The 57,671-nt window shown below is 39.9% G+C and carries 55 protein-coding genes (1 of these 55 cut by a window edge); 25 read left to right on the top strand and 30 right to left on the bottom strand.

Features of this window, described 5'->3' with window-relative positions:
• Positions 1-526: 526 nt before the first annotated feature.
• The 5 genes from H8Z77_RS10820 to glmU form a co-directional block, all read right to left on the bottom strand.
• A complete protein-coding gene (locus H8Z77_RS10820; protein WP_069986995.1) occupies positions 527-1,558 on the bottom strand; it encodes a hypothetical protein in 1,032 nt (343 codons plus the stop codon).
• Positions 1,559-1,710: 152 nt separating this feature from the next.
• Positions 1,711-5,211 (bottom strand): transcription-repair coupling factor, encoded by a 3,501-nt coding sequence (gene mfd / locus H8Z77_RS10815; RefSeq protein WP_366472128.1) that lies wholly within the window; start codon positions 5,209-5,211, stop codon positions 1,711-1,713.
• Between the two features lie 29 nt (positions 5,212-5,240).
• Positions 5,241-5,870, bottom strand: coding sequence for an aminoacyl-tRNA hydrolase (pth, locus tag H8Z77_RS10810; RefSeq protein WP_186997001.1), 630 nt, complete (start codon positions 5,868-5,870; stop codon positions 5,241-5,243).
• 99 nt (positions 5,871-5,969) lie between these two features.
• On the bottom strand, positions 5,970-6,929 hold the full coding sequence (locus tag H8Z77_RS10805) for a ribose-phosphate diphosphokinase (protein ID WP_069986992.1): 960 nt from the start codon (positions 6,927-6,929) through the stop codon (positions 5,970-5,972).
• 98 nt (positions 6,930-7,027) lie between these two features.
• Positions 7,028-8,413, bottom strand: a complete 1,386-nt coding sequence (gene glmU, locus H8Z77_RS10800; RefSeq protein ID WP_076939104.1) for a bifunctional UDP-N-acetylglucosamine diphosphorylase/glucosamine-1-phosphate N-acetyltransferase GlmU — start codon at positions 8,411-8,413, stop codon at positions 7,028-7,030.
• Positions 8,414-8,991: 578 nt separating this feature from the next.
• Between glmU and ppdK the strand changes: the two genes are divergently transcribed.
• From ppdK to H8Z77_RS10785, 3 genes are all read left to right on the top strand, one after another.
• A complete protein-coding gene (ppdK, locus tag H8Z77_RS10795; protein WP_186997000.1) occupies positions 8,992-11,622 on the top strand; it encodes a pyruvate, phosphate dikinase in 2,631 nt (876 codons plus the stop codon).
• A gap of 331 nt (positions 11,623-11,953) precedes the next feature.
• Positions 11,954-12,520 carry an RpiB/LacA/LacB family sugar-phosphate isomerase gene (locus H8Z77_RS10790; protein ID WP_069986988.1) on the top strand — a complete coding sequence of 189 codons (567 nt, stop codon included), beginning with the start codon at positions 11,954-11,956 and terminating at the stop codon, positions 12,518-12,520.
• A gap of 220 nt (positions 12,521-12,740) precedes the next feature.
• Positions 12,741-13,523, top strand: coding sequence for a magnetosome magnetite crystal formation protein family (locus tag H8Z77_RS10785; RefSeq protein WP_186996999.1), 783 nt, complete (start codon positions 12,741-12,743; stop codon positions 13,521-13,523).
• A 603-nt stretch (positions 13,524-14,126) separates the two neighbouring features.
• Here the strand turns inward: H8Z77_RS10785 and tsaD are convergent.
• From tsaD to polA, 4 genes are read right to left on the bottom strand one after another with little or no spacing between them, the layout of a single operon-like run.
• A complete protein-coding gene (gene tsaD, locus H8Z77_RS10780; RefSeq protein ID WP_186996998.1) occupies positions 14,127-15,161 on the bottom strand; it encodes a tRNA (adenosine(37)-N6)-threonylcarbamoyltransferase complex transferase subunit TsaD in 1,035 nt (344 codons plus the stop codon).
• Positions 15,158-15,619 (bottom strand): ribosomal protein S18-alanine N-acetyltransferase, encoded by a 462-nt coding sequence (rimI, locus tag H8Z77_RS10775; protein ID WP_069986984.1) that lies wholly within the window; start codon positions 15,617-15,619, stop codon positions 15,158-15,160. Before rimI ends, tsaD begins: the two co-directional genes overlap by 4 nt.
• A complete protein-coding gene (locus H8Z77_RS10770) occupies positions 15,616-16,032 on the bottom strand; it encodes an arsenate reductase/protein-tyrosine-phosphatase family protein (protein WP_186996997.1) in 417 nt (138 codons plus the stop codon). Before H8Z77_RS10770 ends, rimI begins: the two co-directional genes overlap by 4 nt.
• 18 nt (positions 16,033-16,050) lie before the next feature.
• Complete coding sequence (gene polA, locus H8Z77_RS10765; RefSeq protein WP_186996996.1) at positions 16,051-18,606, bottom strand: DNA polymerase I; 2,556 nt, start codon at positions 18,604-18,606, stop codon at positions 16,051-16,053.
• Positions 18,607-18,714: 108 nt separating this feature from the next.
• Here polA and dusB point away from each other — a divergent pair, with 108 nt between their 5' ends.
• The 9 genes from dusB to purD all read left to right on the top strand — a co-directional run bounded on the left by dusB (position 18,715) and on the right by purD (position 28,018).
• Positions 18,715-19,686, top strand: a complete 972-nt coding sequence (gene dusB / locus H8Z77_RS10760; protein ID WP_186996995.1) for a tRNA dihydrouridine synthase DusB — start codon at positions 18,715-18,717, stop codon at positions 19,684-19,686.
• Between the two features lie 498 nt (positions 19,687-20,184).
• Entirely contained in the window at positions 20,185-20,688 is a 504-nt protein-coding gene (purE, locus tag H8Z77_RS10755; protein WP_069986980.1) for a 5-(carboxyamino)imidazole ribonucleotide mutase, read from the top strand.
• Positions 20,689-20,712: 24 nt separating this feature from the next.
• The gene (gene purC, locus H8Z77_RS10750) at positions 20,713-21,423 is read left to right on the top strand and encodes a phosphoribosylaminoimidazolesuccinocarboxamide synthase (RefSeq protein WP_069986979.1); all 711 of its coding nucleotides are present in this window, start codon (positions 20,713-20,715) and stop codon (positions 21,421-21,423) included.
• Positions 21,424-21,551: 128 nt separating this feature from the next.
• Positions 21,552-22,988 (top strand): amidophosphoribosyltransferase, encoded by a 1,437-nt coding sequence (purF, locus tag H8Z77_RS10745; protein ID WP_186996994.1) that lies wholly within the window; start codon positions 21,552-21,554, stop codon positions 22,986-22,988.
• Positions 22,989-23,119: 131 nt separating this feature from the next.
• A complete protein-coding gene (purM, locus tag H8Z77_RS10740) occupies positions 23,120-24,157 on the top strand; it encodes a phosphoribosylformylglycinamidine cyclo-ligase (RefSeq protein WP_069986977.1) in 1,038 nt (345 codons plus the stop codon).
• A gap of 27 nt (positions 24,158-24,184) precedes the next feature.
• The gene (purN, locus tag H8Z77_RS10735) at positions 24,185-24,811 is read left to right on the top strand and encodes a phosphoribosylglycinamide formyltransferase (protein WP_069986976.1); all 627 of its coding nucleotides are present in this window, start codon (positions 24,185-24,187) and stop codon (positions 24,809-24,811) included.
• Between the two features lie 6 nt (positions 24,812-24,817).
• Complete coding sequence (locus tag H8Z77_RS10730) at positions 24,818-25,528, top strand: IMP cyclohydrolase (protein WP_186996993.1); 711 nt, start codon at positions 24,818-24,820, stop codon at positions 25,526-25,528.
• 14 nt (positions 25,529-25,542) lie between these two features.
• On the top strand, positions 25,543-26,718 hold the full coding sequence (locus tag H8Z77_RS10725; protein WP_186996992.1) for a phosphoribosylaminoimidazolecarboxamide formyltransferase: 1,176 nt from the start codon (positions 25,543-25,545) through the stop codon (positions 26,716-26,718).
• Between the two features lie 19 nt (positions 26,719-26,737).
• The gene (gene purD, locus H8Z77_RS10720; RefSeq protein ID WP_186996991.1) at positions 26,738-28,018 is read left to right on the top strand and encodes a phosphoribosylamine--glycine ligase; all 1,281 of its coding nucleotides are present in this window, start codon (positions 26,738-26,740) and stop codon (positions 28,016-28,018) included.
• A gap of 234 nt (positions 28,019-28,252) precedes the next feature.
• Here the strand turns inward: purD and H8Z77_RS10715 are convergent, their stop codons facing one another.
• The 3 genes from H8Z77_RS10715 to H8Z77_RS10705 all read right to left on the bottom strand — a co-directional run bounded on the left by H8Z77_RS10715 (position 28,253) and on the right by H8Z77_RS10705 (position 30,482).
• Entirely contained in the window at positions 28,253-28,516 is a 264-nt protein-coding gene (locus H8Z77_RS10715) for a hypothetical protein (protein ID WP_186996990.1), read from the bottom strand.
• A gap of 3 nt (positions 28,517-28,519) precedes the next feature.
• On the bottom strand, positions 28,520-29,014 hold the full coding sequence (locus H8Z77_RS10710) for a helix-turn-helix domain-containing protein (RefSeq protein ID WP_186996989.1): 495 nt from the start codon (positions 29,012-29,014) through the stop codon (positions 28,520-28,522).
• A 259-nt stretch (positions 29,015-29,273) separates the two neighbouring features.
• The gene (locus H8Z77_RS10705; protein WP_069986970.1) at positions 29,274-30,482 is read right to left on the bottom strand and encodes an acetate/propionate family kinase; all 1,209 of its coding nucleotides are present in this window, start codon (positions 30,480-30,482) and stop codon (positions 29,274-29,276) included.
• A gap of 123 nt (positions 30,483-30,605) precedes the next feature.
• On the opposite strand from H8Z77_RS10705, the gene H8Z77_RS10700 reads away from it, so the two are divergent.
• Positions 30,606-31,742, top strand: a complete 1,137-nt coding sequence (locus H8Z77_RS10700; RefSeq protein ID WP_069986969.1) for a tRNA(Met) cytidine acetate ligase — start codon at positions 30,606-30,608, stop codon at positions 31,740-31,742.
• A 331-nt stretch (positions 31,743-32,073) separates the two neighbouring features.
• On the opposite strand, the gene H8Z77_RS11650 is transcribed toward H8Z77_RS10700, so the two are convergent.
• The 8 genes from H8Z77_RS11650 to H8Z77_RS10665 all read right to left on the bottom strand — a co-directional run bounded on the left by H8Z77_RS11650 (position 32,074) and on the right by H8Z77_RS10665 (position 38,253).
• On the bottom strand, positions 32,074-32,208 hold the full coding sequence (locus tag H8Z77_RS11650) for a hypothetical protein (protein ID WP_268873765.1): 135 nt from the start codon (positions 32,206-32,208) through the stop codon (positions 32,074-32,076).
• Positions 32,209-32,335: 127 nt separating this feature from the next.
• On the bottom strand, positions 32,336-33,769 hold the full coding sequence (locus H8Z77_RS10695) for a PH domain-containing protein (protein ID WP_186996988.1): 1,434 nt from the start codon (positions 33,767-33,769) through the stop codon (positions 32,336-32,338).
• Between the two features lies 1 nt (position 33,770).
• On the bottom strand, positions 33,771-34,205 hold the full coding sequence (locus H8Z77_RS11750) for a PH domain-containing protein (RefSeq protein WP_186996987.1): 435 nt from the start codon (positions 34,203-34,205) through the stop codon (positions 33,771-33,773).
• A 163-nt stretch (positions 34,206-34,368) separates the two neighbouring features.
• Positions 34,369-34,998, bottom strand: coding sequence for a uracil phosphoribosyltransferase (gene upp, locus H8Z77_RS10685; protein WP_069986966.1), 630 nt, complete (start codon positions 34,996-34,998; stop codon positions 34,369-34,371).
• A 14-nt stretch (positions 34,999-35,012) separates the two neighbouring features.
• Positions 35,013-35,450 carry a ribose 5-phosphate isomerase B gene (gene rpiB, locus H8Z77_RS10680; RefSeq protein WP_186996986.1) on the bottom strand — a complete coding sequence of 146 codons (438 nt, stop codon included), beginning with the start codon at positions 35,448-35,450 and terminating at the stop codon, positions 35,013-35,015.
• Positions 35,451-35,463: 13 nt separating this feature from the next.
• Positions 35,464-36,156, bottom strand: coding sequence for a tRNA (adenosine(37)-N6)-threonylcarbamoyltransferase complex dimerization subunit type 1 TsaB (gene tsaB / locus H8Z77_RS10675; protein WP_186997137.1), 693 nt, complete (start codon positions 36,154-36,156; stop codon positions 35,464-35,466).
• Between the two features lie 5 nt (positions 36,157-36,161).
• On the bottom strand, positions 36,162-36,587 hold the full coding sequence (tsaE, locus tag H8Z77_RS10670) for a tRNA (adenosine(37)-N6)-threonylcarbamoyltransferase complex ATPase subunit type 1 TsaE (protein WP_069986963.1): 426 nt from the start codon (positions 36,585-36,587) through the stop codon (positions 36,162-36,164).
• Between the two features lies 1 nt (position 36,588).
• Complete coding sequence (locus H8Z77_RS10665; protein ID WP_186996985.1) at positions 36,589-38,253, bottom strand: formate--tetrahydrofolate ligase; 1,665 nt, start codon at positions 38,251-38,253, stop codon at positions 36,589-36,591.
• A 247-nt stretch (positions 38,254-38,500) separates the two neighbouring features.
• Here H8Z77_RS10665 and H8Z77_RS10660 point away from each other — a divergent pair, with 247 nt between their 5' ends.
• Genes H8Z77_RS10660 through H8Z77_RS10645 form a run of 4 tightly spaced genes read left to right on the top strand, consistent with a single transcriptional unit; the run spans position 38,501 to position 41,216 of the window.
• Positions 38,501-39,655, top strand: a complete 1,155-nt coding sequence (locus H8Z77_RS10660; protein WP_069986961.1) for an FtsW/RodA/SpoVE family cell cycle protein — start codon at positions 38,501-38,503, stop codon at positions 39,653-39,655.
• 18 nt (positions 39,656-39,673) lie between these two features.
• Complete coding sequence (gene rsmD / locus H8Z77_RS10655; protein ID WP_186996984.1) at positions 39,674-40,216, top strand: 16S rRNA (guanine(966)-N(2))-methyltransferase RsmD; 543 nt, start codon at positions 39,674-39,676, stop codon at positions 40,214-40,216.
• A gap of 28 nt (positions 40,217-40,244) precedes the next feature.
• Positions 40,245-40,730: a pantetheine-phosphate adenylyltransferase gene (gene coaD / locus H8Z77_RS10650; RefSeq protein ID WP_069986959.1), complete on the top strand. Its 486-nt coding sequence runs from the start codon at positions 40,245-40,247 to the stop codon at positions 40,728-40,730.
• A 33-nt stretch (positions 40,731-40,763) separates the two neighbouring features.
• Entirely contained in the window at positions 40,764-41,216 is a 453-nt protein-coding gene (locus H8Z77_RS10645; RefSeq protein ID WP_270738972.1) for an ATP synthase subunit B family protein, read from the top strand.
• 534 nt (positions 41,217-41,750) lie between these two features.
• Here H8Z77_RS10645 and H8Z77_RS10640 read toward each other — a convergent pair.
• From H8Z77_RS10640 to H8Z77_RS10615, 6 genes are all read right to left on the bottom strand, one after another.
• A complete protein-coding gene (locus tag H8Z77_RS10640; protein WP_069986957.1) occupies positions 41,751-42,473 on the bottom strand; it encodes an amino acid ABC transporter ATP-binding protein in 723 nt (240 codons plus the stop codon).
• Positions 42,460-43,149 (bottom strand): amino acid ABC transporter permease, encoded by a 690-nt coding sequence (locus H8Z77_RS10635; protein WP_069986956.1) that lies wholly within the window; start codon positions 43,147-43,149, stop codon positions 42,460-42,462. Before H8Z77_RS10635 ends, H8Z77_RS10640 begins: the two co-directional genes overlap by 14 nt.
• Positions 43,150-43,238: 89 nt before the next feature.
• The gene (locus tag H8Z77_RS10630; protein WP_069986955.1) at positions 43,239-44,078 is read right to left on the bottom strand and encodes a transporter substrate-binding domain-containing protein; all 840 of its coding nucleotides are present in this window, start codon (positions 44,076-44,078) and stop codon (positions 43,239-43,241) included.
• 249 nt (positions 44,079-44,327) lie between these two features.
• The gene (locus H8Z77_RS10625) at positions 44,328-45,389 is read right to left on the bottom strand and encodes a branched-chain amino acid aminotransferase (protein WP_069987141.1); all 1,062 of its coding nucleotides are present in this window, start codon (positions 45,387-45,389) and stop codon (positions 44,328-44,330) included.
• A 172-nt stretch (positions 45,390-45,561) separates the two neighbouring features.
• Entirely contained in the window at positions 45,562-46,404 is an 843-nt protein-coding gene (locus H8Z77_RS10620; protein ID WP_186996982.1) for a tetratricopeptide repeat protein, read from the bottom strand.
• Between the two features lie 126 nt (positions 46,405-46,530).
• Positions 46,531-46,743: a hypothetical protein gene (locus H8Z77_RS10615; protein WP_069986953.1), complete on the bottom strand. Its 213-nt coding sequence runs from the start codon at positions 46,741-46,743 to the stop codon at positions 46,531-46,533.
• 93 nt (positions 46,744-46,836) lie between these two features.
• Here H8Z77_RS10615 and H8Z77_RS10610 point away from each other — a divergent pair, with 93 nt between their 5' ends.
• Both H8Z77_RS10610 and H8Z77_RS10605 read left to right on the top strand, forming a co-directional pair.
• The gene (locus tag H8Z77_RS10610; protein WP_186996981.1) at positions 46,837-47,067 is read left to right on the top strand and encodes a helix-turn-helix domain-containing protein; all 231 of its coding nucleotides are present in this window, start codon (positions 46,837-46,839) and stop codon (positions 47,065-47,067) included.
• Positions 47,068-47,151: 84 nt separating this feature from the next.
• Positions 47,152-47,703, top strand: coding sequence for a hypothetical protein (locus H8Z77_RS10605; RefSeq protein WP_186996980.1), 552 nt, complete (start codon positions 47,152-47,154; stop codon positions 47,701-47,703).
• Between the two features lie 230 nt (positions 47,704-47,933).
• On the opposite strand, the gene spoIVB is transcribed toward H8Z77_RS10605, so the two are convergent.
• From spoIVB to H8Z77_RS10585, 4 genes are all read right to left on the bottom strand, one after another.
• Positions 47,934-49,157 (bottom strand): SpoIVB peptidase, encoded by a 1,224-nt coding sequence (gene spoIVB / locus H8Z77_RS10600; protein WP_186996979.1) that lies wholly within the window; start codon positions 49,155-49,157, stop codon positions 47,934-47,936.
• 455 nt (positions 49,158-49,612) lie between these two features.
• Positions 49,613-50,764 carry an iron-containing alcohol dehydrogenase gene (locus H8Z77_RS10595; RefSeq protein ID WP_186996978.1) on the bottom strand — a complete coding sequence of 384 codons (1,152 nt, stop codon included), beginning with the start codon at positions 50,762-50,764 and terminating at the stop codon, positions 49,613-49,615.
• Positions 50,765-50,784: 20 nt separating this feature from the next.
• Positions 50,785-51,801: a tryptophan--tRNA ligase gene (gene trpS / locus H8Z77_RS10590; RefSeq protein ID WP_186996977.1), complete on the bottom strand. Its 1,017-nt coding sequence runs from the start codon at positions 51,799-51,801 to the stop codon at positions 50,785-50,787.
• Positions 51,802-51,824: 23 nt separating this feature from the next.
• Positions 51,825-53,006, bottom strand: coding sequence for an aminotransferase-like domain-containing protein (locus H8Z77_RS10585; protein ID WP_069986937.1), 1,182 nt, complete (start codon positions 53,004-53,006; stop codon positions 51,825-51,827).
• Between the two features lie 360 nt (positions 53,007-53,366).
• Between H8Z77_RS10585 and H8Z77_RS10580 the strand changes: the two genes are divergently transcribed.
• The 6 genes from H8Z77_RS10580 to H8Z77_RS10555 all read left to right on the top strand — a co-directional run.
• The gene (locus tag H8Z77_RS10580) at positions 53,367-54,662 is read left to right on the top strand and encodes a hypothetical protein (protein WP_186996976.1); all 1,296 of its coding nucleotides are present in this window, start codon (positions 53,367-53,369) and stop codon (positions 54,660-54,662) included.
• A complete protein-coding gene (locus tag H8Z77_RS10575) occupies positions 54,649-55,314 on the top strand; it encodes a DUF6320 domain-containing protein (protein ID WP_186996975.1) in 666 nt (221 codons plus the stop codon). Before H8Z77_RS10580 ends, H8Z77_RS10575 begins: the two co-directional genes overlap by 14 nt.
• 13 nt (positions 55,315-55,327) lie before the next feature.
• The gene (locus tag H8Z77_RS10570; RefSeq protein WP_186996974.1) at positions 55,328-56,383 is read left to right on the top strand and encodes an FkbM family methyltransferase; all 1,056 of its coding nucleotides are present in this window, start codon (positions 55,328-55,330) and stop codon (positions 56,381-56,383) included.
• A gap of 8 nt (positions 56,384-56,391) precedes the next feature.
• A complete protein-coding gene (locus H8Z77_RS10565; RefSeq protein ID WP_069986941.1) occupies positions 56,392-56,640 on the top strand; it encodes a hypothetical protein in 249 nt (82 codons plus the stop codon).
• A gap of 277 nt (positions 56,641-56,917) precedes the next feature.
• Positions 56,918-57,646, top strand: a complete 729-nt coding sequence (locus H8Z77_RS10560) for a class I SAM-dependent methyltransferase (protein ID WP_186996973.1) — start codon at positions 56,918-56,920, stop codon at positions 57,644-57,646.
• A 9-nt stretch (positions 57,647-57,655) separates the two neighbouring features.
• Positions 57,656-57,671 carry the start of a pentapeptide repeat-containing protein gene (locus H8Z77_RS10555; protein WP_186996972.1) on the top strand. 596 nt of this gene lie beyond the right edge of the window, so the window shows 16 of its 612 coding nt (coding positions 1-16); it begins with the start codon at positions 57,656-57,658; its stop codon lies beyond the right edge, outside the window.

Below are 57,671 nucleotides of genomic sequence, written 5' to 3'. Positions count from 1 at the left end.
TAAAACAAAATCCTACATTTATTTTAACATGTTATAAATGGAAAAGCAATCCTATTGGCATTTTAACCAAATTTTTCCTCTATTTAAATTTATTTGCTTTTTGCCTATTTTTATCCATTTTTAAAAACCTTATATTGTATATTTTATCTGATAAATACTTTTATTTCTAAAAATTCTTTTTTCTTTTTCACCATTATTGTACTCTACATGCAAACCAAAAAGTTTATTTTTAAAATTTTGTTTAAATAAACTATTACAATCGCATAAAATAAAATTACGATAGATACTACATTTTTAAGGAGCAAATCACTAATATGTAATTGTTGTGTTTTTCTCTTTCTATAATTTATTAGAAGGGCATGATGTGCAATCTCGTTATAAAAATAACAACATTTTATTTCTGATATGACATCGTTAAAAAAACTATTTTTATTTCGATAAAACCAGATTTTATTTTAATCAAAGCAAACAAAAAGGCTTATACCACTTGCTGTAGTATAAGCCTTTTTATTACATTCTTATGGAATTATGCTTCCATACCTTTGTTATATACTTTTTTAGGGGTATATTTTTTAATCATGCTGTTATTTACTTGAATATCGCAGTTTTCATCTGCATATTTCAGCATTTCTTCTTCAAACTCTGGTAATTTCATACGGTTGATGGTGGAGGTATTTGCAGAAGTTACTTCCGCTTCATCCGCCATATGGTCGGAACGTTGAATGATATAGATACTCGATTCCAAATCCAACAATATAGCAGGGCCGCCGATTTCCGCACCAAATACAGCATCCCGTAATTCTGTTAATACCTCATCAGTATCATACATATAGGAGAAAGCCAAAGTTGTATTTTGGTTATTCATGCTAGTTTGGTGTTCCGCATACACATCGTCAATACTTTCACCATTGTTGATGCGTTCCAGATATCCCTCTGCTTTTTCCATCAGATCCTGGTTATTCTTTTCAGCGGTCTCATCATCGCCGCTGTCTTTTTGCAATGGGATTGCTTTATATTTTGCAGCGTGCTCAGAATAATATTGTTTCATTTCCTCATTGGAAACTTCCTGTGTACCGCCTTCCCCATAAATGTTCTGGAACAGTTTACTTTGTTTGGATGCCAGCAACATCACTTCGCGGAAAGAATCCTCACTGATCCCTTTTAAATCATACGCATAATAAGTTTGGTACTGTGGATAGTAAGAGGCGATTTGAGCGTCCAAAGTTGACAACTCTTCCTCAGATAATTCCAAGCCCTCTTCTTCAAATTTCTGATTTACCGCCATATAAATTTTAGCCTGTTTTTCAACATCATCAAGAACCCAATCACTTATAGACTGATCCCCTATTTTTTGATCAAACAAATCTTCTGTGGATTTCATATCTATCTGGTTGGTAGCGTTTGTAATGGAAGTCATTACAATATCAAGATAGGACCCAGACCCCAAAGAATAATTATCAGTTTTCATCACCCATTCAGGGCTGCCGTTACACCCTGTTGCGGATACAGCTAACACAGCAGCTACGGCAAAAGCTGCAAATTTCTTTACTAAAGACATTTTATTTTTCCTCCAATATGGAATTTTCGTATTGTATTGCCCGTTTTTCCCCATATTTATTACTTCATCAAACAGAAGTTTGATTCATCACAGACAAACTATAGGATATTATACAATATATAGACAAAAAAGTCCAGTATTTTATCAGACGTTTACAAAGTGTTTTCTGAAAAATTTGAAATCTCCAATACTTCCTGAATCACTTCCAATGGCTTTTTTCCATTCATACGGACCGAGAGATATGGACGTTTCCCGGCGTTTACCAAAACTCTGCCTTTTAGCTTTCCAACCAAATAGGAGGCGACCTCCATATTCAATTGCTTTGGATAAAATAGCATATTGGTATTGCTCTGACTGATTTCTACAAATCCCAACCTAGCAGCTGACGCACGCAAAATAGCAATATCCAACAATCCTTGTACCGATTTTGGAGGTTCCCCAAAACGGTCAATTAATTCATCCATTAACTCCATACTTTCTTCCTGAGTCCCTACCGCTGCAATCTTACGGTAAACATCTAGCCTCTGGGAAAGGTTCTCAATATATTGCTCTGGAATATGGGCGGCAATTGGAACATCAATCAGACATTCTTCTACCCTTGCAGGAGGTGCAACCCCTTGTTTTTCGCTAACAGCATCCGAAAGCATTTTCAAATAGAGGTCATATCCTACTGCTTCCATATGCCCATGCTGACGTTCTCCAAGGATGCTCCCCGCCCCACGGATTTCCAAGTCCCGTAATGCAATTCGGAACCCGGAACCAAACTTGGTAAACTCCCGTATAGCAGAAAGCCGTTTGTTCGCCACTTCTGTCAACACTTTTCCACGGCGGAAGGTAAAATAAGCAAAGGCGCGCCGTTTGGAACGTCCCACCCTTCCCCGCAACTGGTAAAGCTGGGAAAGCCCTAAATGGTCAGCATCCTCAATAATCAAGGTATTACAGTTGGGGACGTCCACTCCGGTCTCAATCAATGTGGTACAAACAAGAATATCCAGCTCATGGTCCATCAATTGCTTCCAAATTTTTGAGAGCTGCAGTTCATTCATCTTTCCATGGGCAACGCCAATCCTTGCGTCCGGCAAATATTGCTGCAATTGGGCCGCACAACTTTGGATGGATTCTACCCGGTTGTGAATATAATAAACCTGTCCATCCCTTCTTAGTTCCCGCTTCATTGCATCCACCAATACTCCATTGTCATGCTCCATTACATAAGTTTGAATCGGATGACGATCTTGTGGTGGCTGCTCAATCACTGACATATCCCGAATACCCGACATCGCCATATTTAAGGTACGGGGAATCGGGGTAGCGGATAAGGTCAATACATCCACTCCACGGAACATCTCTTTAAACCGTTCCTTATGGGCTACCCCAAACCGCTGTTCTTCATCAATAATTGCCAAACCTAGATCCTTAAACTCAATGTCCTGTTGTACCAAGCGGTGGGTTCCAATTATAAAATCTATTTCGCCGCTCTTTAATTTTTTGATGATTTCCTTTTGCTGTTTTGGGGAACGGAAACGGGAGAGCAGTTCAATATTGACTGGAAAATTCCCGACTCTCGCTAAGGCAGTTTGGTAATGCTGCCAGGCTAAAATGGTAGTTGGACACAAAATAGCACATTGCTTTCCGTCTAAAATACATTTAAACGCTGCCCGCAACGCTACTTCTGTTTTTCCAAACCCCACATCCCCACAAAGCAAGCGATCCATGGGACGTTCGCTTTCCATATCCTCTTTGATTTCCGCAATACATTGCAGCTGATCTTCGGTTTCTTCATATTCAAAGTGTTCTTCAAATTCCCTCTGCCATTCATTGTCCTTAGAGAAAGCGTAGCCTTTGGTTTTAGCACGTTCCGCATATAAGCGTATTAGTTCATCCGCCATCTCTGCCACTGCTTTTTTCACACGGCTTCTTGTTTTATGCCACTCATCATTATTTAATTTATTCAGCCGCACTCTGCCATTGTCACGGGGACCAATGTATTTAGAAACCATATCTAGCTGGGTTACTGGTACATATAAAGCGTCGCTTCCCGCATATTTAATCTTGATATAATCTTTGGAAATCCCCTGTAAATTTAAGTTGGTAATCCCATCAAATACTCCTATTCCATGGGACGAATGAACGACGTAGTCTCCTATGCTGATATCGGATAAACTTTTAATTTCTTCCCCTTTGCGTTTTTTCACTTTTTTCCTGGTACCCAAAGGTTGCGTTTTGGCATGAGTAATTAGGGCAACCCGACCATCCGGGTATTCAAACCCAGCAGACAAGCTTCCCGCCATAACATAGAAACCGCCATCCTCTAGTTTGGTATCCACTGTGGCAGGAACCGCAAGATATCCCTCTTTTTCTAAATCATGCGCTAAAACATTCGCAAATTTTTGCGTTCCAGCCATGATAACTACGGTGTATTTTTGCAGTTTGTATTCTGCCAAGTCATCACAAAGTAGTTTTATCTCTCCACTCCAGCCGGAGTTCTGCATTGCATTGATAGAAACCAGTTGTTTGAGCTGCAAATCGTGATGGGAATGGGCAAATGTATCCAAAAAAACAGAGTTCCCTTCGGTAATCCATTGGGAAACAGAAGCAAATGGACGATGAAACTGGTGGATACCATTACAGATCATCCCATCTTCCAATAATATTTTCAAATCTTCCTGCATTTGAATTTCAAAAGCCCGGGCGGATTCTTTGATATCTGACCATTCACTGACAAAAACCAATTGCTCCGAAAAATAATCCAACAGCGTCCCTGGCTTCTGGTAAGCGAGTGGAATATATTTATCCTTGTCATTTAAATCCAAATTGCCTTCCAGGCGTTTCAATTCTTCGGATAGGTGCAGGCGTACCTTCTCCGTTTGTGGAGAATCCTCCAACCCATCGATGAGCTGCTTGAGCCTTTCCTGAAATTCCTGTTCCGTTTCAAACAGTATCTCAGTAGCAGGAGTAATCTCTACTTGTTGCAAGTTTTCTGTCCTTCTTTGGCTGTCCAGGTCAAAATTACTGATCGTGTCAATTTCATCTCCCCAGAACTCAATGCGGACAGGCTCTAAACTGCCAGTAGGGAAAAAATCTACAATACCGCCACGGACAGAAAATTGGGCAGTACCATCTACCTGAGGACGCCTGGTGTATCCAGCTGCAACCAGCTTGTGTACAACAGCATCCAAGGAAACTTGGTCCCCTGGATAGAAGGATACTGTCGCTTGCAGTAGCCTATCTTTTGGAATGGTATACTGTATAGCGGCATTGATACCTGCAAATACTGCCTTTAATTCTCCTTTTGCTAAACGAGACAATACATTTAAACGGAGGTATTCGTATTCCCGTGACACCGTTTCAATAGGACGCAAAATAAAATCCCGATAAGGATATACAGCAGAACTTTCCTGGCCATACATCTGGTTGAAATCCTCACTGAGCCTGCGTGCAGATTGGTCATCATCGGTTAATACCAATACCGGGGATTCCTGTTGTGCAATGACTTGGATCAAATTTGCTTTATGCACAGAAGAAAGCCCTACCACCAAAACAGGTAGTGATTTTTGCGCAATATGTTGTTGTATCTGGTTAAATTGTGGTACTGTTTGAATCAAATTTTGAAAAACACCCATATCGATTCCCGCTTTCTGCTTTATTTCCACCAGAAATTTCTCTTGCTTTTATTCTATTCTCAACTATTGTATAAATTCATCGCTTTATCAATTTCCCCAGCTATAATTAGTTCGGTTGCTTTTACCGCTTTCTGAATTGCCTCAGAAATTCCTTCCATCTCTTTGGAAGTAAAACTGCTTAATACCCAATCCGCCAAGTCATAGTTGGGATTTGGCTTTTTCCCCACTCCAATTTTGATTCTAGGAAAATCTTCTTCCCCGGTCATATCAATAATATTGCGGATTCCATTGTGTCCACCATGGCTTCCTTTCCTACGGATACGTAAACGGGAGGGTTCCAGCGAAATATCATCAAATAATACCAGTACATGTTCCATAGGGATATTGTAATAGCTGGCAGCCGCTTCCACCGACTCCCCACTCAAATTCATAAAAGTAGTAGGCTTTAACAGCAGGCACTGTTTTCCAGAAATCGTACAAGTAGTAGTAAGTCCCTTAAATTTGGAGCGTTTGATTTCCACTCCAAACTGCTTGGCGATCGTATCAACCGCCATAAATCCTACGTTATGCCTTGTATGGGCATAACGTTCTCCCGGGTTTCCCAATCCTACAATTAGGTATTCCACCGCACCGGAGGAATGAGACCCTCCCGTTTTTATTTTATCAAACAATTCAAAAATATTTGCCATAATTTGTCCTCCTGAAACGGTAGTTTAGAAAAATGACAGCAAAGAGGGTAGTTGTCACAACCACCCTCTATACAAATATTTCGATATCTCGTATTCAAATTAACCAAACAATGGGGATACTGGTTTATCCTCATAAATTCTTTCAATTGCTTCCGCAAAAACAGGAGCCACTGGCAAAATAGTTAATTTGTCCATCATTTTTTCTTTTGGCTGTTCAATGGTATCCAAGATAACTAACTCTTTAATAACACTGTTTTCCAAGCGTTCAATCGCTGGACCGGACAAAACGCCATGGGTAGCGCAAGCATATACTTCAGTAGCACCACCAACATCAATAATTGCTTTGGCTGCATTGCACAAAGTACCAGCAGTATCAATCATATCGTCAACAATAACAACCTTTTTTCCCTGTACATTACCAATGATGTTCATTACTTCACATACATTTGCTCTCTGACGGCGTTTATCCACAATAGCAAGAGGAGCGTCCACACGGGCTGCAAAGTTGCGAGCACGGGTAACAGAACCTAAATCTGGAGAAACCACCATCAAATCATCTTTACAGGATTCAAATCTTTTTTCAAAATAAGGCGCTAAAATTGGAACGCCCAACAGGTGATCCACAGGAATATCAAAGAAACCTTGAATTTGAGGAGCATGTAAATCCATTGTTAAAATACGGTCAGCACCGGCAGTGGAAATCAAATCAGCTACTAGTTTAGCGGAAATTGGATCACGTGCCTTTGCTTTTCTATCTTGGCGAGCATACCCAAAATACGGAATTACTGCTGTAATTCTACCTGCAGAAGCGCGTTTTAACGCGTCAATCATAATCAACAGCTCCATAATATGGGTGTTAACTGGCTGGCAGGTAGACTGTACCACGAAACAGTCAGAACCCCTAACGGATTCTTTGATTGATACAGAAATCTCTCCATCGCTAAAGGTAGAAACTTCTGCGTCCCCTACTGGAAGGCCAAGTTCTTTGGCAATGTGGGCTGCCACATGCTTGCTGCCATTTCCAGCAAAAATTTTAATATCCTTACCATGTAAACTCATAGAAACATTCTCCTTTGGTTCCCTGTTTATTATTTTCCCCTTGTTATCAAGGGTTTGTTCCAAATAATTGTAAATAAAAACAATACTATCCCCGTAAGCTATGCTTTTTTCTTACGGCCTTTTAGTTTACGTGTTGCAAAACCTTCTTTGATTGTCTGCTGAGCGCGTTCAATCCCCAAAGCACCATCTGGTACATCTTTGGTAATCGTTGACCCTGCGGCTGTATAAGCGCCTTTTCCCACTCTTACCGGAGCTACTAAGTTGGTATTACATCCAATAAACGCATCGTCTTCAATCGTGGTGCGGTGCTTGTTCACGCCATCGTAATTTACTGTTACTACACCACAACCAAAATTGACATTGCTTCCTACATCGCTATCTCCAACATAGGTTAAATGGGCAACAGCGGTTCCCGCGCCAATCGTGGAGTTTTTCACTTCCACAAAATCGCCAATATGGGCTTTGTGATGGATTTCACAGTTTGGACGGATCTGCACAAATGGACCAATGGTAACATCTTCATGGATGATACTATCATAAGCCTGGGTAGCATTTAATACACAACGGTCACCAACAGTGGTATCTTTTACAAGGCTGTTTGGACCAATCACACATTGTGTGCCGATGGTAGTTTTCCCTTTTAAAATGGTTCCTGGTAGGATCTGGGTTTCCATCCCAATGACAACGTCAGGTCCAATGACAACTCCATCCGTACAAACAAATTCCACACCATTCTCCATATGCTGTTCTAAAATCTTTTCCCTGGCAATCGTGTTCAAACGATAGAGCGTTTTGCGGTCATTCGCCCCTAAAATAACATTAGCATCCTCTGCCTGATAGGCACCAGCTTTTTTTCCTTGCTGTAGTAACAATTCCACCGCGTCGGTCAAATAATATTCCCCTTGGGCGTTATTTGGTTTAATTTCTGTTAAAACCTGCAACAGGTCCGCCGCCTTAAACCAGTATGTACCTGAATTGACTTCCGTGATCTGTTTTTGTTCCTCAGTTGCGTCTTTTTGCTCTACAATTCCAGTCACTTGTCCATTGTCCCGGATAATACGTCCATAGCCAAAGGGCTGTTCCAAATTTGCGGAAATCACTGTAACCGCGTTCCCCTGCTGTTGATGGTACTCATGTGCCCTCTGGATGGTTTGTCCATCCATAAACGGGGCGTCCCCACACAATACAACAACATCACCATCCAGGTGCTGTTTCAAAAACGTTTCCGCACATAGCACAGCATGACCTGTGCCTTTCTGTTCCTGTTGAACAGCTGTCTCATATTTGCCATCCAAATACGCTTCTACCTGTTCCCTTCCATGTCCGGTAACGACACAAACATGTGGGATCCCTGCCTGCTCACAGGAAGTTAAAACCCATCCCAACATGGGTTTTAGCAGTACTTCACACAGGACTTTTGGTTTGCTGGATTTCATCCGTTTTCCAGCGCCAGCCGCTAAAATAATCGCGCTGTTTTGTTCCAAAAAGAATCACTCCATATTCTATTTTGTTTTTTCAATCAATATAAACGCAGAGGCAGTTTTTTATTTCATCTGCCTTGTGTTGTAATGGTAAGTTTTTTTAACCGAATTTATCTCAATTTTATTATAACATAGTTTTACAAAAACACAACAATACAGTTCCATGACAAAATACCAAAATTTCTGTATTTTTCACTTTGATTCATGCAAAAAACGCTATTTTTCCACTTAAAATTAATCATTTTATATAAATATTTCAATAAGTGGAAACTGAAGTTTGTCACCTCGGTTAAAATTAAATAAAATGAAAAAATTTTTCTTTATTATGGTAGCAATTCGTCTACCTATCTGGTATAATAAAGGCAGTCAACACTAATTATTTTTAATTATTAGTGTAGTATAATCGGATGATTCTAAGGAAAATGCGGACAAGGAGGATCTTGTTGGCGTTTTTTCCTTGCATAAAATTCGGTTATTCATAAAGCCCGTACCCAATCGCCCTGTGCGGATGGAACTACTGCCAAACAGCGGCAGGCGGGTGCCAAGACTTTTATCTTATTATTTTATGGAGGTAGATCTCAGTGAGCTACAAATTTGTATACCTTTTCTCTGAAGGTAACGGAAACATGCGTGAACTGCTGGGCGGTAAAGGCGCAAACCTGGCTGAAATGACAAATCTGGGCATGCCAGTTCCTCAAGGCTTCACAGTAACTACAGAAGCTTGTACCCAATACTACAAAGATGGCCAGGAAATCAATGATGATATCAAAGCACAGATCTTTGACCACATGAAAAAAATGGAAGAAATCTCCGGTAAAAAATTCGGCGACCCAGAAAACCCACTGTTGGTTTCTGTTCGTTCCGGTGCGAGAGCTTCCATGCCTGGTATGATGGATACTATCCTGAACTTGGGCTTAAATGACGAAGTGGTAGAAGGTTTTGCGAAAAAAACCGGCAACCCTCGTTTTGCTTACGACTCCTACCGTCGTTTCATCCAAATGTACTCCGACGTTGTAATGGAAGTTGGTAAAAAATATTTCGAAGAATTAATCGACGAAATGAAAGAGAAAAAAGGCGTTACTCTGGATACCGAATTAGACGCTGACGACCTGAAAGAATTGGCAAACCAATTTAAAGCAGAATACAAAGCAAAATTGGGTGTTGATTTCCCAACAGACCCAGCTGAACAGCTGATGGGCGCAGTAAAAGCTGTATTCCGTTCTTGGGACAACCCTCGTGCTATCTACTACAGAAGAATGAACGATATCCCTTCCGACTGGGGTACTGCTGTTAACGTTCAGATGATGGTATTTGGTAACATGGGCGATACTTCCGGTACTGGTGTTGCGTTCTCCCGTAACCCATCCACTGGTGAAAAAGGCCTGTATGGTGAATACCTGATGAACGCACAGGGCGAAGACGTTGTTGCTGGTGTTCGTACTCCTCAACCAATTTCTCACCTGAAAGAAACTAACCCTGCTGTATATGAACAGTTCTGCAACATCGTAGATACTCTGGAAAAACACTACAGAGATATGCAGGATATGGAATTCACCATTGAAGAAGGCAAACTCTTCATGCTGCAAACCAGAAATGGTAAACGTACTCCAGCTGCTGCACTGCAAATTGCTTGCGACCTGGTTGACGAAGGCATGAGAACTCCTGAAGAAGCGGTAGCTATGATCGAACCAAGATCTCTGGATGCTCTGCTGCACCCAACATTTGATACCAAAGCTTTAAAAGCTGCTACTCCTGTTGGTAGCGCTCTGCCAGCTTCTCCTGGTGCTGCTTGCGGTAAAGTTGTATTTACAGCTGACGACGCTACAGAATGGACCACACAAAAAGGCGAAAAAGTAATCCTGGTTCGTCTGGAAACATCCCCAGAAGATATCGAAGGTATGAACTACGCTCAGGGTATCCTGACTGTTCGTGGCGGTATGACCTCCCACGCTGCTGTAGTTGCTCGTGGTATGGGTAGATGCTGTGTATCCGGTTGTGGCGATATCAAAATCAACGAAGAAGAAAAAGTATTCACCCTGGGTGGCAAAACATTCCACGAAGGTGACTACATCTCCTTGGATGGTTCTACCGGTAACATCTACGGCGAAGCAATCCCAACTGTAGAAGCTTCCATCTCTGGTAACTTCGACAGAATCATGAAATGGGCTGATGAATTCAGAACCCTGAATATCAGAACAAATGCTGATACTCCTCGTGATGCAAAACAAGCTCGTTCCTTTGGTGCTGAAGGTATTGGTTTGTGCCGTACAGAGCACATGTTCTTCGATTCTGACAGAATCAAAGCAATGAGAGAAATGATCGTTTCCGATACAGTGGAACAAAGAGAAGCTGCTCTGGCTAAATTGCTGCCAATGCAACAGGGTGACTTTGAAGCACTGTACGAAGCAATGGAAGGCTGCCCAGTAACTATCCGTTTCCTGGACCCACCACTGCACGAATTCGTTCCAACTGAAGAAGACGATATTGCTGAACTGGCAAAAGAAATGGGTAAAACAGTTGCTGATATCAAAGCTATTATCTCTGGCTTACACGAATTCAACCCAATGATGGGTCACCGTGGATGCCGTCTGGCTGTAACTTACCCAGAAATCGCTGCTATGCAGACAAAAGCTGTTATTCAAGCTGCTTTGGCTGTAAACGCAAGACATGCTGACTGGAACATTGTTCCTGAAATCATGATCCCACTGGTAGGCGAAGTAAAAGAATTGGCTTACGTTAAATCCGTAGTTACTAAAACAGCTGATGAAGTAATCGCTGCTGCTGGCGCAGAACTGACCTACAAAGTTGGTACTATGATCGAAATTCCTCGTGCTGCTCTGACAGCTGACGAAATCGCAAAAGAAGCAGAATTCTTCAGCTTCGGTACTAACGACTTAACCCAGATGACATTCGGCTTCAGCCGTGACGACGCTGGTAAATTCTTGGGCGCATACTACGACAAGAAAATCTACGAATCCGATCCATTCGCTAAATTGGATCAGGTTGGCGTAGGCAAACTGGTTAAAATGGCTGCTGAACTGGGTAGAGCTACCCGTCCAGACATTAAACTGGGTATCTGTGGTGAACACGGTGGTGACCCATCTACAATCGAGTTCTGCCATAAAGTTGGCCTGAACTATGTATCCTGTTCTCCATTCCGTGTGCCAATCGCTAGACTGGCTGCTGCACAGGCTGCATTAAACAATAAATAATTTTTCTGGATAAAAGATACAGAGAATAAAAAAACAGGTTGCGAATTCGCAACCTGTTTTTTCACTTTGTAGGAAAATACTTCAAAATATAACTCTTATTCAAATAAACTAGAAAAAACTTTTTTGAAGTAATAAACTATGCTATCCATTAAAATATAATTTAATGATATATCAATAACAAAATTTCGTCAAACTGCCTTAAATGAAAAAAAGAATCTGTTATAAATCATGAAAACCTTTTCATTGCATTGACACTGTATTTTATTTATGCTATATTGCAATTAAACACTAAATCATCTATTAATTTTACACAAAGAAAGGGAAATTTTTTATGAAAACAATCAAAGATAAACAAATATTAGTAGGGGCTGATTTTGCTGGTTTTCCATTAAAAGAAGCGGTTGTAGAACATTTAAAGAAAAAAGGATGGACAGTTACCGATATTGGCGTACAATCCGCTGATGAAGAAAGCCCAGAAATGTTCCATCGCATCGGTCTAAAAGTAGGCGCTAAAATCTCTGAAGGCGAATTTGAGCGGGCTCTACTTTTCTGCGGAACTGGAATGGGAATCCATATTGCGGCAAGCAAATGTCCTCATGTCCATGCGGCAGTAGTGGAAAGTGTCCCTGCTGCTCTGCGTTGCATTACCGGCAATAACTGCAACGTCCTTGCAATGGGTGCGTTTTATGTTGCTCCACAAATGGGCATTGAAATTGCGGAAGCATTTCTGAGCCACAATTTAGGAGACGGATATGAATGGTGGCATAATTTTTATGATTTCCATAAACTTGCTTATGATGAGTTGGAAGCTTTTGATTATGAAGAATTTAAGCAAAACGGCTTTGAATTAAAACACTTGGGTGAAGTGGAATTAGCATTGGAAGAAAAACCGGAATAATTTTATTTTTACATCCATAAAAATAGAATAAACTATTTTAATAGTCCTTTTTTATGTAAAAAATTTTTCATAATGGATAAATCAATACAATTTATTTGTGTAATTATTGTTTCTTTTATAGTGATTTTTCAAAAATATTGTAGACAAAATAAAAATTATCATATATACTTAATTTAGTATCATTTTTTTGATTTATCACATAAGAAAGGTGGTTATTGTCATGGTATGTAATAACTGTAAAAATGAAATTTCTGATACTGCATTATATTGTCCTATCTGTGGTACTGCGGTAAAAGCAGCGGAAATACCACAGCCGGCTTCCCAAGAACAGGGATATCAAGAACAAATTCCGTCACAGATTCCTGAACAACAGCAAGTTCAAGCAAATGTACAACAGGAAATCCCACAAGAAAATATTCCTCAACCAGAACAACCAATCCCTCCACAGCAAACTAATACACAAGTTCCCCCTCAACAAGGTTACCAGCAAACTCCTCAACAAGGCTATCAACAAGGATATCAGCAGGTTCCTCCTCAACAAGGTTACCAACAAGGACAACAGCAGGTTCCTCCTCAACAGGGTTACCAGCAAGGCTATCAACAGGTTCCACCATATGGTTATGGTCAACCTCAACCAGCGAAACAAAGCAATGTAGTAAGTGCTCTGGCCTACATTCCAATTTTATTCTGGCTGCCACTAGTTGCTGAAAAAGGGAACCAATTGGGACGCCAAACATCAAACCAGGGCTTATTGCTCTTGATCTTTGGCGGTGGAATTAACCTTATTTTAGGTATTATTACTGGTATTCTAAGCAGCGTTCTTTATAATACATGGGATTATAGCCTATACCGCATCCTTCCTATTTTCATCACTATTGTCGGACTTTTGAGTTGGGCTGTTAGTATCTTAGTATTGGTATGTATTATTATCGGTATTGTAAAAGCTGCTAAAGGCCAGGTATTCCGAATTCCTTTAATCGGAAAAATTAATATTATTAAATAATCAAATATGATACATAAAAAGAGCTGTACAAACGGTACAGCTCTTTCTTTATGGTCTATTTTAGATAATTTTCTATATCTAAATACAGAGATATCACAATAAACAAAAAAGGATTTTTAAAGATATTGGTCCTTATGGAAACACGATTCGTATGGATAAGTAAAATCTATAACTATTATCCCTTTAACAGCAATTCTACTTTTCAAGTGGTATACTTGCATATACATAATTTGTTGATCTATTCACAATAAACGATCTGCTAGAAAACGATCATAAATCTGTACTTTCTCATAACGCTACACGCTTTTATTTCTTTATTGTATTACGCTGTTAATATACATAAATAAAATGATACTATTCATTTCAACAGCCGATAGTTTTTTTATTTTAAGCCAAATTACTTAAAAAGAAATTCGTATGTAAATTGAAGTAACATATTACCCTTTGTAAAGCTATAATAAAAATATCCTTTTTGTTCAATGACAGAAGCTTTCATTGAACAGAAAGGATATTTTTAATTATCAATTGTTGTGATTTTCTAGAAAACGTTGAGATAAATCCATCAAACTTTTTTATCGTTTTCTTTCTAAAATAGTTCTGGATTTACCTGGACGATTTCATTTCCCCATAGGAGATATCAATTGCTAAGGAAGCAATAGCGTTTAAATCCATCCCCGCAAGATGCCCCGCCTGGTATTCGTGGTAAGCCTGAGCCCCTACCATGGCAGCATTGTCCCCACATAAGGACAATGGTGGGATAAACAGCCGATAGCCCCTCTGCCTGCACTCCTGTTCAAATCTCGCCCGGATACCGGAATTTGCGGATACGCCCCCCGCTATTACAATATCGGTATAGCCAAATTCTTTAGCAGCTTTCATCGTTTTACCCGCTAAAATATCACAAACGGTTTGCTGGAATGCCGCTGCCATATCATTTTTTTGGATGGTTTCCCCTTTTTGGTTAGCATTGTGGATGGTATTGATCACCGCTGTTTTCAAACCGGAAAAGCTGAAATCATAAGGAGAACCTTCCACTTTTGGCTTTGGCAAATGATAGGTAGATGGATTTCCCTGTTGCGCTGCCTTATCCATAAAGACTCCCCCAGGATAAGGGAATCCTAAAGAACGGGCTGCTTTGTCATAAGCTTCTCCTGCCGCATCATCCCTTGTTCTACCAATAATATGAAAATCCGTATAATCTTTGACTTCAATCAAATGGGTATGCCCACCGGATACCACCAAACACAAAAAAGGTGGCTTTAAATCGGGATGGGCTAAGTAATTGGCTGCAATATGGGAGCGAAGATGATGGGTTGGGATTAACGGCTTGTTTGCAGCCAAAGCCAACCCCTTTGCGTAGTTTACACCTACTAACAAAGCACCAATTAACCCAGGTGCATAGGTAACTGCAATTCCATCTACCTGGTGAATCGTCATATCCGCCTGTTCCAGTGTCTGCTCTACTACTGCGCAGATGTTTTCACAATGCCTTCTAGAAGCGATTTCTGGAACAACCCCGCCATACAAACGATGTTCTTCTATTTGGGTGGATACTACAGAGGAAATTACCTTTTTTCCATCCTCCACAACAGCAGCCGCTGTTTCATCGCACGAACTTTCAATTGCTAAAATTCTCATATTGTCCTCCGTTCCTTTGGTGCTGTCAGAAATTTTGTCATTAGCAGTGCATTTTCTTGGGGATTTTCATAAAAATTTTTTCGTTCCCCAACAAGCTGATAGCCATGTTTTTGGTAACAGCGAATTGCCGGAAGATTGGATTTCCGCACTTCCAGTGTAATCAATTCCCCTTCCTGGGAAATAATTTCCTGTTCCAGCCCTTGTAATAGCTGGCTAGCTATCCCCTGGTTCCGATATGGGGCAGATACTGCTACATTGTTGATGAAACATTCTCCAAACAAATAGCGGACATTGACAAACCCCATGACTGCTTTATCAGAAGATTCCGCCACCAAAGTAATTGCCTGAGGATTCTTCAATTCTTCCTCAAACGCTTTTAAGCTCCATGGATCAGAAAAACATTCCACCTCAATCTGGTGCACCTGCTGAACATGCCGCTGCTCCATTGGCACAATCATAGCTGTTCTCCATCAAAATAAGAAATCATATAATCGCGGCAATATCGGTAAGCGTCTATATCCTGTCCGAATGGATCAGAAACACCAATTACTTTGATTTTATCTTCTATCTTTGGTAAAGCATTAATTAAAAAATCCCGATGGCTTGTGGTCATTACATAAATTTTTTCCGCATCCTCCAATTGTTGCGCCTTGACATTTTGTGCTTGATGCTCGGAAATATCAATTCCAATTTCCTTCATAGCAAGGATGGCATTTTGTGCTGCTGGTTCCCCTTTTTCGGCGCTCAGCCCTCCACTTTCCACACGGTATTCCTCCTGTTTTCCCAAATCCTCAATATGGCGTTGTAAAATAGCAGCCCCCATTGGGCTCCGGCAGGTATTTCCTGTACATACTACAATCAATTCTTTCATTCTTGGTTCTCCTTCTGTTTAATCTTTCGCATCATACCAGGTTTTTCCCTCCGCTACATCCACTTTCATTGGTACGGAAAGGGATACTGCCTGTTCCATCTGCTGTTTTAAGATTTCTTTCGCCCGTGGAGCATCCTGAATACTGGATTCAATCAACAACTCATCGTGTACCTGTAAAATCAGCCGGGCGTCTAGTTTTTCCTGTTTTAAGCTCTCATAAACACGTACCATTGCAATTTTAATAATATCAGCGGCAGTGCCCTGAATTGGTGTATTCAATGCGACACGTTCCCCAAAAGCGCGGATATTTTTATTAGAAGATTGAATCTCTGGCAACTCCCGGACACGTCCAAACATGGTAGTTACGTTCCCTGTTTTTGCGGATTGCTCCACAATCTGTTCCATATATTGTTTTACCCCTGGATAGGTATTTAAATAACTGTTGATATACTCTCTGGCTTCTGCCACTGAAACATGGATATCCTGAGACAAAGAAAATGCCCCAATCCCATAAACAATGCCAAAGTTAATTGCTTTAGCACGGCGGCGCATTTCTGATGTTACCATTTCAGGTGGCAAGTGGAACACCTGGGCCGCTGTCATAGTATGGATATCCGCATTGTGGAGGAATCCTTCAATCATCTTCTGGTCATTGGCAATATGGGCAAGCACGCGCAATTCAATCTGAGAGTAGTCCGCATCCAACAACACATAGCCTTCTTTGGCTGTAAAAAACCGCCTCATTTTCCGTCCCAGTTCGGTGCGGATTGGAATATTCTGCATGTTTGGTTCGGTAGAACTGATTCTGCCTGTCCTGGTTTCAGTCTGTTTGAACACCGAGTGGACCCGGTGGTCCGCTCCTGTTACCTTCAACAAACCAGCCACATAGGTGGAATTCAGCTTGGTGAGTTTACGGTATTCCAATACCGCATTGGCAATAGGGTGGTAGGCCGACAGCTTTTCCAAAACATCTACATTGGTGGAATATCCTGTTTTGGTTTTTTTGCCAGTAGGCAGCTGCAATTTATCAAATAAAATGCGTCCCAATTCCTTCGGGGAATTGATGTTGAATTCTTCCCCAGCCATATCGTGGATCTCTGCCGTTAACTGGTCAATTTCTAGTTGCAGCATTTCTCCAAACTGGCGTACCCCTTGTACATCTACCTGGAACCCTTCCATCTCCATGCTTGCTAGCACTCGGCTCAAAGGCAACTCAATTTCTGCCAGTAGCTTTGCCATTCCCTTTTGCTCTAGCAATTCCTTCATGGTGTCGCACAACAATGGGAAAGCCGCTATTTCTTGATATTGTTCCTCTACGGAAATAGCCTTGGTCAAATATTTTTCCATTAGAATTGGTAAGTCATAGCTTTTGGCAAGGGCGTCCAATAAATAAGCTGCCAAATCAGTAGAAAAAATAATGTTTTCCAATTTTTCTCCCATGGATGAAGCCACATGGTAAATGGTTTTAACATCATGGGTGCGTTTCGGCAATGGGGATTGCAACACTAATTCGCTAAAAGCCTGTTCCGCCCCAAAAGTATATTCTAAAATCTTATCATTCTCTGCAATCAACAATCTTGCCTGTTCATATAAAAAATCAATTTGTCCTGCCTTCTGAAGCAGTTCCTTTGCCGATTCCAAAGATGGGTTTTGCAAAATTTCATATTGGATAGCCTGCTCGGTTACTGCTGGTGTTTCAGTCCTTTGCTCCCCACTCAGGCCATATTTTTCAATGAATTTTTTTAGCTCCAACTCGGATAAAATCCGATATAACTCCTCTTTGTTCTGAGGCTGTACTAAATAAGCATTCAAATCTTCATCAATAGGAGCATTATCCACAATCTTGCCCAGTTCCCGGCTCATTTCCGCCATCTGACGGGCAGTTTCCCCACCAAGAAGGTTTTTCACCCGGGTGGTAACATCCAATTCTGGAATATGCTCAAAAATACTATCAATCGTATGGTATTTGGAGATTAAACTAAGGGCAGTCTTTTCCCCAATCCCTTTCACCCCTGGAATATTGTCCGAGCTGTCCCCCATCAAGGCTTTTACTTCTACTAATTCCGCTGGGGTCACCCCGTATTGTTCCTTTACTTTTTCCGCATCGTAAAAAATAGCTTCCTTATTGGTTGCCAGACGAACAGTAACCCCATCTCCTGCCAACTGCAAATTGTCCCTATCTCCAGAGGAAATCACACAATCCACCTTTTGCTCCCTGCATAGGCGGGCAAACGTCCCCATAATGTCATCCGCTTCGAAACCAGGGCATTCCAACACATGGTATCCCAAAGCGTCCATTAATTGTTTCGCGATTGGAAGCTGTACCGCCAAATCTTCCGGCATGCCATGGCGGTTTGCCTTATAGCCGTCAAACTGCTGATGACGAAATGTAGGCTCACTGCGGTCAAATGCCACCGCTACCATATCCGGCTGGGTTTCTGCCATCATTTTATCCAACATATTTAAAAATCCAAAAATAGCATTGGTTGGCATCCCTTTTGAATTAGATAACCCACGTACCCCATAAAAGGATCGGTTTAAAATACTATTTCCGTCAATTGCCAGCAGTTTCATAGTTCCTCCTATATTGTAACCAGTTCTTTGGTTTTATTGTTTCCATAGTTGACTAATTATAATTTTACCTTTAAAATAAACAATAGTCAACCAAAGGGAGTTTATTTCATGAAAACAATTAAAATCGGCAATGTTTCAATTGAACAAACAGCAGCTTTGGCGCCTATGGCGTCGGTAGCAGATCGTGCTTACCGTACCATTTGTAAAGAATACAACGCCGCCTATGTGGTTGGGGAGATGGTTAGCTCCAAAGGGATGTACTATAGCGACCGGAAAACAGCCCAACTGCTTACGGTAACCAATATCGAGCGCCCTATGGCAGTACAGCTATTTGGAGATAATCCTGACTTTATGGCACAAGCTGCGGAAAAGGCATTGGATTACCAACCAGAAATCATTGATATTAATATGGGATGCCCTGTCCCGAAAGTAGCGGGAAACGGAAGTGGCAGTGCCCTGATGAAAAATCCGGAACTGGCAGCGGAAATTGTAACAGCTGTAGTACAAGCCTCTACTGTGCCGGTAACAGTAAAATTTCGTAAAGGCTGGGATGATAATTCAATCAACGCAGTGGAATTTGCCAAAAGGATGGAAGATGCAGGAGCGTCCGCGGTAACCATCCACGGCAGGACAAGGATGCAGATGTATTCCGGAAAAGCAGATTGGGATATCATTCGTCAGGTGAAGCAAGCAGTTTCGATTCCTGTGATTGGAAATGGTGATATTACCAGCCCGGAACTGGCAAAACAAATGTATGAGGAAACTGGGGTAGATTTAGTGATGATTGCTCGGGGGAGCTATGGGCGTCCCTGGCTATTCCGTCAAATTAAAGAATTCCTGGAAACAGGCAGCTATTCCCCCGAACCTTCTTTAGAAGAAAAAATGAAAATTATGATGCACCATGTCAGGATGATCTGTGAGTACAAAGGGGAATACATTGGCATGAAAGAGGCCAGAAAACACGCTGCTTGGTACTTAAAAGGGATTCATGGAGCAGCGCAGTTTCGAAATCGATGTGGAATGTTAAATTCTATCCAAGATTTAGAGTTATTATGTGAGGAAGTCTTAACCCTTGTATAGTATTCCTTTTCTTACTATTTGTTTTTATGCATCAAATATTACTTATTGTATGCTATAAAACAATGCTATTTTGCACTATTGATAAAATAAAACGGATTGTTACGAAATAATGCCTCATCATTCAATTATTTGTTGTAAAAAAAGCACATAACTTAACGTTTAAACTTGTATTGTTTGGATAGTTTGGGTTCTTGCAATTTGCTACAAAATCATATAAAATAATTGATATAGGTAACAATATCTTTGTAATACCTGTTGACAAATAAAATCTTATAAGAAAAATAGAATGGGGTGGAACTGATGACTCAAAACTACAATTTTAGTTTTTGCCGTAAATATTTGGTTTGCACACCATCAGTGTACCTTTTCGTAAACTGGACTAAATAAAAAGGAAGCTGCGGCAGACACTGCCGCGGCTTTTTATGCTTTTCAGTCAAATCGTAGAAAAATATTTTCTGCATCAGGATAGATTTTTTATAATTAGAAAGGATGTTTTTTATGGCAGAATGTAAAAAAGTTGCGGTGATTATGGGAAGTGACAGTGATCTTCCTGTTGTACAAAAGGCAATTGACAAATTAAAATCCTTTGGTATACCAACCGAAGTACATGTAATGAGTGCCCATAGAACCCCTACCCAGGCTGCTGAATTTTCCGCCAACGCAAAGAAAAACGGTTTTGGCGTGATTATTTCCGCTGCTGGAAAGGCTGCACACCTAGGCGGTGTATTGGCTGCACATACCACCCTGCCAGTTATCGGCTTACCAATTAAGTCCTCTACTTTGGACGGTTTAGATGCTTTGTTAGCTACTGTACAGATGCCAAGCGGTATCCCTGTTGCGACTGTTGCCATTGACGGTGCTGAAAATGCTGCTATTTTAGCGGTTCAAATGTTGGCGCTGGAAAATAAAGAGTTAGCAGACAAATTGGAAGCCATGAAAGCGGATATGGAAGCAAAAGTAATCGAAAAAGATAAAAAGTTGCAACAAACTTTAAATCAATAAAATATTTTTTGGAGGTAAATCACCATGAAAAAACTGGAACAATTGTATGAAGGAAAAGCAAAAAAGGTATTTAAAACAGAAGATCCGGAAAAATATATTGTAGATTACAAGGATGATGCTACTGCATTTAACGGAGAGAAAAAAGGCACTATTGCCGGAAAAGGCGTGATCAATAACCGTTTGACCAACCACTTTATGAAAATGCTGGAAGAAAACGGTGTGCCAACCCATTTAGTAGAAGAAATCTCCGACCGTGAAACCATCGTTAAAAAAGTTTCCATCATCCCATTGGAAGTAATCATCCGCAACATTGCCGCTGGTTCTTTCTCCAAACGCTTCGGGGTAGAAGAAGGCACCGCTTTAAAACAGCCATCTTTGGAATTTAGCTATAAAGACGATGACCTGGGAGACCCACTGATTAACACTTACCATGTACTTTCCCTTGGTATCGCTACCCAGGAAGAAATTGATACCATTGAAAAAATGGCTTTCAAAGTAAATGACCTGTTAAAAGCATATCTGTTAAAATTTGATGTTGAACTGGTTGACTTTAAACTGGAATTTGGTAAAACAAGTGATGGAACGATTGTACTGGCAGATGAAATCTCCCCTGACACCTGCCGTTTCTGGGATGTACACACCCATGAAAAACTGGACAAAGACCGTTTCCGCCGCGATATGGGTGGCGAGGAACACGCTTACCAGGAAATGTTGCGCCGTATCATTGGTGAATAATACAAATCCTAATCGGAGGGGATAGCAAAATCCAACCGCTACCGATTCACCTAGCAAATATGGATATTCTCTCTGGTTTCATCATCAATCATGCCCAAATAATTGGGCGAAAAATGAGGGGGTATCTCATGTTCAATCAAATCAAGGAAGAATGTGGCGTTTTTGGTATTTTTAGCCCAAACGCAGTGGATGTAGTCAATTCCTGTTACTACGGTTTATATGCTCTCCAGCATAGAGGGCAAGAAAGCTGTGGTATCGCGTTAAATGACCGTGGCGTCATCCGTCACTACCGGGACCTTGGACTAGTTCCAGACACACTGACCGCAGAACGTTTAGAAAAATTAGGGAAAGGTCATATGGCAGTAGGGCATGTACGCTATTCTACCACAGGCAATCTAAACCGCAGTAACGCCCAACCGTTGGTAATCAAACACGTAAAAGGACCAATGGCTCTAGTCCATAACGGCAATGTCACAAACGCCTATGAACTACGCCGGGAGTTCGAACTGAAAGGGGCAATCTTCCACGGCACTAGCGATACCGAAGCAATTGCCTATTTGATTACCCTCAACCGTTTAAAAACAGGTTCTATTGAGCAGGCTATTGAAAAATCAATGGAACGTTTACAAGGGGCTTATTCCATTTTAGTAATGTCGGCACAAAAATTGATTGCTGCCAGGGATCCCCATGGATTCCGCCCGCTTTGTATGGGAAAAACCTCAGACGGTTCTATTGTATTTGCCTCTGAAAGTTGTGCTTTGGATAGCATTGGGGCGCAGTTTGTCCGGGATATTGAACCTGGGGAAATTGTAGTAGTAGGAAAAGATGGTTCTCTCCACTCCATCAAAACTCACTGTGGTAACAAAAGCAGCATGTGCGTATTTGAGTTTGTCTACTTTGCCCGCCCTGACTCTGTCATCGAAGGGGCATGCGTCCATGAAGCAAGATTACGCGCGGGGGCGTTCCTTGCCCAAGAATATCCAGTCGATGCCGATGTTGTGATTGGGGTTCCAAACTCTGGTTTGGATGCCGCTTTGGGATATTCTAGGGAATCCGGTATCCCCTATGGAGTTGGTTTTGTAAAAAACAGCTATATTGGCAGAAGTTTTATTCAGCCAACCCAGGGACAGCGTGAAAATGCTGTAAAAATCAAACTAAATCCGATCAAATCTACGGTAGCAGGAAAACGGGTAGTTATGGTGGACGATTCCATTGTGCGGGGTACTACCAGTGGAAGGATTGTAAAACTCCTCCGAGAAGCAGGCGCAAAAGAAGTCCACATGAGGGTTTCTTCTCCCCCATTTGTCAGCCCATGCTATTTTGGGACGGATATTGACAGTAAGGAAAACTTAATTGCCTGTCAGATGGACTTGGAAGGAATCCGCCGACATATTGAGGTGGACAGCCTTGGCTACTTGAGTGTGGAAAATGTAAAGAAAATCGCGAAAAACGCCCACTGCAATTTCTGTACTGGCTGTTTTACTGGGAAATACCCTGTAACCCCTCCAAAAGAAACCCCAAAAGATAAATTTGAAATGCCTTTGTTAGACCAAAAGAAAAAATAATCCTTGCTGGATTAAGATTGTACTTTGTGTTAGAACCCAACAGGCCACTAGTTCCAATAGTGGTCTGTCAAGTTCGTTTTAGAAGAAAAAATTTGTTGTGCTATTAAGCACCGAAATTGAGAGGTATCAATATGAAAAGTTTTAGCGATAGCTATAAACAGGCCGGCGTTGACGTAACCGCTGGTTATGAAGCTGTAAAATTAATGAAAAGCCATGTTGCTCGTACCATGACAGAAGGGGTTTTAGGTGATATTGGTGGATTTGGCGGATGTTTTGCCCCAAATATGGCTGGTATCAAACAGCCTGTTTTGGTTTCTGGCACAGATGGTGTTGGAACAAAACTGAAGCTGGCTTTCCTATTGGATAAACATAACACTGTCGGCATTGACTGTGTTGCAATGTGTGTCAACGATATTATCTGCTGCGGCGCCCAGCCATTACTGTTCCTGGATTATATTGCAGTAGGCAAAAATTATCCGGAAAAAATCGCTGATATTGTCAGCGGCGTTGCGGAAGGCTGTGTACAGGCTGGCTGTGCTTTAATCGGAGGCGAAACCGCTGAAATGCCAGGTTTCTATCCGGAAGATGAATATGATTTAGCCGGTTTTAGTGTAGGTATGGTGGACAAAGAAAAAATGGTGGACCCTACTTCTCAAAAAGCTGGGGATGTCTTAATTGCTCTTCCTTCTTCTGGCGTACATTCCAATGGCTTCTCCTTAGTCCGTAAAGTATTTGATGTAGAAAACGCTGATTTGAACAAAACATTTGACAGCTTGGAAAAACCATTGGGCGAAACCTTACTCACCCCAACTAAAATTTATGTAAAACCAATGTTGGAACTCTTTAAACAGGTTACAGTAAAATCTGTTTCCCATATTACTGGTGGCGGTTTCTATGAAAATATTCCTCGTTCCCTGCCAGACACATTATACGCTAAAATTGAAAAAAAAGCGGTACGTGTACTGCCAATCTTCCAGTTGATCCAACAAGTGGGGAATATTCCAGAACGGGATATGTTCAATACATATAATATGGGTGTTGGTATGTGTGTATCCGTTGATAAAAACGATGCGGACAAAGCGTTGGAAATCCTGAAAGCAAATGGCGAAGATGCTTATATCATTGGCGAACTGGCGAACGGGGAAAAAGGAATTGAAATCCTGGATTAAATAGTGGAATAAACAAAGGAGCAAAACATGAAAAAAATTGTTGTTCTTGTTTCTGGAGGCGGTACCAATTTGGGAGCGTTAATCCAGGCGCAAAAGGACGGCCTTATTGCAAATGGAACGATTAGCCTAGTCATTTCCTCCAAACCAGACGCCTACGCTTTAACCAGGGCAGAGGAAAACGGTATTCCAACGGTAGTTGTGGATCGGAAGGCAATCAATAATCCGGACGAGTTCGACCGCCGTATTTATGAGGAACTGGAAAAAGCCCAGGCGGATATTATCGTATTGGCTGGTTTTATGTACATCCTCAGCAGCAAGATTACATCCAAATACGCTTATAAAATCATCAATGTGCATCCTGCTCTGATTCCTTCCTTCTGTGGGGAAGGCTATTATGGGTTACGTGTCCACAAAGCCGCCCTGGATTACGGAGTAAAATTAACTGGCGCTACTGTACATTTTGTAAACGAAGTAGCTGACGGTGGACCAATCATCCTGCAAAAAAGTGTTCCAGTGGAAAACGGGGATACCCCTGAAACATTACAGCGCCGTGTAATGGAACAGGCGGAATGGATCATTCTTCCCAAAGCAGTAAGCCTGCTATGTGAAGATAAAATCGAAATTATAGACGGAAAAGTTATTGTAAAGGAGTAATTCCAGATGCAGATTAACCTTATAAAAGATTTACAGGAAAACAGCTATCCTGGCCGTGGTATTGTCATCGGAAAAACCCAGGATGGTACCCATGCGGCAATCGCTTACTTTATTATGGGCAGAAGCGAAAACAGCCGTAACCGTGTTTTTGTAACCGAAGGGGATGAGATGAAAACCCAGGCATTTGACCCTGCCAAATTGGTTGACCCTTCTTTGATTATTTATTATCCAATTCGTGTTCATGGAAACCAGACGATTGTCACCAATGGCGACCAGACCGATACAGTTGCGGAATTCTTAAAACAAGGTAAAACCTTTGAGGACGCCCTATGTACCCGTGAATTTGAACCAGACGCACCAAATTATACCCCTCGAATTTCCGGTATTGTTACAGTGGAAAATGGAGATATGTCCTATAAAATGTCCATTTTAAAAAGCGCTTATAATGATGGTAGCTCCTGCCAACGCTTTTTCTTTGAATACAGCCAGCCAATCAACGGCCAAGGGCATTTTATCCATACCTACCGCTGTGATGGAAATCCAATCCCATCTTTTGAAGGGGAACCTGACCAGGTGGAAATTCCAAATGATTTGGACACCTTTACCGAAACCATCTGGAACAATTTAAATCAGGATAATAAAGTTTCTTTATTCACCCGCTTTATTGATTTAAAAACCGGGGAAATCCAAACACGTATTGTCAATAAAAACAAATAGGAGGTAATGTTGTAATGGCAAAAGAATTGACCTTAAAATATGGTTGTAACCCCAACCAGGTACCTTCCCGTATCTTCATGGAAGAAGGAGAACTTCCTATCGAAGTATTAAACGGCCGTCCAGGCTACATCAACTTTTTGGACGCTTTAAACAGCTGGCAGCTGGTAAAAGAATTAAAAGAAGCAACCGGGCTTCCTTCTGCTGCTTCTTTTAAACACGTCAGCCCTGCTGGCGCTGCTGTTGGCACACCACTATCCGAAGTAGAAAAGAAAATCTATTTTGTGGATGACCTGGAACTCTCCCCTATCGCTTCCGCTTACGCAAAAGCAAGAGGGGCTGACAGAATGTCCTCTTACGGTGATTTTGTAGCTTTATCCGATACCTGTGATAAAGAAACCGCTACCCTGTTAAAACGGGAAGTATCCGATGGTGTAATCGCTCCAGATTATACAGAAGAAGCGCTGGAAATCTTAAAATCCAAACGCAAGGGCAGCTACAATGTCATTAAAATCGACCCAAATTATGTACCAAACCCAATTGAACACAAACAAGTTTATGGCATCACCTTTGAACAGGGCAGAAACGAAATCAAGTTAAACGAAGAACTGCTGAAAAACTTCCCAACCCAAAATAAAGAACTGCCAGAGAGCGCAAAACGTGATTTGATTTTGGCGTTGATTACATTAAAATACACCCAATCCAACTCTGTCTGCTACGCAAAAGATGGCCAGGTAATCGGCGTTGGCGCTGGACAGCAATCCCGTATCCACTGTACCCGTCTGGCGGGAAATAAAGCGGATATCTGGTTCTTACGCCAGCACGAAAAAGTATTGAACCTGCCATTTAAAGCAGATATTCGCCGTCCAGATCGTGACAACACCATTGATGTTTACATCTCTGATGATTATGAAGACGTTCTGGCAGATGGAGTTTGGGAACAGTTCTTTACCGAAAAACCAGAACCATTGTCCAGAGAAGAAAAACGCACTTGGTTAGACCAGTTAACTGGTGTTTCCTTGGGCTCTGACGCTTTCTTCCCATTTGGTGATAACATTGAACGTGCTCACCGCAGCGGTGTCAGCTACATCGCTCAGCCAGGTGGTTCCATCCGTGATGACAACGTGATTGAAACCTGCGATAAATACGGTATTGCTATGGCATTTACCGGTGTCCGTCTGTTCCACCACTAATTCCAAAGGAGAAAAATCAATGAAAGTTTTAGTTGTTGGCAGCGGTGGACGTGAACATGCGATTATCCGCAAATTAAAAGAAAACCAAACAATCTCCCACATTTACTGTGCCCCTGGAAATGGCGGTATTTCCAAGGATGCGGAATGTGTGGACATCAAAGCGATGGATATCCAAGGGATGGTATCCTTTGCGAAACAAAACGGTGTTGAATTTGCCGTTGTAGCACCGGACGACCCTTTGGTTGCCGGCATGGTAGACGCTTTTGAAGCGGAAGGCATCCGTACTTTCGGACCAAATAAAGCTGCTGCTATTCTGGAAGGAAGCAAGGTCTTTTCCAAAGACCTGATGAAAAAATACCATATTCCAACTGCGAAATATGAAGTATTTACCGATTCTGAACAGGCGATTGCCTATATTCAAGAACAAAACACCTATCCAACCGTAGTAAAAGCGGATGGACTGGCATTGGGTAAAGGAGTTATTATTGCCGAAAATTTTGAACAAGCAAAAGAAGCCGTTGTTTCCATCATGGAAGATAAAATCTTTGGCGCCAGCGGAAGCCAGTTAGTGGTAGAAGAATTTTTAACCGGGCCAGAAGTTTCCGTATTATCCTTCACAGATGGACATGTGGTAAAACCAATGATTTCTTCCATGGACCACAAACGTGCCCTGGATGGGGATAAAGGGAAGAATACTGGTGGTATGGGTACTGTCGCACCAAATCCATATTACACTCCAGAAGTGGCACAAAGTTGTATGGATGAAATCTTCCTGCCTACCATCCAAGCAATGAAACAGGAAGGACGACCATTTAAAGGATGCTTATACTTTGGCTTGATGATTACACCAAATGGTCCAAAAGTAATTGAATACAACTGCCGTTTTGGCGACCCTGAAACTCAGGTTGTACTGCCATTGTTAAAAACCGACCTGTTCGATATTTTCAATGCCATTTATGAAGAACGTTTGGCTGATCTGGATATTGAATTTTCAGAGGAATCCGCTGCCTGCGTCATCATGGCATCCGGTGGATACCCTCAAAAATATCCAACTGGATTGACCATCCACGGATTAGACGAAGATGGACAGGCTGACGACGCGATAATCTATCACGCTGGAACCAAATTCGATGGGGAATTTAAGACTGCTGGAGGGCGTGTACTGGGCATCACTGCGCTGGGAAAAGACTTACAGCAAGCATTGGATCGTTCCTATCAAGTAGTAAATTCTATTTCATTTGAAGGGGCGCATTTCCGTAAGGATATTGGTCAAAGGGCATTAAAAGCGTTGGAAAAATAAAATAAAAAACCTACAGGAAATCTCCTGTAGGTTTTTTTCTTGCGTTGATAAATTGTTCTATAAGGAAAAATCTCTTAAAAGATTTTATCAGGGAATCTATGCTTTTCGCTATACAAAATTATTATATTCCCGTAAAAATATTTCTTTATGGAGGATTGTTGCTGTTGTTTTCAGATATTAAACTCGCATTATTATCATATTTTTACTGATAGTATCCCTAAAAACAAGATTAATCTATAACTGTATTTTAACATAATCCCCATTACAATCTTCCACTTCTACCAATACCAGTTTTCCATACTGTTTTCTGGTCCTTTTTAACTCTAATGCCAACTGTTCCAGATCATTTCCATCAAAATAAGGCACCATGTTGTGGTGTTTCCCTACCTCTTTTAAAATTAAATTGGCAAGTTTATAGATTGCTTTTCCAGTTAGCAGGCGGTGGGGAATTCCAAAATAAAGTGGGATTTTTCCACGTTGTTTTATTACAATCTTCATACATTATTCCACTACTATCCGGACACGGTCGCCATCAGAAGAATCCACATCTACAATCTGACCGATTGCCCCGCTATCCACTAATTTTAAAATACTTTCTATGTCCAAATCACGCAACGCCTCATTTTGCGTGATTTGTGGCAATTTCATCCCAATGCTAATCCCCAAACGCACCAAAGGCATGGGCAGATTTACTCTAACACGGTCCCCTTTTTTCGAGTCCACTACCACTTTAAACATCATCTTGTCAATATCTACCCGCTGCTCTTCTGGTAAGATTACCGTTTTTGCTGTTGGTTGATCAGAAAACAATTCATCAATGGTCACATCAAATAGTTTTGCGATATCCGGCAGCAGCATAATATCCGGACAGGATAAATCGTTTTCCCATTTGGAAACCGCCTGGGGAGATACGCCGAGTTTTTCCGCCACCTCATCTTGTGTAAATCCATTTAATTTTCGTAATTCCGCAAATTTTTTACCTAGTGTTGTTTCCATGATTACTCACTCCTTTTTTGTTTATGCCTTTATTTTATCGGATTCCAGCTCAAAACAGAATGTACCATTGGTTGTATTTGCGGAAATCCTGTAAACCATCCGTTTGTTTTTTCCTCAACCAACAGTTGAGGAACTCTATAAAACCTATTATACCACGTTATCCGATGATTTGATCCTCCAGAAATATTTTATTTTAAAAAATAAAATAATCCCTCATTTGCTAGATAGTCGCAAATGAGGGACCATTATTTTTATTTCCTTATTTGTTTAAGCCATTTACAATTTTTTCGGTATCCTGTGCAATTAACAGTTCCTCGTTGGTTGGGATAACCCAAACCTGTACTTTGGAATTTTCTGCGGAAACTTTTGCTTCTTTCGCATTCATTTCCTCATTTTTAGCAGCGTCTATTGCAATGCCCATAAATTCCATATCAGAGCAAACATTGTAACGCAGTTCCGCATTGTGTTCCCCAATACCACCAGTAAATACAATGGCATCCACACCGCCCATCGCAGCCGCATAGGAACCAATATATTTTTTAATCTGGTAAGATTGGATTTCCCTTGTAATCTGAGCACGTTTATTTCCTTCTTCAGCAGCAGCTTTTAAGTCTCTGTCATCACTAGACACGCCGGAAACACCTAAATAACCGGATTTTTTATTCAGCAGGTCACTCATTTGTGCAGGTGTCAGGTTTTCCTTTTCCATAATATAAGTTACGACGGATGGATCAACCGCACCAGAACGTGTGCCCATTAACAGACCATCCAATGGAGTAAAGCCCATGGTGGTATCCACGGATTTTCCACCATCAATTGCAGTGATGGAAGAACCATTCCCTAAATGGCAAGTGATGATTTTCAGATCCTTGATATCTTTTCCCAACAAAGCAGCCAAACGGTTGCTGACAAAGCGGTGGGAAGTCCCATGGAAACCGTATTTTCTGATATTGTATTTTTCATAATATTCATATGGAACACCATATAAAAATGCTTTTGGAGGCATTGTTTGATGGAATGCGGTATCAAAAACAGCCACTTGTGGAGTGGATGGATCCAATACCTTTTCACATGCCTGGATTGCTAAAATATGTGCTGGATTATGTAATGGAGCTAAATCAGAAACTTTACGGATCACGTCAATTACCTCTGGAGTAATTAGAACGGATTCTGAGAAATATTCCGCTCCCTGTACAACACGGTGGCCAACAGCGGAAATTTCATCCATAGATTGGATCACACCATATTCTTTGCTTATTAACAGTTCCACAACTTTCTGGAACGCTTCGGTATGGGTTGGAAAATCACAATCAGATTCAAATTTTCTACCATCAAATGTTTTATGGGAAATTTCCCCACCAATTCCAATTCTACCACATACCCCTTTTGCGATGACCTGTCCGTCATCCATATTGATCAACTGGTATTTCAGGGATGAGCTTCCTGCATTAGAAACCAAAATTTTCATATGTTATCCTCCTATTGTTCTGGTAAAAAACCAGTATATTTGCTATACTATATAATATTACAAACACCGGTAAATTTCAAGGCAAACCCTTAGATTCCACAAAAATTTCAAAGGAGAATCACAATGAAAGTAGCTGGCATTATTGCAGAATATAACCCTTTCCACAACGGTCATGCTTACCAAATCCAACAAACCAGAAAACAGGCTACCCATATCATTGCTGTCATGAGTGGCCATCTCACTCAACGTGGGTCTATTTCCTGTTATTCTAAATGGATTCGGGCAAAAGCTGCGATACAATCCGGCGTTGACCTGGTACTAGAACTTCCCACATCATTTGCATGTAGTTCAGCGGAACGTTTTGCTTTGGGGGGAATTGGACTTTTAGGAAGCCTGGGAATTGTGGATTGTATCAGTTTTGGAAGTGAATCCGGTGATATTTCCTCCTTAATGGAATGTGCAAACCAATGCCTTAATATCAACCAATCCCCAGAAATGCAACAATTATTAAAACAGGGGTTAAGCTATCCCGCTGCACGGAGAAGGGCACTTGGAAAAAAGGGATATTTACTGGATTTCCCTAACAACACATTGGGAGTTGAATATATTAAGGCCGCAAAACAGTTGGGTTTCCAGTTTGAATGGTTGACTATACAGCGCCAGGGAGCTAGCCATGACAGTGAGATACCAACCGGAGATTTCGCCAGTGCTTCCTATCTCAGAGGGCAAACTAGCTGGGAAAATTTTATTCCTCAAAACTGCCGAGATATTTATCAGCCCTCTCTGCGTTCCAATCCGGAACAGTTAGAGATGGTATTGCTTTATCTAATACGCACTACTACCAAGCAACAGTGGGCAGAGCTTCCTGATGTGTCCGAAGGCTTAGAAAACCGCCTTTACGAATCTGGAAAGATTGCCACATCTTCTGAGCAATTTTTATCTATTGTAAAAACAAAGCGTTACACGATGTCCCGTTTGAGGAGGATTTTATCTTACCGTTTCCTTGACATACAAAAAGCAAACCTAGAGTCCTCCCCTCTTTATGGCCGTGTACTGGGCATGAACCAAAAAGGAAAAGAATTGTTATCCAAAATCAGGACAGCCTCTACCATTCCAGTATCACCTGATTTTCCTAAATTAGCGCGACAGTTTCCCAAACAAGCAGCACTGGACAGCAAAGCGACCGATTTATTTTATATGACCACACCGCAAATCCAAAAAGCAGGGCAAGATTACCTTCAAAAACCAATAATACAATAAATCTACTTGATTTTTCCATCTCAAAATTACAAGTTGTACAAGGCATAGGCAAAAATAGATAATCATATCAAAACTATAGATAACGCAAAAGATGGAATGTGCTCCAATTTAATTTTTATGCTTTATCAAAAAGGAATTATTTTTGTTTAAACTGTAACTTTAGCAATTTATATTAGGAAGTATTCGTTTATACTGCCATGCTCAAAATACAAATGTTTGAGATAAATAAATACACTATTTTCGATGATAATACTTATTTAAATTTCTCAACTGTATATAATATCCTATTTAAGAAAAAGGGTTGGCATCTATCCAATGCCAACCCTTTTTCTTAACGAATAACAAACAACCATAACAATATAAAAGAAGGCAATACCAATAAAAATAGCAATCCTCCCATAATAAATAATGCGGTTTTCAGGTTACCAGCATTAAAAATCGATTTTTCAGATAAACCATTGCGCATAGTATCCCCTCCTAGTTTTTTCCACTAAATTAAGTATACCATTTTATTTATAATTTCGCAATAGTTATTCATCATTCTATTAATAAAAAATTCTTATTTTATCGACAAATTCGCTGTCACATTTCGTCTAAATACTGTGTTTTAACAATTCTTGCACTTCTGTTTGATTTAAATTCCGAATAATATGCCGTTTTGTGCCTTCAGAATATGTGTAGATAATTACATCACAACAACCTGTACTTTTTTGCAATAAATTTTGGCGATATACAATTTTGGATACTTTTTCCCTTGGCATAGAAACACGGCAAAATAATAACCGTTTGGTATAGCTGGCTGTTAACATTCCCTGGCTATATCCAATCCCTGTATGGCTATAACTAATCATGCGGACAATCAAGTACAGCACCGGAATAATCTCAATCATAATTCCCACAAACAAAATTAATCCGCGGAACCCCGGAAAAAACAGATAAGATCCTGCAATAATAACCGCAAAAACAACAATAATAATAGTCGGGATAAAAATAAATCTTCTAAAATCCACTGGTTTTGGTTTAATATCCCGCTTTACAAATTGGATTTCGGGAAACAATAGATTAAGGTTTCGCATCGCTTCCCGCCGCTCTGCCGCAGGGATTAACACAGATGTCCCGTTTTTGAGTTTACCATATCCAGCACAATTGATATACACAGAATAATACCCCAATACTTTGGTAAACAAGGTTTGACGGATTTCTACCAAGTTAATCCTCCCAATATTAAAACAATAATATCTTGGGATTAGAATACCCGCACGGATTGTCATACTCTGATTTCGACGGTTGACTGAAAAATCTTTGTTGCGGATAATATTGAGCAAAAAAGCCAATCCCCATCCACCCAATAAAAGATATGCTAAAATAGCTGCCGCAGGTGGGATTCCAAACGCTAGTAGCTCCGCTATTTTTGTGAGATTCGTCACCAACATATCTTCAAACTCTTTCCCAAGCAGATTTCCGCTTTGGGAAATTAAAGTGGACGCAAACAAAACCCCTGTTAAACTATTCGAGGAAATCAAGGACAAAATAGCAATATACCACAATCGAGGGCTATAGATGCGTCCCATGTTTTTTGCATCTCCAACCAGTTTTTCCTGGGCATATTTTACTAAACGTTCGACATCCTTCCGTTTCATCACAAAAGATAAATCAGCTTGACGAACATTCCCTGCATCAGTATCCAACTTTACATAACTACCTCGTATTGGGGATAGATAAAAAGGATTTTCCACTGTGATGGAGGAAATCATTTCGTATGGGATAACATACTGTTGAATTAAAAATATTCCTTTATGGATATAAACGCCATCTTTTCCCACATAAAACGTATTAAAATACCAACTTAAATATCCAAAGAGTACAATGGCAACCAATACTAAAAGGTCCATCCAAGCGCCTTTCATCCAAACATATAAGTTTCCTCCAGAAAATAAAAAGCCACGCAACACTGGCAATAGTAATAAAAGCCAAAAACGAGAAGTATTGCGGATAATTTGGACAGGATGTGGGTGTTGAAATTCCATATTAGCCCCTTTCCGTCGTTAATTGCGCGACAATTGCTTCTGCCTGATTGAATGGTAGATACGGAATATGCAAGTTTGCCCCTGTGGTTTTAACAGTAATAGAAGCGATCCCCAAAATTGGAGTCCAAGGATTGCAAATCAAGGCCACTGAAACAATCCTGTTTCGTTTTACAATATGTTGACGTTTTACAAAAACTCCAGTTTGATAGGCCACATGGTTTTTTGTGAAACAGTATCCACTATTGCGGTATCGGGCGGGAAAATAAAAAACAGCAAAAAAAAGAAAAAGAACCAGTAAAGGGAGTAAAGTAACATACCACCAAATGGTAAATTGCTGAATATATAAAAAAGGAAAAATAGATAATACAAACCAGATGATTGTGCAAAATAAATCCTGTACAAAAATTGATTTTTTTGAAATAGGCCAAAATTTCATATTTCCACCCCCAGAATCAGTATATGGTATTTATTCCTATCCCATACAGCTGATATACAAAGACACTCAGGAAATTTCTCCCGAGTGTCCCATTTCTGTTAGAAAGCAATCATGCAAATGAATATACCATAAAAATACTTTCTATCTGTATTTTTAACGAATACTATTTTGTTCCAAAAATACGGTCTCCCGCATCGCCAAGACCAGGAACAATATATTTGTGTTCATTCAAGCACTGATCCAAAGCAGCTGCATAAATCTGAACATCAGGGTGTTTTTCCTGCAATGCGTTCAAACCTTCTGGAGCAGCTACCAAACACATAAATTTAATGCTTTTACATCCACGCTTTTTAATTGCGTCAATCGCATCAATGGCGGAACCGCCGGTAGCCAACATTGGATCCAATACAATAACTTCCCTTTGGTCCATGTTTGGTGGCAATTTACAGTAATATTCATGTGGTACAAAAGTTTCTGGATCACGGTACATCCCAACATGCCCAACACGTGCAGCTGGAACCAATTTTAACATACCATCCACCATACCAAGTCCAGCACGTAAAATTGGTACAAACACAATCTTTCTACCAGCGATTACTTTGGTTTTTGCAATTGCCAAAGGGGTTTCAATATCCACTTCCGCCAAAGGTAAATCTCTGGTAGCCTCGTAGCACATTAACATTGCAATTTCGGACACCAATTCACGGAATTCCTTAAAACCAGTGCTTTTATCCCTTAAAATAGACATTTTGTGTTGGATCAATGGATGATCCATAATAACAGGTTTGTTCATTTGTATTTTCCTCCTTATTTGTTTTCCAACGCCGTAATTTTATTTACACGGAGCGCATGGCGCCCACCCTCAAATTCAGTATTTAAAAATAAATCCACCAGTTCACAAGCAGTACCAGGTCCAATTACTCTGCCGCCCAGGCAAAGTACATTGGCATCATTGTGTAAACGGGTATATTTTGCGGAAAAATGCTCGGAACATGCAGCAGCCCGAATTCCTTTTATTTTATTCGCAGCCATAGAAATACCAATGCCTGTTCCACAAATCAAAATTCCTTTTTCACATTCGCCAGCAACAATCGCATTACAGGCTAATTCCGCATAATCAGCATAATCGCAGGATTCTGTAGAATAAGTGCCATAATCTTTAAAGGGAATATTTTTCTCTTTTAAATAAGCCATAATTTCCTGTTTTAATTCAAAACCGCCATGGTCACTACCTAATGCTATCATTTTATTGATCCTCCTATTGATTCTGTTGTGCGGCTTGACGCATCCGTTCGGCCTGGGATAGCCGCAAATACGATGGCATCAATGCCTGAGCAGGTACTGCTTTTCCTTGTTGATATAAAACATGGGCACAAAGCCCTATACTGCTTGCGCGTTGTTTCCGCAAAGCAATGGGAGCCAGAACAAGCTGTTCCAGTTGCCCATCCATTTTATTATAACATAAATCCGCCCCGTCACCAACTAAAATAATCTTTTGATGATATGTTTTCAGTTCTTCTGTTAGTTCCGCAATCGTAAGGGCACGGTCATCACAGAGCCGTTTTGGCTGTTCCCCTAGGGAATATAGACAATTGTATACTTGGTTACATCTAGCGTCCATAACTGCGCATCCAATTCCATCAAACCCCTGTAAATTCTGGATTAGCCCTTCTAAGGTAGAAACACCGATACATGGTTTGTCCAATACTTGTGCCATCCCTTTCACAGCGGAAATCCCGATCCGCAAGCCAGTAAAAGAGCCCGGACCAGAAGCAACCGCAAAAGCGTCAATTTGTTCCATGGAAATATTTGCACAGGCCAACACCTGTTCTGCCATTGGCAAAAGGGTCTGGGAATGGGTCAGCCCTGTGTTGGTACTGAATTCCGCTAAAATTTCTGTTTCACTGCAAACCGCAACACTTGCCACTTTGGCGGAACTATCAAATGCCATGATATTCAAAAACGCTCATCTCCATCAATTGTAATTTCCCGGGTGGTTTCATCCAACCGTTTCAATTCTACAGTAATCGTGTTTTCTGGCAGATAATCAGCAATATTTTCGCTCCATTCAATCGCAAGGATACTGCCGTTTTCCAGATAATCAAAAAATCCTGTAAAGTATAGGTCATCCAATGTATTGATACGATACATATCAAAATGATACAGTGGAATTTTCCCTTGATACTCATTCACCAAACTAAAAGTAGGGCTGGATACTTCCCCTATTACTTGCAATCCCTCCGCAAGGCCTCTTGTAAATGCGGTTTTTCCTACTCCCAATCCGCCACGGTAGGCAATCACATCCCCCGGTTTTAGTTGCTGGGCAAACTGGCTCGCTACCTGTTCTGTTTCAGAAGGGCTATGGGTAATAAACTGTTTCATATTAGAATAATCCTGTAATCTGGCCATCTACCACATCAATAGAGAGTGCTGCCGGCTTTTTCGGCAACCCTGGCATTGTCATGATATTGCCGGTATAAACAACAACAAATCCTGCCCCAGCGGATACTTTAACGTCCCGGATGGTAATGGTAAAACCAGATGGACGTCCTAATTTCGAGGCATCGTCAGATAAAGAATACTGGGTTTTGGCCACGCAAATTGGAAGTTTACCAAAACCTAATGCTGTGATCTCGTCAATAGCTTTTTGTGCTTGTGGAGTAACGGCGACACCGTCAGCGCCATAAATTTCTCTTGCCACGGTTTCAATTTTTTCGTTAATTGTCAAATCCAAATCATACAAAGGTTTAAAGTTCGCAGGTTTTTCACAAGCCTTGATTACTTTTTCCGCTAAATCTAAGCCACCTTCCCCGCCTTTTGCGAATACTTCGGACAACGCAAATTCACAGCCAAGCTGTTCGCAGCAATCGCTGATTACTTTTAACTCCGCATCAGTGTCTGTACCAAACTGGTTAATTGCCACTACCACTGGAACACCATATTTGTGCATATTCTCAATATGTGCTTTTAAGTTGACAATACCAGCTTCAACAGCAGCTACGTTTTCAGTGGTCAACTCTGTTTTTGGAACACCACCGTTGTATTTTAATGCACGAACTGTAGCAACAATCACAACACAATCAGGGGATAATCCTGCATAACGGCATTTGATGTCAAAGAATTTTTCCGCCCCCAAGTCAGAGCCAAATCCTGCTTCTGTAATTGCGTAATCCCCTAATTTCATCGCCAATTTAGTCGCTTGTACCGAGTTGCACCCATGTGCAATATTTGCAAATGGACCTCCGTGCATAATGGCTGGGGTATTTTCCAATGTTTGTACCAGATTTGGTTTGATTGCATCTTTTAATAAAGCTGTCATGGCACCTTGTGCCTGTAAGTCTCTTGCATAAACTGGGGTATTATCATAACGGTAAGCGACTAAAATATTGGAAAGGCGCTGTTTTAAATCCTCAATATCGTTTGCCAAGCAAAGAATCGCCATAATTTCACTAGCTACTGTAATCTGGAATCCATCTTCACGGGGAATTCCATTTACTTTCCCACCTAACCCAACGTTTACATACCGCAAGGCACGATCATTCATATCCAAACAACGTTTAAAGAGGATTCTCCTTTGGTCGATCCCCAATTCATTTCCCTGTTGCAGATGGTTGTCAATCAATGCGCAAAGAAGGTTATTCGCCGCAGTAATAGCGTGCATGTCCCCTGTAAAATGTAGGTTGATATCCTCCATTGGTACCACCTGAGCGTAGCCACCACCAGCTGCGCCACCTTTAATGCCAAATACAGGGCCAAGGGAAGGTTCCCGCAGAGCTAAAACCGCTTTTTTCCCCATTTTACACATGGCTTCTCCCAAGCCAACACTGGTCGTTGTCTTTCCTTCGCCAGCAGGAGTTGGATTAATTGCAGTGACTAAAACCAGTTTGCCATCCGGTTTTGTGCTAAAACGTTGTTCCGCTTCTGCTGCGATTTTCGCTTTGTACTTTCCGTACAATTCCAAATCATCTTCGGTTAACCCTAACTGTTCTCCAATTTTTGTGATTGGAAGCATCTTTGCCTGTTGAGCAATTTCAATATCCGTTAACATAGTATCTCTCCTCTGCTTTGCCTGAATAATCTTTACCTGTACCGCCTAAAATCATTTCAGGCATAATTATTTCTGACGATATTCGTTCCAGTCAGATAGAAAAATTAAAGTTGCATTTATTATATCACATTTTTGTGAATAGTGCTACTAAAAGGTTGAATTTTCTACTGGTTATCGATATAATAAAATAGAGTTCATATCGAAAAATCGAATAAAATTCAGGATCGATTAATTTGGGGAATTTTTGATGAAAAATTTTGTTTTTAAAATTGGAAGTGCCATACGAGACTATGTCCGGGAAACGGACAAGATGTTATTGGTGATGGCAATTATGTTATCTATTCTAAGTTGTACATTACAATATTCATTGGCAACCGCTGGTGCTATCCAATGGAGGCCGTTTTATATGCAAATAGCTTCTAGCTGTGTGGGAATTGTAGCAGCAATCATTATCTCTTTAATTGATTACCATACCCTAGCAAAATTATGGAAGCTTTATGTGCCCATTATTTTAATTTTAATTGGATTGACTTTGTTTACCCCATTGGGTTCTATGAGAAACGGAGATGGTATGGGATCTGATGACCGTATCCTTTTGAATATTGGTTTTATGGACATTCAACCATTTGAATTCTTAAAACTTGGATTTATCCTTACGTTCTCGCTTCACGCCTCGTCTGTGAGAGACCATATTAATCAGCCAAAAACCCTGTTGTTCTTAATTCTGCATGGATTGGTTCCCATTGGATTGGGCTTCCTATCTGGAGACTATGGAACAATGTTAGTGTTCATTTTGATTTTCCTTTGTATTTTATTCACCTCTGGATTAAGTTGGAAACTAATTCTTCCCGGTTTGGGGGCAGCGGTAATTGCTGGATTTGTCTTTTTTAATTTCGTCATGGATGATTACCTACAAAAGAGATTTTTGTTATCGGACGAATATCTATATGAAAATAGGCTTGGAGATACGCTACAACAGTACTGGGGTAAAATTACCTTGGGTTCCGGCCAATTGACCGGAAAAGGGCTTTTATCAGATAAATTGATTACCACTACTCCAGAATTGTACAACGATTTTATCTTTGCCCATGTAGGCCAGGTATTCGGTTTTGTTGGTTGTATTGCCCTGGTAATCTGGATTATGGTAATGTGTATCAAACTCATTATCAACGCACGTTCGGCGGATGATCCATTGGGATCCTATATTTCTGTTGGTGTATTTGCTGTGCTGTTTTTCCAGTCAGTTATTAATATTGGAATGGTGCTTTGTGTTCTTCCGGTTATTGGTATTCCATTACCATTTGTCAGTGCAGGAGGGACATCCGCTTTAACCACCTATATGATACTAGGGCTTGCCCTAAGTGTCCGAATGAATACAACAAAAAAAGACCATTTATTTTAATTATAAAAGGAGATTATTATGCGAGTAATTACAGGCACCGCAAAAGGTCGTAAACTCATTACCTTAGAAGGAATGGATGTCCGTCCTACAACCGATCGTGTAAAAGAAGGGCTTTTTAGCATTATCCAATTTGACCTTCCTGGTGCGATGGTATTGGATTTATTTGCCGGATCTGGCCAATTAGGAATTGAAGCATTAAGCCGTGGGGCAAGCACCTGTGTATTTGTAGACCAGTCCAGAAAAGCGCAGGAGGTACAAAAACAAAATTTACAACACTGTAATCTAATGAGTAGGGCCAGAGTTGTATTAAATGACGCCCTTACATTTTTAGCTGGCACAAAGGACCAATATGATATTGTTCTGATGGATCCACCTTATCATAAAGAAATGATCCCGGCCGCACTACAAGCTTTAAGTGGAAAATTAACCGAAAATGGCGTTATTATTTGTGAAACCGGTATCCGCGATGAACTCCCTGAACAAGTTGGAGAGTTCCAGCAGTACCGTACTTACCAATATGGAAAAATCAAATTGACAACCTACCATATGGTAGAAGCTTAAGTGTCCAAGACAAAGGGAGCGTGGAACAATGAGAAAAATTGCAGTATGTCCTGGCAGTTTTGACCCAATTACCAAAGGGCATTTGGATATTATTAGACGTGCCAGCCAGTTATTTGATCGTGTGATTGTTTTGGTGTCTGTTAATCCAGATAAAGACGCCACTTTTTCCGCTACGCAGCGGATGGAATTTATTGAACGGGCCACTGCGAACCTACCAAATGTAGTAACCGATTTTAGCGACGGCTTATTGGCAGACTATATGCGTGACTGTGGTGCGTGTGCAATTGTAAAAGGATTGCGTGCAGTTTCGGACTTCGAATATGAGTTCCAGATGGCAATGGCAAATAAAAAATTAAATCCAGATGCGGAAACAGTATTCTTAACTACTCAGGGCGAAAATATGTACCTTAGTTCCAGCCTAGTTCGCCAAATTGGGCGTTTAGGTGGGGATATCAGTACCTTTGTACCGCCGGAAATTTTACATGATATTGAAACTGGATTGAGGAAAAAATAATAAAGAGCATTAAAAAAAGAGGGGGTTATTGTTGTGAATATCAACGAAATTTTGGATACCATGGAGGATATGTTGGAGCAAGCTTGGTCTTTGCCATTATCCGGTGGAAAATCTGTTGTAAATGTGGAGCGAATGCTGGATTTAATCAGTGAAATTCACCTGCAGCTGCCAAAAGAGATTAAACAATCTAAAATGATTGTTGCAGATCGACAAGATATTATCAACGATGCGAAAAAAGAAGCGGAACAGATTATCCGGGATGCGGAATTAAAAGCAAAACGACTGGTTTCGGATACCGAAATCCTAAAAGAAGCAAAAACCCGTGCAAACCAGATGTTGACTCAAGCACATAACCAATCCAATGAGATTAAGCAAATGACCAATGAATATGTGGAACGAGTTTTGACGAAATCAGAGGAAACTCTGTTAACCAATCTGCAAGAATTAAAAGGTGCCCATGCGGCAATCCGAAAAAGTACAAAATAATAAAAAAGGCAGCCAATTGGCTGCCTTTTTCTTCTATTTTTTGCTTGTTTCGAATCAACTATATCGAAATTATTCATCATGTTTTCCATCTAGGGTAAGAAAGTTCTACTCGTCTGTTATCTTGATAAATCACCTATATTGCGGATCTTGTAATAAAGACAAATGGATAAATCGTTCAAAATTGCCTAATTCATAATGGAAAGAGAGGATTTGGATATATCTACTACTTTAAGCTTTTTATTAATAAGTACCTAGAAGTTTATACATCCTTTGAACTACACATAATAGATTTTTTATGAACTGAAAGAGAAATCCTCTTATGTCGAATTGGAATTGCCACTAACATAACATCTCCTCATCGCTATAAAATAGCCGTATCAGATGGGAACAAGTTATGCTGCTATCATAACTTTTTAGCCATTATTATCATTGCATTACTCTTTTTCCCCCGATTAAACTGAGGGATTTTCTTCACATCTAAAACACCATAAAAAATCCAGATGAAAAATTTCATCTGGACTTATATTTGTATAATTATAGCACTTTTGATAGGAAATCTTTTAAACGCGGATGTTGTGGATTTGAAAAGAATGCTTCTGGTTCATTTTGTTCCAATACCTTACCGCCATCCATAAACAGGACACGAGTTCCAACCTCACGGGCAAATCCCATTTCATGGGTTACTACCACCATTGTCATCCCAGCTTGGGCAAGTTCTTTCATAACTTCCAGTACTTCCCCAACCATTTCAGGGTCCAATGCAGAAGTTGGTTCATCAAACAGCATAACTTCCGGATTCATCGCCAACGCACGAACAATGGCAATCCTTTGTTTCTGCCCACCGGAAAGCATGTTTGGATATTCTTCCGCCTTATCGCGGAGCCCAATCCGTTCCAGTAGCTCATAAGCTTTTTGATCAGCTTCTTCTTGAGTCATCAATTTCAATTTTACAGGTGCCAGTGTAATATTCTTTAATACGGTTAAGTGTGGAAATAAATTAAAATGCTGGAATACCATCCCCATCTTTTGACGAACCTGATTGATATTACATTTTTTATCTGTAATTTCAGTTCCATCTACAAAGATTTGTCCACCAGTGGGCTGTTCCAACAAATTCAAACAGCGTAAAAAAGTACTTTTACCAGAACCAGATGGTCCGATAATAACAACTTTTTCCCCTTTTTCAATGTGCTCATTAATGCCACACAATACATGGTTGTCACCAAAAGATTTTTGAAGATTTTTAACGTCTATCACTTTTCGCCAACCTCTTTTCCAATTTTTTCATCAACAAGGATAACAGCATCACCATAACAAAATAAATCAATGCAGCAGCAATCAGTGGGAAAAACGCATCATAAGTTCTGCTACGCACAAAGTCGCTGGCTTTGGTTAAATCGGTTAGTGGAATAAAACCAACAACAGAGGTCTCTTTTAACAAAGCAATAAATTCATTTCCTAATGCAGGCAAGATATTCTTAATGGCCTGAGGCAAAATAATATACCGCATAGTAGACATCCTACTTAGTCCCAAAGAGCGACCAGCCTCCATTTGCCCTGGGTCAATAGAACTAATACCTGCACGCACAATTTCGGATACATATGCACTGGAGTTAATACCAAAAGCCATAACAGCTACAAATAATGTATTACTTACAGATACCAGAATGATATAATACATAATCATAACCTGTAGGACAACTGGTGTTCCTCGCACAATTGCGACATAAACACTAAGGATTTTATCCAATATTTTTAATTTTCCTGTTTGGGCAGTATATACTTTACATACAGCAATCAATACACCTAGAGCAACGCCAACCAATACAGCAAAAATAGAGATTGCTACAGTTGTTCCCCAACCTTTGAGGAATAATACCCAGCGGTCATCCGTTACAAACGTAGAGATAAACTTTTGAACCAATGAGTCCATAAAATCCACAAACCTCCTTTAAAATGCCACAAATACAGCAGGTGAAGCCGCCTGCTGTATTGTTTTTTATGATTTCCAATCTACAAAAATTATTGAACCTTTGCTGCACCAGTATGTTCCAAAATGAATTCGTCAATTTTACCTTCTTCATCTAATTTTTTCAATACATCGTTAATAACATCTAATAATTCTTGGTTCCCTTTTTGTACAGCAATTGCATATTCTTCCTGTGTGCTGCTACCATCTGCATAAACCAGTTCTGTACAGGTCATATTATCATTTACCGCAACAATATTTTCAGCTGGCAGTTTGTCAATTACTACAGCATCCAAGTTGCCATTGTTCATGTCCAAAGCTGCTTCTAATGCAGATTTGTATTGAATTACTTCAGCACCACTGCCTTGTAAAACACCTTCTACATTGTTACCATCATCATCTTGATAGCCATTGATCTCATCTGTTAAAATCAAATCTCCAGTGGTGCCCATCTGAACGCCCATCTTTTTGCCTTTTAAATCTTCAATGTTATTTACAGTTACACCTTTTTTAGTGATTACATACTGTACAGAAGTTGCATAAGTATCAGAGAAATCCATATTTTGTTTTCTTTCCTCTGTTACAGTAATACCAGCAGCGGCAATATCAGCTTTACCAGTAGAAATAGCGGTTAATGCACCATCAAATGTAACATTGTCAATTTGCAATTCCACACCCAATTCATCCGCGATTGCCTGTGCGATGTCAGCGTCAACGCCAACTACTTTATCTCCATCGCTTACATATTCAAATGGTGGGAATGCAGCATTGGTTGTCATAACCAGTTTACCAGATTTTTTAATAGATTCTACCGATGATTTTTCTCCGCCACAACCAGCGAAAGCTCCCAGAGCTAATACTCCAGCCAATAATACAGCGACTAATTTTTTCATTACATAATCCTCCTACAATTTAACATTAAAATTTATAAAAAGTTACTTTCTTTATTTTTGTATAAATATTCATATTATACATTTTATGAGTTTACCATACTCGATAGCATTTTGCAAGGTTAATCCATCAATTACGGTTAATTAAACGAAAAAAACAAAATAAAACCCAAAAAAACAATAAAAATGCCTATATTTTAAGGATGACTATTCTAGTTCCATTAAAATATAGGCATTAATTCATATGTATGATTAGTCTACTTTTTTTACCCAACCAAAGGTATCCTCGATTTTACCCCACTGGATGCCAGTTAATGTATCATACAGTTTTTGAGAAATAGGCCCAATTTGATTCTGATTAATTTCCATAACCAAATCGCCGTATTTTAACTCGCCAATTGGAGAGATAACAGCTGCGGTGCCTGTACCCCACGCCTCTTCCAGTTTGCCATCTTTATATGCTTGTACCAATTCATCAATAGAAAGCATTCTTTCTTGAACATTCATGCCCCAGGATTTTAAAATGTCAACAACGGATTTTCTGGTAATACCGGATAAAATACTACCATCCAAAGCAGGGGTTACAATTTCATCCCCTAATTTAAAGAATACATTCATAGCGCCTACTTCTTCTACATATTTTCGTTCAACGCCATCCAGCCATAATACCTGGGAATATCCTTCTTCGGCCGCAACATCCTGTGCTTTCATAGAAGCAGCATAGTTGCCCGCTGTTTTCGCAAAACCTGTCCCACCGGTTACCGCTCGAACGTATTTGGTTTCCACATAAATTTTAACTGGAGCTAAGCCGGTTTCATAATAAGCGCCGGATGGTGACATAATAATTAAAAATTTAAAATGAGTAGAGCTATGCGCGCCCAAAGATGGCTCTGTACCAATGATAAACGGACGAATATATAAAGAGGCGCCTTCCTCTCTTGGAACCCATTCCTGGTCGATTTCTACTAATTTCATTAATGCATCCAGCAAAAACGCTTCATCAAATTTTGGGATACACATACGGTCATTGGAGACGTTCAAACGTTTAAAGTTTTCTTCTGGACGGAATAACTGAACACCACCTTCACTATTGCGGTATGCCTTCATCCCTTCAAATACTTCCTGGCCATAGTGCAAACACATACAAGCTGGGGAAACTTCAATCGGCCCAAAAGGGACAATGGCAGCATTATACCAGCCGTTTTCTGGACTATAATCCATAACAAACATATGGTCAGTAAAATACTTACCGAATCCTAAGTTTCCTTGTGGTTTTTCTTTTGGATTCTTCGTCAATTCAACCCTGAGATCCATCATAAAAGCCATCCTTCTTTCTTCTGTAAAAATATATAAAAGTAAAATAATAAAACAAATTTAAAATTTATATTTTTTATTATAACACAAGTTTTATGAGGATGCAATCATTTTCCCCTGGCAATTTTGACAAAATGCAATGAATCGACCAATGTATTTTTGCAGGCCCAAATTAGCGCCTACAATTATCCCCCAATTCTATTTTCCAATCTTTTAATTGCTGGAGTGGAATTACGGTATTGCATTTCAGTTGCAATTTTAAATAAGTAACAGCCGCATAATCATTGCCTAATAAAAAGGATTTGTAAAAGCATTCAAAGGCATTCCGGTACTGTGGTAGGCTTTCATAACAAAGCCCTAAAGAAAAATAAATATCTTCCGCTTCGCTGATTCGAGTTACATGGTTCAAAGCTTCCCAGTATAAAGCGATTGCCTTTTGTTTATATTCTTCTTTTAAAACTCCTTCACAATGTACCCAGTTTTTCGAGTACCAGTTGGCAAGGCCAATAAGCCCTTTTGGATATTTTTGTTCAGCAGATGCTTTGTACCATCTATATTCCTGGTCATTATTTCCCTGGCAAGCATACCATAAACCAGCAGATGCTTGTGCTTCTGCATCCCCAGCGTTAGCAGCCCTTAAATACCATTGTAGCTCCTGCTCTGGATTTTCCCCAAAACCTCCATATTCCGTATATCCTAATGCGATGCTTTTCATCGCTTCTGTATCCCCTTGGTTTGCTAACTGCACTAATAGCTGAAATGCTTCTTGTGGCCGGGTAAACTGTATTGCCAGTGCGTACCGGTACATCGCTACAGGAACCCCTCTCATAGCGTCATTACGATAAATTTGTTCCCTCGCCAGATTTATTTTTTCAAAAACAGCTTCTTCTGGCCCAATTTCCAGCATTTTTTGGATTTCCCTTTGCGCTGATTCTACACCATTTTCATAATCATACATCAAATGCAAAAATTCCTGCCAATCTGTGTTTGGCATTTGATAACTTCCTTCTACCATTGCCCAAAACCCCTTAATCTTTGATAAAATCCTTTTCTTCCAGTATATAATGATTTGATTTTGTTTGCAATAGCAAAACAATCTGCTTATTTAAAAATCGTGGCGAGTTCCGCCATCACTACCTAATTATTCAAAAATAGAAATGATTTTTTCAATCTTCCAAAAACATTCCCTATCCTCTAAAGTATCATCTTCAATCACCGATTTTATTTCAGCTAAAGTTTTGTAGCACTGCATTTCACAAATATCCTTGATATTGATACCATTTAAGTTTGGGAATATCACTTTAATGTCCTCTTTCTCTAAAATTCCTTTTAAAATATCAATGTAAAGCTTCATTCTACCACCTCTATTAATTCATTTTAAGGGTTATACCCTTAAAAGTCAACCTCTTCCGATACTCTATTACATACTTGTATATGAGGTGATATCATGTTTGTACGGATACGAAATTTAAGGGAAGACCACGACCTTTCTCAAAAAGTAATTGCAGAATATTTGCAGGTACATCAAACCACCTATTCTGATTATGAATTGGGAAATTTAAATATCCCTGCTGAATTATTAATGAAATTGGCTCTTTATTACCAAACTAGTACAGACTATTTACTGGGCTTAACAGATGAACAAAAACCCTATCCCAGGAGCAAAACGCTACAATAATTGGATATCATTTCAATAATTATTCACATACTTCAGTGCTAAACCACATTTGTTACGCATAGGATACACCATGAGGTGGTAACAATGGTAAAGAGATGGGCTGTCGTCGGATTGATTGGTATAATTGTAGTATTTTTAGTTGGTTGTATTGGCCGTACGGTAAACCAGGTAACAACCCCATTAAAAACAGATTTTTCATTAAAAACAACGATGTCCTATCAGGATTGGGAGACGGAAGGTATTCTATCAAAAACTGGCGGAACCTATCATATTATGTTAACCTCTCCAGAGTCGGTGGATGGAATGGAATTTATCTATGATGGCGATAAAGTAACGGTTTCTTATTTAGGGTTATCTGTTGATGTAACAAAAGATAGTACCTTATTAAATTCTGTTTCCAGTGGAATGATACAGGCGGTAAACCATGCCTTGTTAGGAGCCGATACTACCATAAAAGAAAAAGGGGAACAATATGTCATCCAAGGCAATACAGAAAATGGAGAATACAAATTGGTGGTAGAACAAAAAACAGGATTGCCTGTTTCCTTAGAATTAAAGGCAATGGATTTACAATGTACGTTTGAACCCATAGAGGATACAACTTCCCAATCTGTATTTTTATCCTCTGTTGCTTAATCCTATATCAAACTATAATAAGAGGTTTGTTCTTACTCCATCTTCCAAAAAAAGCTTGATCTATCATAATTGCTGATATGATCTCTACCTTCCATAAATTTTAGCTCTTTCCGATATCTTTCTGTGATAAAAATTCGGTTTCTCTAGGAACTCACAAATTTCCTTTATTCATTTCTGATTTTCAAAGTAATCATAAAAAACGGGCTAACAAATTGTTAGCCCGTTTTTCGCTAAGAAGCCTTCTTTTCTTGGTCCTGTTCCAGACTAAGTGCAGTAGACATCATATTTTCGGCAAAGATACCATATCCTTTGGTTGGGTCATTGACAAAAACATGGGTCACTGCGCCCACTAATTTACCATCTTGTAAAATAGGGCTTCCACTCATACCTTGAACAATTCCTCCAGCTTTTTCCAATAGCGTTTTGTCAGTTACCCGAATTACCATATTCCTGGTTACTGACTTTTCGTTTAAATTTAGTTCTTCAATTTCAATTTCATATTCCTGTGGTGTTGTTCCATCCAAAGTAGATAAAATAGTCGCTTTCCCTGTGTGCACTTCCTGCTTTAACGCCAACGGGACTGGTTCTCCCTGTGGCTGTTCATACATTTCTCCAAATACACCGCAATCTGTATTTAACAGAACGGACCCAATTGGAGAATTGGTGGTAAATGCACCAATTAATTCACCAGGTGTCCCAATTGTCCCTTTGTTGATGCCATTTATTGTGGCGGAAACCATTTCGCCATAGGAAATCGGCAATGTCATACCAGTATCCACATCGCAGACCGGATGTCCTAATCCGCCAAATAATTGGGTATTAGGGTCGTAAAAAGTTACTGTGCCTATGCCGGCCGAGCTATCCCGTACCCATATTCCGGCTTTTGGATGTTTATCCACCCGGGAAATCACTGGCTGGATCGAAATCGTCTGGGATTCTGAACCTCTAGTATAAGTTACTGTAATTGCAGCACCATTACTTTGTTGTACCAGAGCCGAAATTTCTTTATTGGAAGAAACTGGTTGGCCGTTTACCGCTGTAATGACATCCCCAATTTTTAAACCTGCGTCTTTTGCTGGATTTTTCAATCCATCTTCACTGTCAATTGCGTTTAGTCCTACAACCATTACCCCTTGGGTTAACAATTTAATCCCAAACGGAGTACCGCCTGGAATTACCTCTGTTTGGTTTACCTCTGAGACCATCGTCTGCTTAATGGGGATAATTCCAAACAGATCTAATTGAACGGATTTACCAGAAGATTGGTTGGAAGACACCGTGCTAATGATTTGCTGAGGCTGGGACGAAGAGACCAAAGAATTAATCGTGAGCTGTTCTCCTTGGTGTACATAGTAATGGTCCGGTATGGTTGCCTGATAATAACCAGTTAATCCTAGTACCGAAAAAACCATTATCGCTGTCATACCTGCAAAAAAACGAATGATTTTTCTCATGAATGCTCCTTTGTTTGTAGATTGGCAAAATTGATTGCCGCAATTTCAAACGAAAAAAGGAGGCCGGGCATTTCGCCCAACATTACTATATGCGCAACCAATCGAAATACAAGTGTTATGATTTTCCAAACAAATAAAATAGCGAAAAGACGCTATTCTTTATTAATGGAAAAATTTTATAACACCTCTTTAATATACTAAATGTAATTATTTAAAAATAAAATACTTTTATTAAATTTAAAATTAAATATGTACGTAGAACTGATTTATATAAATTTATAGTATAAACAGTGATAAAACCTAATTTTGTCATTGATTTGATAATGGAACTACCACAACTTTTTATTGGCAAAATTTTAAATTTTAATCATCAAATAATGGTTTTATATTATACAAATAGTAAAAAATTGTGGATACAAAAACACCGCAATGATGGTATCATTGCGGTGTATCTTTTATAATGCGGTTTGATAAACTTCCATTGCCAATTCAAAGGATGTTTTTTTAATCCGTTCCACTGCTTTGGACATCTTTTCAAAATCGCTATTGTCAATCCCAATCTGGTGAAGGCGAGTTGGCAATTCTATGTAGGTGAAAAATTCTTCCAGACGGCGGACGCCTTCCAAAATAATCGCCTCCTGGTCATAATATTCCAGATCAACATCCATGACTCGGATAGCAAACTGGACAAACCTGGTTGGATTTTCTTTCCAAACTGTTTTAATCCATGCAGGAAATACAATCGCAAGCCCTTGACCATGTGGAATATCATAAATTGCACTTAATTCATGTTCCAATCCATGGGACACCCAGCTTTCCTTACGTCCAACGCCTAAAATACCGTTGTGTGCAATACTGCCTGCCCACATAATTTCAGCCCATAAATCGCAATTTTTGTAATCTTCCATCAGTTTTTTGCCGTTGTTCATGATGGAACGCAGAACTCCCTCACACATCCGGTCGGTAACATCTACATGGGTAGAAGGGGAAAAATACCGTTCCATAATGTGTGCCATCATATCACAGATACCATTTGCCGCCTGGTTCTTTGGCAGGGTTAAGCACAAATCAGGGCTTAAAATACTTAAAACAGGGCGGACAAGTTCGCTACTACATCCATATTTCCTTCCAGTTTCCATATTGCTCAGCACAGTACTGGCACTGGTTTCACTTCCTGCTGCCGGGATCGTCAAAATAGTAGCTACTGGCAATGCTTTTTGTGGTTTCGCTGAATTCTCTTTGTCATACAGGTCCCACACATCCCCTTCATAAGGGACGCCAATCGCAATCCCTTTCGAAGAATCAATGACAGAACCTCCTCCAACTGCCAAAATAAGCTGGACATTTTCCTTTCTTGCCAATTCAATTCCTTGACGGGTCAGTTCTACCCTGGGGTTTGGTTGGACACCGCCCAGTTCCACAAATTCGATACCAGCCCGGTTCAAGCTGGATACCACTTTGTCATATAATCCGCTGCTTTTAATGCTTCCTCCACCATAATGCAACAATATTTTTGTTGCATAAGGCTTTAGATATTCTCCTATGTTTTGATACTCCTCTTTTCCAAAAATGACTTTGGTGGGTAAACAAAGCTGAAACGATTCCATTCTGTTTTCCTCCTACGGAATTATCGAGGTAAGAAACCAACTTTTTTATAAACTTTTTCCAAAGTTCTGCGGGCAAAACGCTCTGCTTGTTCTGCTCCTTTGCGGTACATTTCCTGCAAATATGCTTTATCTTTGGAGTAGCGTTCAAAGTTTTCCCTTACTGGGCGTAGTTCTTCCGCAACCACTTCCCCGACTGCTGTTTTAAAATCTCCATAGCCTTTTCCTGCAAATTCTTGTTCAATTTGCTCATAGTTTTTACCAGTAATAACAGAGTAAATGGTCATCAGGTTATTAATGCCGTCTTTACCTTCCCGGTAAGCGATTTCCATCTCCGAATCGGTCACAGCACGTTTAAATTTTTTCACAATAACACCTGGGTCATCCAAAATTGAGATAAATCCATTGACATTTTCGTCAGATTTGGACATCTTTTTGGTGGGGTCCGCCAAAGACATAATTTTTGCCCCAGCCTTTGGAATATATGGTTCTGGCACTACAAAAGTATTGCCATATAAATTATTAAAACGGTTTGCCACATCCCTGGTTAACTCTAGATGCTGCTTCTGGTCAGCCCCTACCGGGACAAAATCAGGCTTATATAGCAAAATATCTGCGGCCATCAGATCTGGATAGGTAAACAACCCTGCGTTTACATTATCCGCGTGTTTGGCACTTTTATCTTTAAATTGAGTCATACGAGAGAGCTCTCCAAACTGGGTATGACAGGAGAGTACCCAGCTTAATTCCGCATGGGCTGGCACATGGCTTTGAATAAAAGTCAAGCTTTTTTCTGGGTCAATCCCACAAGCCAACAACAATGCAAAGCATTCCATTGTCTGCTTTTTCAGTTTAGCAGGGTCCTGCCGTACAGTAATGGCATGCAAATCCGCAATAAAATAAATACAGTTGTATTCTTCCTGTAAATTTCCCCAGTTACGGACAGCTCCAATATAGTTGCCCAAGGTAAACACACCAGTTGGCTGGATACCGCTGAGCATTACTTTTTTTCGTTCTGGTTTTGGAGTTGTATTTTCCATCGGACTAAATTCCTCCTAATTTTTTATTTCATCAAATCCCCAAGGATTTTTACACCGGCAATAATTTGTTCGTCAGTAGGTGTGGAGTAGTTCATACGGAATGAGGTGGTTGGAACATCATCACTGGTCATAAACGCATTGCCTGGTACCACTGCAACCTTATGGTTTTTCACTGCATCCTGGCAGAACGCCAACATATCTTGATCTTCTGGCAGGGTACACCATAAGAACAATCCTCCCTGTGGGATTGTCCAGGTAACATTTTTGCTAAAGTGTTTGTCCATTTCAGAAAGCATTAATTCCGCTTTGTGTTTGTAAATTTTGCGGAGGTTTTCCAAATGGCCAACGAAATCACACTCGGTCATAAAGTGGTACGCCACCATTTGCGCCAGAATATTGGTATGTACATCATTGGTCTGTTTTAACACGGTAATTTTTTGGATGATATCCGCATTTGCGCAAACAAAACCAACACGTAATCCTGGGGATAACACTTTGGAAAAGCTACCACAATAAATCACGATGCCATCTTCATCTAACGTTTTGATAGCTGGAACATCTTCTCCTGCAAAACGGAGGTCACCATATGGATTATCCTCAATGATACACACCCCATACTGTTTTGCCAATTGGTACATTTTACGGCGTTTTTCCATACTCATGGTGATACCAGACGGATTCTGGAAATTTGGAATGGTGTAGATTAATTTAGCAGTTGGGTTCGCTTTCAACGCATCTTCCAATTGTTCCATATTCATACCATCTTCATCCATTGGAACGCCAACCAAAGTAGCTTCGCTTGCTTTAAACGCATTTAGAGAACCAACAAAGCTTGGGCTTTCACAGATGATAACATCACCTTTGCTGCAAAAGGATTTTACAGTTAGGTCAATCCCTTGCTGTGCGCCGGATGTAATGATAACACGGTCGGTATCAGCTCCAATATGCAGCCTGTTTTTCAAGTCGTTGGTTACCGCTTCAATTAATTTTGGATAACCTTCGGTAATGCTGTACTGCAATGCCGCAATTGGTTCCTTTGCTAGGATATTCGCAGAAATTGCCTGAACCTTTTCCACTGGAAATGCTTCTGGAGCTGGGTTTCCAGCAGAGAATGGAATAACAGCTGGATCAGAGGAATATTTTAAAATTTCACGGATCACCGATGGCTTTAAATGATCCATTTTTTCGGAAAATTTATAACTCATATTGAACAACCTTTCTAAAACAATATCAATATACCATATTTTTTCATATGCTATCATGGTGATTGTTTTAATTTTATCACAATTTTGTGAAAATGAAAAGCCAAATACAAAGAAAAATACGTAATTATGCTGATACTAATTTTAAATTTTACGATTCTTTCAAAAATAATCATAGATTTTTCATCAAATCAGACGAAATTTGCTTGCAACTTCCTTTCTAGAAGGTTACAATAAAAATAGGAAAATATCTTATTCTTATTGAAAAAATAACGTTTAAAATTACTGTTAGTACAATATCTATAAATATTATTTATTTTTACGTTATATACTTAATAAAAGCTTTTTACTTGGGAGATTTTTATGAAACAACGTAAGCAAGAAAAAGAACATGGATGGTACCGTTTGGACAATGCCGCCAAACTGTTTCCCTCAATTAGTAATACAGAAAACAGCAATGTATTCCGTATGGTCTGTGAGTTAACCGAATCGGTTGACCGTAATACCCTACAAACAGCAGCGGAAAAAACTTTAGCTGTATTTCCCTCTTTCCGGGTCAGGCTGCGCCGTGGCCTATTCTGGAATTTTTTAGAATACAACCCAAATCCATTTAAAATTCATCGGGATATCCATCCTCCCTGCTCCTATTTTAAAGGGATTTCTCAAAGAGGATACTTATTTGAAGTTAGTTATTATAAAAATAAAATCAACCTGGATTTATTCCATGTATTAGCGGACGGAACCGGAGCAATGCAATTTTTGCGGATGTTGGTTTACCATTATTTACAGATTGCCCATGAGCGGGAATTAACCGAAAGTACGATCCCAGACAACTGTCTGGCAACTCCCAGCTCCCGTTCGGAAGACGCTTTCCATAAATATTACCAAAAAAGCAAAAAAGACGCCCCTTTTGAGAAAAAAGCCTACCGTATTACGGGAAGCAAACTAATGCCAGGGGAAATAAAAATCATAACAGGGCACATGCCAGTAAAACAGGTATTACAATTAGCAAAATCCCATCAGGCTACCTTAACTACTTATTTAACAGCAGTTGTGATTTACAGTATTTATGAAAATATGCCGGCAAGGAAAAGAAAACGCCCGGTAAAGGTAAATATTCCAGTTAACCTACGCAATCACTTTCCTTCTGTCACCTCCCGTAACTTTTTTGCTTGCATTGAAACCGGTTATACCTTTGATCAGCAGCAGCCAACTTTTGAACAGGTACTGGAGCAAGTAAACCAACAAGTAAAAGGACAACTGAGTTCGGATAAATTATCCCAACGGATTAATTTTACGGTGGCAACAGAAAAAAATCCTATTGTGCGCTGCCTTCCCTTGGCGCTAAAAGATATTGGTTTAAAAATCGCCTACAAACAAGGGGAAATTGCATATTCCACAGCCCTATCCAATATGGGTAAAGTTTCTATGCCAGAATATCTGCAGCCATACATTAAAAATTTTAATCTGATTATGAGCCCTTCTCCGTTTCAGCCAGTGAAATTTGGAGTTTGTTCTTATGGGGATACCCTCAATTTTACCTATTCTGCCGCAATGGAACCGGTAGATATCCCCCGGCATATTTTCCGTTATTTATCGAAACAAGGGGTAGAGGTTACAATTACAACAAATGAGGTGAAACGTGATGAAACAGTGTAAACAATGTAACATCAAAATAGCGGAAAACCTGGATTATTGTCCGCTTTGCGCTTCTTTGCTCTCTGGAGATGGTACTGGCTGTGTACAGAGTTACCCAAAAACAATCACCTTTTTTCGGAAATACAACCTTGTTTTGCGGATTTTAATTTTTCTTTCAATTGTTGCTTCAGTAATCTGCCTAGTGGTAAACTGGCAATTCCCCACTTCTCCTTATTGGTCTTTATTGGTAGTAGGAGGAATTATCTATTGTTGGGCTGCTACCATGATTTCCATCAAAAAAGGGTATAACAGCGGTATGAATATCTGGATTCAAATGCTGGTTTCTTCTGTTTTCGTTCTATTGGTCGATTTGCTGCTTGGATTTCATCGGTGGTCATTGTCCATTGCTATCCCTACCATCTGTATTGTTGGAAATATCGCCATGATTATTATGATGATTATTCGCCATTTTGATTTAAAAGATTTTATTATCTATATTTTGGCTTCCTGCCTATACGGAATGATACCATTGATATTTTTCTTACTTAATTGGGTAGATATCAAATGGATTTGCTTGTCATCCGCTGCTTTTTCCCTGATTGTACTCATTGGTGCGTTTGTATTTGCGGACAGAAAAACAAAACTGGAATTGAAAAAAAGGCTTCATTTATAGTTGTGGAGGTTTTATGTTAGAAAAAATAAAAGAACAAAATGTATGGGATTGTTTACAGCAAACGAATCTTCCTGTTGTGATGTACGGCATGGGGGATGGTGCTTTAAAAATATTCAAGGTGTTCGAGCAATATGGTATCCAAGTGGAAGCTATGTTCGCCAGCGATGAATTTGTACGTGGTCATTCTTTTCAGGGATATCTGGTACAAAAATACAGCGATATCTGCCGTCAGTATCCAGAGTTTCACACTGTAATGGCATTTGCTATCCACGATGACCCCACTTTAGAACGTTTATTCCAGATGAATCAAGAGCATCCCATTGTCGCACCGGATGTACCAGTAGCTGGGGATGGGTTGTTTACACGGGAATACATAGCAGAACACGAAGCGGAATTCGATCAAGTATACGATTTGTTGGCAGACGAAACCTCTAAAAAGACCTATTTGGATATCCTGAATTTTAAGGTTAGTGGAAAAATAGAATACCTCTATCAATGTCGTTCGGAGAAACCAGAGGTCTACACCAATCTATTAAAACCAAATGACCAAGAAATTTTTGTAGATTTAGGCGCCTATGATGGGGATACCATTGCGGAGTTCCTACAATTTGTATCGGATTATCAGCATATTTATGCGCTAGAACCCGATGCAAAAAATTTTAAAAAGCTGGAAAAGAACACCGCTCATTTAGAACGGATTACCCGTTATAATATGGCGGCATGGAACCAAACAGATACCCTGTATTTTAGCAAAAAAGCTGGACGTAATTCTCGTTTATCCAATAAAGGGGTAGAAATTCCAGCAGATTCTGTTGATCACTTAATTCAGCAGCCGGTATCTATTTTAAAAATGGATATTGAGGGAACGGAGTCCAAAGCATTGGAAGGAGCTAAAAAAACTATTCAGCAATACCGGCCAAAACTATATGTGTGCGCTTACCACCGCAATGAGGATTTGTTCGCGTTACCATTGCAGATTTTGGATCTCTGTCCAGATTATAAAATCTACCTCAGGCATCATCCTTACATACCTGCCTGGGAGACTAATTTTTACTGCATTCCAAAATAGGAGGATTTATGGAACGTTTGACAGAAAAAACAGAAACAGGCTATATTGTTGCTGACCCAATCCAGGCAGTAAATAAATTAGGCCGTCTGGAAGATATGTATGAAGCACTCTGCGAAGAAAAACAAAAAATTGAACGGGATATGAAACAGCTTTCGGATAGTGGCAAAACCAAAACAGTTACTTACAAGCAATTGTTTGCCAATAAATTAACTGTTATCAATTTACTTTCCCGTTTTGAGGTGTATGGAAACGAATAAATTTCGCACCATAAAAGAATAGAAACGATATCTGGTAAATTCATTTTATTTTAAAAACTGTACTGATAAATCAAGATGGTGATTGATATAAATTATAACCTTTTATCTTTCTAATACGGATTGTTTATTAATATGATAGTGATCCTTAGTTCTAACTGACACCATTCTTTACAGTGAAATAAGGAGAACATTTCATAAAAATATAACAATTACTATATTAAAATAGCCCTGTAATGGCGGAACTACAGGGCTATTTTTACGAAAAAGGAGATACATCATGAAAGAAAACAAATATGACAATGGTGGTTTTTTTCAAAAATATAGTCAGATGAATCGCTCTATCTATGGTTTAGAAGGTGCTGGGGAATGGAGCGAACTGCAAAAATTACTGCCTGATTTTCAGGGAAAACGGGTTTTGGATTTAGGATGTGGATACGGCTGGCATTGCCTTTATGCTGCACAACACGGGGCGGAATTCGTACTTGGAATTGATCTATCGAAAAAAATGCTAGCAGTAGCCAAACAGAAAAATAAATTTCCACAAGTACAGTATCAAAATTGTGCAATGGAGGATTTTGAGTTCCCAGCCAATGAATATGATGTCGTGATTAGCTCGTTAGCATTCCACTATATCGAAGATTTTGATGGTATTGTAAATAGTGTTTTTCGCAGTTTAACCACTGGAGGAGTATTTGTTTTTTCGGTAGAACATCCAACCTTTACTGCGTATGGAACACAGGATTGGTATTATGACAAAAACAGGAAAATTTTCCATTTTCCGGTAGATAACTATTACTATGAAGGAAAACGGGAAGCTATTTTTTTAGGGGAAAAAGTAACCAAATACCACCGCACACTTACCACATACCTAAATACATTGTGGGATCATGGTTTCCAAATCAAACGGGTTGTAGAACCACAGCCACCAGAAAATAGGATGGACCAGCCCGGTATGAAAGAGGAAATGAGGCGGCCAATGATGCTACTGGTATCTGCAAAAAAATAGGAGGTAGTCATGTTTTCAGAAGAGC

It is taken from the genome of Clostridium facile, assembly GCF_014297275.1.
GTDB classification, from domain to species: Bacteria; Bacillota; Clostridia; order Oscillospirales; family Ruminococcaceae; genus Massilioclostridium; species Massilioclostridium facile.
Note: the sequence above shows the minus strand (reverse complement) of the source record. Positions and strands in the feature narration are given on the sequence as shown.

What these genes read in the sequence shown, in the direction of transcription:
- H8Z77_RS10695 (WP_186996988.1), bottom strand. Translation starts at nt 33,769, where the DNA reads ATGGAATTTCAACACCCACATCCTGTCCAAATTATCCGCAATACTTCT.
- H8Z77_RS10790 (WP_069986988.1), top strand. Translation starts at nt 11,954, where the DNA reads ATGAAAACAATCAAAGATAAACAAATATTAGTAGGGGCTGATTTTGCT.
- coaD (WP_069986959.1), top strand. Translation starts at nt 40,245, where the DNA reads ATGAGAAAAATTGCAGTATGTCCTGGCAGTTTTGACCCAATTACCAAA.
- H8Z77_RS10585 (WP_069986937.1), bottom strand. Translation starts at nt 53,006, where the DNA reads ATGAGTTATAAATTTTCCGAAAAAATGGATCATTTAAAGCCATCGGTG.
- H8Z77_RS10805 (WP_069986992.1), bottom strand. Translation starts at nt 6,929, where the DNA reads ATGAGTTTACATGGTAAGGATATTAAAATTTTTGCTGGAAATGGCAGC.
- purE (WP_069986980.1), top strand. Translation starts at nt 20,185, where the DNA reads ATGGCAGAATGTAAAAAAGTTGCGGTGATTATGGGAAGTGACAGTGAT.
- tsaB (WP_186997137.1), bottom strand. Translation starts at nt 36,156, where the DNA reads ATGGCATTTGATAGTTCCGCCAAAGTGGCAAGTGTTGCGGTTTGCAGT.
- H8Z77_RS10820 (WP_069986995.1), bottom strand. Translation starts at nt 1,558, where the DNA reads ATGTCTTTAGTAAAGAAATTTGCAGCTTTTGCCGTAGCTGCTGTGTTA.
- tsaD (WP_186996998.1), bottom strand. Translation starts at nt 15,161, where the DNA reads ATGAGAATTTTAGCAATTGAAAGTTCGTGCGATGAAACAGCGGCTGCT.
- H8Z77_RS10705 (WP_069986970.1), bottom strand. Translation starts at nt 30,482, where the DNA reads ATGAAAATTTTGGTTTCTAATGCAGGAAGCTCATCCCTGAAATACCAG.
- H8Z77_RS10570 (WP_186996974.1), top strand. Translation starts at nt 55,328, where the DNA reads ATGTTAGAAAAAATAAAAGAACAAAATGTATGGGATTGTTTACAGCAA.
- H8Z77_RS10665 (WP_186996985.1), bottom strand. Translation starts at nt 38,253, where the DNA reads ATGTTAACGGATATTGAAATTGCTCAACAGGCAAAGATGCTTCCAATC.
- rpiB (WP_186996986.1), bottom strand. Translation starts at nt 35,450, where the DNA reads ATGATAGCATTAGGTAGTGACCATGGCGGTTTTGAATTAAAACAGGAA.
- purC (WP_069986979.1), top strand. Translation starts at nt 20,713, where the DNA reads ATGAAAAAACTGGAACAATTGTATGAAGGAAAAGCAAAAAAGGTATTT.
- H8Z77_RS11650 (WP_268873765.1), bottom strand. Translation starts at nt 32,208, where the DNA reads ATGCGCAATGGTTTATCTGAAAAATCGATTTTTAATGCTGGTAACCTG.
- purN (WP_069986976.1), top strand. Translation starts at nt 24,185, where the DNA reads ATGAAAAAAATTGTTGTTCTTGTTTCTGGAGGCGGTACCAATTTGGGA.
- purF (WP_186996994.1), top strand. Translation starts at nt 21,552, where the DNA reads ATGTTCAATCAAATCAAGGAAGAATGTGGCGTTTTTGGTATTTTTAGC.
- pth (WP_186997001.1), bottom strand. Translation starts at nt 5,870, where the DNA reads ATGGCAAATATTTTTGAATTGTTTGATAAAATAAAAACGGGAGGGTCT.
- H8Z77_RS10580 (WP_186996976.1), top strand. Translation starts at nt 53,367, where the DNA reads ATGAAACAACGTAAGCAAGAAAAAGAACATGGATGGTACCGTTTGGAC.
- H8Z77_RS10620 (WP_186996982.1), bottom strand. Translation starts at nt 46,404, where the DNA reads ATGGTAGAAGGAAGTTATCAAATGCCAAACACAGATTGGCAGGAATTT.
- H8Z77_RS10770 (WP_186996997.1), bottom strand. Translation starts at nt 16,032, where the DNA reads ATGAAAGAATTGATTGTAGTATGTACAGGAAATACCTGCCGGAGCCCA.
- H8Z77_RS10710 (WP_186996989.1), bottom strand. Translation starts at nt 29,014, where the DNA reads ATGGAAACAACACTAGGTAAAAAATTTGCGGAATTACGAAAATTAAAT.
- tsaE (WP_069986963.1), bottom strand. Translation starts at nt 36,587, where the DNA reads ATGAAACAGTTTATTACCCATAGCCCTTCTGAAACAGAACAGGTAGCG.
- spoIVB (WP_186996979.1), bottom strand. Translation starts at nt 49,157, where the DNA reads ATGAGAAAAATCATTCGTTTTTTTGCAGGTATGACAGCGATAATGGTT.
- H8Z77_RS10730 (WP_186996993.1), top strand. Translation starts at nt 24,818, where the DNA reads ATGCAGATTAACCTTATAAAAGATTTACAGGAAAACAGCTATCCTGGC.
- purD (WP_186996991.1), top strand. Translation starts at nt 26,738, where the DNA reads ATGAAAGTTTTAGTTGTTGGCAGCGGTGGACGTGAACATGCGATTATC.
- H8Z77_RS10565 (WP_069986941.1), top strand. Translation starts at nt 56,392, where the DNA reads ATGGAACGTTTGACAGAAAAAACAGAAACAGGCTATATTGTTGCTGAC.
- trpS (WP_186996977.1), bottom strand. Translation starts at nt 51,801, where the DNA reads ATGGAAAATACAACTCCAAAACCAGAACGAAAAAAAGTAATGCTCAGC.
- H8Z77_RS10595 (WP_186996978.1), bottom strand. Translation starts at nt 50,764, where the DNA reads ATGGAATCGTTTCAGCTTTGTTTACCCACCAAAGTCATTTTTGGAAAA.
- H8Z77_RS10615 (WP_069986953.1), bottom strand. Translation starts at nt 46,743, where the DNA reads ATGAAGCTTTACATTGATATTTTAAAAGGAATTTTAGAGAAAGAGGAC.
- H8Z77_RS10660 (WP_069986961.1), top strand. Translation starts at nt 38,501, where the DNA reads ATGAAAAATTTTGTTTTTAAAATTGGAAGTGCCATACGAGACTATGTC.
- H8Z77_RS10625 (WP_069987141.1), bottom strand. Translation starts at nt 45,389, where the DNA reads ATGGATCTCAGGGTTGAATTGACGAAGAATCCAAAAGAAAAACCACAA.
- H8Z77_RS11750 (WP_186996987.1), bottom strand. Translation starts at nt 34,205, where the DNA reads ATGAAATTTTGGCCTATTTCAAAAAAATCAATTTTTGTACAGGATTTA.
- H8Z77_RS10560 (WP_186996973.1), top strand. Translation starts at nt 56,918, where the DNA reads ATGAAAGAAAACAAATATGACAATGGTGGTTTTTTTCAAAAATATAGT.
- H8Z77_RS10630 (WP_069986955.1), bottom strand. Translation starts at nt 44,078, where the DNA reads ATGAAAAAATTAGTCGCTGTATTATTGGCTGGAGTATTAGCTCTGGGA.
- polA (WP_186996996.1), bottom strand. Translation starts at nt 18,606, where the DNA reads ATGAAACTGCTGGCAATTGACGGAAATAGTATTTTAAACCGATCCTTT.
- H8Z77_RS10635 (WP_069986956.1), bottom strand. Translation starts at nt 43,149, where the DNA reads ATGGACTCATTGGTTCAAAAGTTTATCTCTACGTTTGTAACGGATGAC.
- H8Z77_RS10715 (WP_186996990.1), bottom strand. Translation starts at nt 28,516, where the DNA reads ATGAAGATTGTAATAAAACAACGTGGAAAAATCCCACTTTATTTTGGA.
- rimI (WP_069986984.1), bottom strand. Translation starts at nt 15,619, where the DNA reads ATGATTGTGCCAATGGAGCAGCGGCATGTTCAGCAGGTGCACCAGATT.
- upp (WP_069986966.1), bottom strand. Translation starts at nt 34,998, where the DNA reads ATGAACAAACCTGTTATTATGGATCATCCATTGATCCAACACAAAATG.
- H8Z77_RS10605 (WP_186996980.1), top strand. Translation starts at nt 47,152, where the DNA reads ATGGTAAAGAGATGGGCTGTCGTCGGATTGATTGGTATAATTGTAGTA.
- H8Z77_RS10700 (WP_069986969.1), top strand. Translation starts at nt 30,606, where the DNA reads ATGAAAGTAGCTGGCATTATTGCAGAATATAACCCTTTCCACAACGGT.
- H8Z77_RS10575 (WP_186996975.1), top strand. Translation starts at nt 54,649, where the DNA reads ATGAAACAGTGTAAACAATGTAACATCAAAATAGCGGAAAACCTGGAT.
- H8Z77_RS10785 (WP_186996999.1), top strand. Translation starts at nt 12,741, where the DNA reads ATGGTATGTAATAACTGTAAAAATGAAATTTCTGATACTGCATTATAT.
- purM (WP_069986977.1), top strand. Translation starts at nt 23,120, where the DNA reads ATGAAAAGTTTTAGCGATAGCTATAAACAGGCCGGCGTTGACGTAACC.
- H8Z77_RS10610 (WP_186996981.1), top strand. Translation starts at nt 46,837, where the DNA reads ATGTTTGTACGGATACGAAATTTAAGGGAAGACCACGACCTTTCTCAA.
- rsmD (WP_186996984.1), top strand. Translation starts at nt 39,674, where the DNA reads ATGCGAGTAATTACAGGCACCGCAAAAGGTCGTAAACTCATTACCTTA.
- dusB (WP_186996995.1), top strand. Translation starts at nt 18,715, where the DNA reads ATGAAAACAATTAAAATCGGCAATGTTTCAATTGAACAAACAGCAGCT.
- H8Z77_RS10725 (WP_186996992.1), top strand. Translation starts at nt 25,543, where the DNA reads ATGGCAAAAGAATTGACCTTAAAATATGGTTGTAACCCCAACCAGGTA.